General features: G+C 34.9%; 47 protein-coding genes (2 of these 47 running past the window's edge). 6 read left to right on the forward strand and 41 right to left on the reverse strand.

From position 1 onward, the window contains the following. The 14 genes from tsaB to cyoE all read right to left on the reverse strand — a co-directional run. Nucleotides 1-553: the 5' portion of a tRNA (adenosine(37)-N6)-threonylcarbamoyltransferase complex dimerization subunit type 1 TsaB gene (gene tsaB / locus ACQ654_RS10645; protein ID WP_430410311.1), read on the reverse strand. It extends 131 nt beyond the left edge of the window; the window shows 553 of its 684 coding nt (coding positions 1-553); it begins with the start codon at nucleotides 551-553; its stop codon lies off the left edge, out of view. A gap of 152 nt (nucleotides 554-705) precedes the next feature. Beyond that, nucleotides 706-2,034, reverse strand: a complete 1,329-nt coding sequence (locus tag ACQ654_RS10650) for a TolC family protein (RefSeq protein WP_430410312.1) — start codon at nucleotides 2,032-2,034, stop codon at nucleotides 706-708. A 29-nt stretch (nucleotides 2,035-2,063) separates the two neighbouring features. Then, nucleotides 2,064-3,215, reverse strand: coding sequence for an efflux RND transporter periplasmic adaptor subunit (locus ACQ654_RS10655; protein WP_430410313.1), 1,152 nt, complete (start codon nucleotides 3,213-3,215; stop codon nucleotides 2,064-2,066). A 45-nt stretch (nucleotides 3,216-3,260) separates the two neighbouring features. Further along, nucleotides 3,261-4,523 carry an ABC transporter permease gene (locus ACQ654_RS10660; protein ID WP_430410314.1) on the reverse strand — a complete coding sequence of 421 codons (1,263 nt, stop codon included), beginning with the start codon at nucleotides 4,521-4,523 and terminating at the stop codon, nucleotides 3,261-3,263. A gap of 24 nt (nucleotides 4,524-4,547) precedes the next feature. After that, nucleotides 4,548-5,777 carry an ABC transporter permease gene (locus ACQ654_RS10665; protein ID WP_430410315.1) on the reverse strand — a complete coding sequence of 410 codons (1,230 nt, stop codon included), beginning with the start codon at nucleotides 5,775-5,777 and terminating at the stop codon, nucleotides 4,548-4,550. Next, nucleotides 5,770-6,471 (reverse strand): ABC transporter ATP-binding protein, encoded by a 702-nt coding sequence (locus ACQ654_RS10670; RefSeq protein WP_430410316.1) that lies wholly within the window; start codon nucleotides 6,469-6,471, stop codon nucleotides 5,770-5,772. The genes ACQ654_RS10665 and ACQ654_RS10670 overlap by 8 nt, the downstream gene beginning before the upstream one ends. 116 nt (nucleotides 6,472-6,587) lie before the next feature. Next, complete coding sequence (locus ACQ654_RS10675; RefSeq protein WP_430410317.1) at nucleotides 6,588-6,827, reverse strand: hypothetical protein; 240 nt, start codon at nucleotides 6,825-6,827, stop codon at nucleotides 6,588-6,590. Beyond that, a complete protein-coding gene (locus tag ACQ654_RS10680) occupies nucleotides 6,820-7,350 on the reverse strand; it encodes a DUF420 domain-containing protein (RefSeq protein ID WP_430410318.1) in 531 nt (176 codons plus the stop codon). The genes ACQ654_RS10675 and ACQ654_RS10680 overlap by 8 nt, the downstream gene beginning before the upstream one ends. A 15-nt stretch (nucleotides 7,351-7,365) precedes the next feature. Then, nucleotides 7,366-8,067, reverse strand: coding sequence for an SCO family protein (locus tag ACQ654_RS10685; RefSeq protein WP_430410319.1), 702 nt, complete (start codon nucleotides 8,065-8,067; stop codon nucleotides 7,366-7,368). Between the two features lies 1 nt (nucleotide 8,068). Continuing rightward, nucleotides 8,069-8,779 (reverse strand): hypothetical protein, encoded by a 711-nt coding sequence (locus ACQ654_RS10690; protein WP_430410320.1) that lies wholly within the window; start codon nucleotides 8,777-8,779, stop codon nucleotides 8,069-8,071. A gap of 257 nt (nucleotides 8,780-9,036) precedes the next feature. Further along, nucleotides 9,037-9,426 carry a cytochrome C oxidase subunit IV family protein gene (locus tag ACQ654_RS10695; protein WP_430410321.1) on the reverse strand — a complete coding sequence of 130 codons (390 nt, stop codon included), beginning with the start codon at nucleotides 9,424-9,426 and terminating at the stop codon, nucleotides 9,037-9,039. Between the two features lie 30 nt (nucleotides 9,427-9,456). After that, nucleotides 9,457-10,542 (reverse strand): cytochrome c oxidase subunit 3, encoded by a 1,086-nt coding sequence (locus ACQ654_RS10700; protein WP_430410322.1) that lies wholly within the window; start codon nucleotides 10,540-10,542, stop codon nucleotides 9,457-9,459. 46 nt (nucleotides 10,543-10,588) lie between these two features. After that, nucleotides 10,589-11,170, reverse strand: a complete 582-nt coding sequence (locus ACQ654_RS10705; RefSeq protein ID WP_430410323.1) for a cytochrome c oxidase subunit 3 — start codon at nucleotides 11,168-11,170, stop codon at nucleotides 10,589-10,591. Nucleotides 11,171-11,176: 6 nt separating this feature from the next. Continuing rightward, nucleotides 11,177-12,085 carry a heme o synthase gene (gene cyoE / locus ACQ654_RS10710; protein WP_430413022.1) on the reverse strand — a complete coding sequence of 303 codons (909 nt, stop codon included), beginning with the start codon at nucleotides 12,083-12,085 and terminating at the stop codon, nucleotides 11,177-11,179. Between the two features lie 158 nt (nucleotides 12,086-12,243). Here cyoE and ACQ654_RS10715 point away from each other — a divergent pair, with 158 nt between their 5' ends. Then, on the forward strand, nucleotides 12,244-13,146 hold the full coding sequence (locus tag ACQ654_RS10715) for an MBL fold metallo-hydrolase (protein ID WP_430410324.1): 903 nt from the start codon (nucleotides 12,244-12,246) through the stop codon (nucleotides 13,144-13,146). Nucleotides 13,147-13,437: 291 nt separating this feature from the next. Here ACQ654_RS10715 and ACQ654_RS10720 read toward each other — a convergent pair whose 3' ends face one another. The 11 genes from ACQ654_RS10720 to ruvB form a co-directional block, all read right to left on the reverse strand. Beyond that, nucleotides 13,438-15,549 (reverse strand): gliding motility protein RemB, encoded by a 2,112-nt coding sequence (locus ACQ654_RS10720; RefSeq protein WP_430410325.1) that lies wholly within the window; start codon nucleotides 15,547-15,549, stop codon nucleotides 13,438-13,440. Nucleotides 15,550-15,958: 409 nt separating this feature from the next. Next, nucleotides 15,959-16,762, reverse strand: a complete 804-nt coding sequence (locus tag ACQ654_RS10725) for an energy transducer TonB (RefSeq protein ID WP_430410326.1) — start codon at nucleotides 16,760-16,762, stop codon at nucleotides 15,959-15,961. Between the two features lie 107 nt (nucleotides 16,763-16,869). Beyond that, a complete protein-coding gene (locus tag ACQ654_RS10730) occupies nucleotides 16,870-17,586 on the reverse strand; it encodes an energy transducer TonB (protein WP_430410327.1) in 717 nt (238 codons plus the stop codon). Between the two features lie 55 nt (nucleotides 17,587-17,641). Next, complete coding sequence (locus ACQ654_RS10735) at nucleotides 17,642-18,034, reverse strand: VanZ family protein (protein WP_430410328.1); 393 nt, start codon at nucleotides 18,032-18,034, stop codon at nucleotides 17,642-17,644. Continuing rightward, nucleotides 18,027-18,407, reverse strand: coding sequence for a glycine cleavage system protein GcvH (gene gcvH / locus ACQ654_RS10740; protein ID WP_430410329.1), 381 nt, complete (start codon nucleotides 18,405-18,407; stop codon nucleotides 18,027-18,029). Before gcvH ends, ACQ654_RS10735 begins: the two co-directional genes overlap by 8 nt. Before the next feature lie 74 nt (nucleotides 18,408-18,481). Continuing rightward, nucleotides 18,482-25,738: a cell surface protein SprA gene (gene sprA, locus ACQ654_RS10745; RefSeq protein WP_430410330.1), complete on the reverse strand. Its 7,257-nt coding sequence runs from the start codon at nucleotides 25,736-25,738 to the stop codon at nucleotides 18,482-18,484. A 5-nt stretch (nucleotides 25,739-25,743) separates the two neighbouring features. Continuing rightward, on the reverse strand, nucleotides 25,744-26,325 hold the full coding sequence (ruvA, locus tag ACQ654_RS10750) for a Holliday junction branch migration protein RuvA (protein WP_430410331.1): 582 nt from the start codon (nucleotides 26,323-26,325) through the stop codon (nucleotides 25,744-25,746). A gap of 98 nt (nucleotides 26,326-26,423) precedes the next feature. Continuing rightward, nucleotides 26,424-28,721, reverse strand: a complete 2,298-nt coding sequence (locus ACQ654_RS10755; RefSeq protein WP_430410332.1) for an NADP-dependent malic enzyme — start codon at nucleotides 28,719-28,721, stop codon at nucleotides 26,424-26,426. A gap of 140 nt (nucleotides 28,722-28,861) precedes the next feature. Then, entirely contained in the window at nucleotides 28,862-29,791 is a 930-nt protein-coding gene (queG, locus tag ACQ654_RS10760; protein ID WP_430410333.1) for a tRNA epoxyqueuosine(34) reductase QueG, read from the reverse strand. After that, a complete protein-coding gene (locus tag ACQ654_RS10765) occupies nucleotides 29,788-31,122 on the reverse strand; it encodes a cytochrome P450 (RefSeq protein ID WP_430410334.1) in 1,335 nt (444 codons plus the stop codon). The genes queG and ACQ654_RS10765 overlap by 4 nt, the downstream gene beginning before the upstream one ends. 196 nt (nucleotides 31,123-31,318) lie before the next feature. Beyond that, nucleotides 31,319-32,341, reverse strand: coding sequence for a Holliday junction branch migration DNA helicase RuvB (gene ruvB / locus ACQ654_RS10770; protein WP_430410335.1), 1,023 nt, complete (start codon nucleotides 32,339-32,341; stop codon nucleotides 31,319-31,321). A gap of 227 nt (nucleotides 32,342-32,568) precedes the next feature. Between ruvB and ACQ654_RS10775 the strand changes: the two genes are divergently transcribed. Next, a complete protein-coding gene (locus ACQ654_RS10775; protein ID WP_430410336.1) occupies nucleotides 32,569-32,772 on the forward strand; it encodes a hypothetical protein in 204 nt (67 codons plus the stop codon). A gap of 117 nt (nucleotides 32,773-32,889) precedes the next feature. On the opposite strand, the gene ACQ654_RS10780 is transcribed toward ACQ654_RS10775, so the two are convergent. From ACQ654_RS10780 to ACQ654_RS10815, 8 genes are read right to left on the reverse strand one after another with little or no spacing between them, the layout of a single operon-like run. Then, a complete protein-coding gene (locus tag ACQ654_RS10780; protein WP_430410337.1) occupies nucleotides 32,890-34,689 on the reverse strand; it encodes a cytochrome c oxidase subunit I in 1,800 nt (599 codons plus the stop codon). A gap of 40 nt (nucleotides 34,690-34,729) precedes the next feature. Then, the gene (locus tag ACQ654_RS10785; protein WP_430410338.1) at nucleotides 34,730-35,791 is read right to left on the reverse strand and encodes a cytochrome c oxidase subunit II; all 1,062 of its coding nucleotides are present in this window, start codon (nucleotides 35,789-35,791) and stop codon (nucleotides 34,730-34,732) included. A 26-nt stretch (nucleotides 35,792-35,817) separates the two neighbouring features. Beyond that, nucleotides 35,818-37,242: a quinol:cytochrome C oxidoreductase gene (locus tag ACQ654_RS10790; RefSeq protein ID WP_430410339.1), complete on the reverse strand. Its 1,425-nt coding sequence runs from the start codon at nucleotides 37,240-37,242 to the stop codon at nucleotides 35,818-35,820. Nucleotides 37,243-37,270: 28 nt separating this feature from the next. Continuing rightward, nucleotides 37,271-37,843 (reverse strand): c-type cytochrome, encoded by a 573-nt coding sequence (locus ACQ654_RS10795; protein WP_430410340.1) that lies wholly within the window; start codon nucleotides 37,841-37,843, stop codon nucleotides 37,271-37,273. A gap of 4 nt (nucleotides 37,844-37,847) precedes the next feature. Further along, nucleotides 37,848-38,378 (reverse strand): DUF3341 domain-containing protein, encoded by a 531-nt coding sequence (locus ACQ654_RS10800; RefSeq protein ID WP_430410341.1) that lies wholly within the window; start codon nucleotides 38,376-38,378, stop codon nucleotides 37,848-37,850. Next, nucleotides 38,371-39,762, reverse strand: a complete 1,392-nt coding sequence (gene nrfD, locus ACQ654_RS10805; RefSeq protein WP_430410342.1) for an NrfD/PsrC family molybdoenzyme membrane anchor subunit — start codon at nucleotides 39,760-39,762, stop codon at nucleotides 38,371-38,373. The genes ACQ654_RS10800 and nrfD overlap by 8 nt, the downstream gene beginning before the upstream one ends. A gap of 35 nt (nucleotides 39,763-39,797) precedes the next feature. Then, nucleotides 39,798-42,986 carry a TAT-variant-translocated molybdopterin oxidoreductase gene (locus tag ACQ654_RS10810; RefSeq protein WP_430410343.1) on the reverse strand — a complete coding sequence of 1,063 codons (3,189 nt, stop codon included), beginning with the start codon at nucleotides 42,984-42,986 and terminating at the stop codon, nucleotides 39,798-39,800. Between the two features lie 33 nt (nucleotides 42,987-43,019). Continuing rightward, nucleotides 43,020-44,306, reverse strand: coding sequence for a cytochrome c3 family protein (locus ACQ654_RS10815; RefSeq protein WP_430410344.1), 1,287 nt, complete (start codon nucleotides 44,304-44,306; stop codon nucleotides 43,020-43,022). A 213-nt stretch (nucleotides 44,307-44,519) separates the two neighbouring features. Between ACQ654_RS10815 and ACQ654_RS10820 the strand changes: the two genes are divergently transcribed. Then, on the forward strand, nucleotides 44,520-44,918 hold the full coding sequence (locus ACQ654_RS10820; protein ID WP_430410345.1) for an SPOR domain-containing protein: 399 nt from the start codon (nucleotides 44,520-44,522) through the stop codon (nucleotides 44,916-44,918). A gap of 73 nt (nucleotides 44,919-44,991) precedes the next feature. Here ACQ654_RS10820 and infB read toward each other — a convergent pair whose 3' ends face one another. The 3 genes from infB to rimP are packed head-to-tail and all read right to left on the reverse strand — an operon-like array spanning nucleotide 44,992 to nucleotide 49,603. Then, nucleotides 44,992-47,835, reverse strand: a complete 2,844-nt coding sequence (infB, locus tag ACQ654_RS10825; protein WP_430410346.1) for a translation initiation factor IF-2 — start codon at nucleotides 47,833-47,835, stop codon at nucleotides 44,992-44,994. A 57-nt stretch (nucleotides 47,836-47,892) separates the two neighbouring features. Next, nucleotides 47,893-49,125 carry a transcription termination factor NusA gene (nusA, locus tag ACQ654_RS10830; protein WP_298419051.1) on the reverse strand — a complete coding sequence of 411 codons (1,233 nt, stop codon included), beginning with the start codon at nucleotides 49,123-49,125 and terminating at the stop codon, nucleotides 47,893-47,895. Between the two features lie 13 nt (nucleotides 49,126-49,138). Continuing rightward, entirely contained in the window at nucleotides 49,139-49,603 is a 465-nt protein-coding gene (gene rimP / locus ACQ654_RS10835) for a ribosome assembly cofactor RimP (RefSeq protein WP_430410347.1), read from the reverse strand. Nucleotides 49,604-49,760: 157 nt separating this feature from the next. Here rimP and ACQ654_RS10840 point away from each other — a divergent pair, with 157 nt between their 5' ends. After that, nucleotides 49,761-50,582, forward strand: a complete 822-nt coding sequence (locus ACQ654_RS10840) for a universal stress protein (protein ID WP_430410348.1) — start codon at nucleotides 49,761-49,763, stop codon at nucleotides 50,580-50,582. A 72-nt stretch (nucleotides 50,583-50,654) separates the two neighbouring features. Here ACQ654_RS10840 and ACQ654_RS10845 read toward each other — a convergent pair whose 3' ends face one another. Continuing rightward, nucleotides 50,655-51,968 (reverse strand): hypothetical protein, encoded by a 1,314-nt coding sequence (locus ACQ654_RS10845; protein ID WP_430410349.1) that lies wholly within the window; start codon nucleotides 51,966-51,968, stop codon nucleotides 50,655-50,657. A gap of 79 nt (nucleotides 51,969-52,047) precedes the next feature. Then, nucleotides 52,048-52,257 carry a hypothetical protein gene (locus tag ACQ654_RS10850; RefSeq protein ID WP_430410350.1) on the reverse strand — a complete coding sequence of 70 codons (210 nt, stop codon included), beginning with the start codon at nucleotides 52,255-52,257 and terminating at the stop codon, nucleotides 52,048-52,050. Between the two features lie 307 nt (nucleotides 52,258-52,564). Here ACQ654_RS10850 and ACQ654_RS10855 point away from each other — a divergent pair, with 307 nt between their 5' ends. Further along, complete coding sequence (locus ACQ654_RS10855; protein WP_430410351.1) at nucleotides 52,565-54,247, forward strand: helix-turn-helix domain-containing protein; 1,683 nt, start codon at nucleotides 52,565-52,567, stop codon at nucleotides 54,245-54,247. Nucleotides 54,248-54,372: 125 nt separating this feature from the next. Continuing rightward, nucleotides 54,373-54,555, forward strand: a complete 183-nt coding sequence (locus ACQ654_RS10860; protein WP_430410352.1) for a hypothetical protein — start codon at nucleotides 54,373-54,375, stop codon at nucleotides 54,553-54,555. 83 nt (nucleotides 54,556-54,638) lie between these two features. Here ACQ654_RS10860 and ACQ654_RS10865 read toward each other — a convergent pair whose 3' ends face one another. The 3 genes in view from ACQ654_RS10865 to ACQ654_RS10875 are tightly spaced (at most 6 nt apart) and all read right to left on the reverse strand, a layout consistent with a single transcriptional unit that may run on beyond the window. Beyond that, entirely contained in the window at nucleotides 54,639-56,033 is a 1,395-nt protein-coding gene (locus ACQ654_RS10865) for a TolC family protein (protein ID WP_430410353.1), read from the reverse strand. 6 nt (nucleotides 56,034-56,039) lie between these two features. Beyond that, nucleotides 56,040-57,389 carry an HlyD family secretion protein gene (locus ACQ654_RS10870; RefSeq protein ID WP_430410354.1) on the reverse strand — a complete coding sequence of 450 codons (1,350 nt, stop codon included), beginning with the start codon at nucleotides 57,387-57,389 and terminating at the stop codon, nucleotides 56,040-56,042. Then, a protein-coding gene (locus ACQ654_RS10875) for a peptidase domain-containing ABC transporter (protein ID WP_430410355.1) crosses the window boundary here: on the reverse strand, nucleotides 57,383-57,671 show its end. 1,382 nt of this gene lie beyond the right edge of the window; only the last 289 of its 1,671 coding nucleotides appear in the window; its start codon lies beyond the right edge, outside the window; it ends in the stop codon at nucleotides 57,383-57,385. Before ACQ654_RS10875 ends, ACQ654_RS10870 begins: the two co-directional genes overlap by 7 nt.

Below are 57,671 nucleotides of genomic sequence, written 5' to 3' on the forward strand. Positions count from 1 at the left end.
GAAAGTAAACTTCATCATAAAAAACTGCATTTTCATGTATAATAATATCTTTACATTTTTCTGCTCCATTACCAATAAAGTGTACTTTTCCTTTCGCTAAATAGTCAGCAAATGCATCTTCCGTAATGATTGTTGCTTTCGTTGCTCTAATTTGTTTGTATGTTGTATCAAATACCGAAGCATAGACTTCCATACGACGCGCATCAAGTAATGAGACAATTACACCATCCGTAATTTTTATTGATTGCGCTAAAATTTCAAGCGTTTCAATGGCAATTAATGATATGTCAGAAGCAAAGCACAATCCTTTTGCTGTAGAAACACCAATACGCAATCCTGTATATGATCCTGGACCTTTTCCAACTACTATAGCCGCTAAATCGTTTGGCGTTATTTTAGCTGTTTGGCAAGCTTCTTTGATAAATACATGAAGTTTTTCCGAATGCGAATAGTTTTTATCATTTTCTTCCTTGAAATATAAAATTTCATCATCATCTGCAATGCAAACTGAACAGTTTGTAGTTGCCGTTTCTATATACAATCGTAATGCCATATGATTTTAACTATTTTGTGCAAAAGTAAAGTGTATTGTATCGTATAACAAACTAAGGACTTAAAAAATCATACTATTGAGTTTCATTAAAATAAAAAAGCATCAACCTTTTTGAAAAGATTGATGCTTTTTTGTGTAATTTATTCTATCGTTTAGATTTTCGTTAATGGAAGTCCAAAATAGAATTCTAGTATTTTTAATCTGAAAATATAGTCAAATTTTGTTCTGACAACATCAGATTCAGCAGCTTCCAAACGTTGTTGTGATTGACTAAAGTCGAACGAATTCATCATTCCTTCACTAAAGCGTTCTGTTGAGTTTCTGTGTGCTTCTCTACGCGACGTTAGTGTTTTTTCAGAAGCTTCATAAGCTTTTAAAGCACCTTTTGCATCATTGTATGCTTGGTTTACCGTTGTTTCTAAATTGATTTTCGTCTGCTCTAAATTAAATTTAGCTCTTTCAATACCAACTTGATTTCGTCGCACATTGTTTCGTGCTCTAAATCCGTTCAAAATTGGAATATTTAAACTTAACCCAAATGAGTGACCTTTGTTATCCGATAACTGATCAAAAAATGGTGGTGGATTAAATAATTCTGAGTTAAAGTATCTGGTATTAAATCCGTAAAATCCTGAGAGACTTGGGTATCTTGCTCCTTTGGCAATTTTTAAGTCGTATTCAGCCAATTCAATACTTGATTCTGCAATTTTTACATCATTACGCACTTCCAATGATCTTTCAAAAATTTGTCTTGGTGTGTTATTCATGATGGTTGTTGTCGGAATCATGTAATCTCCATCAGCAATATCAAAATTTTCATAATCTGTAATTAATAATAATTGCGCCAACGATATTCTAGAGATACGCAATGCATTTTCAGCATTTATAATTTGCTGTTCTTGCGTTGCTGAAGTTGCTTCTATTTCAAATAAATCACCTTTGGCAACAACTCCTTCTTTCACTAATTCTTGTGTGCGACTTAGTTGTTCTTGCGTTACAGCATATTGTGCTTTGTTTACTTTTAAAGATTCTTTATTGAATAATATTTGTAAAAATGCTTGTACAACTTGCAACGAAGTATTGTCTTTAATATCATCAATTTGATATTGATTTGCCAATAAAGCCAAATTTGCTCTGTGCAAACGGTTGATGTTTTGCAATCCATTATAAATAGTAATGTTTGCATTTAATGATCCACTGGAACTCTGAGTTGTTGCTGTAACGTTTTGTCCAGTAACTGGGTTTGGGTTCAAACCAATGTTCCAAGAGTGCGAAATTGACGAATTAATGGTAGGTAAAAATGCGCCTTTTGCATCACTTTTATCAATTTCCGTATTTTGTCTATCTAGCTGTACTAGCTTTATTGAGATATTATTTTCTAATGCGTAATCTACACATTCTTTTAAGGTCCATTTTTTTTGCGCATTTACCGCAGTAATAGATCCTGTGATTAGTAATATATATATTAAAACTCTTTTCATGTTGTTCTCGTTAATGTATTTTTTTTGTGTTAATCGTTAGTTTCATCGTCTTCGCTTTCGTCATTTTCTTTCTCCTCATCTTCTTTTTTGATCGCTTTTACGTTCCAAACTTTTATTTCATCACCTTCCTCTATTCCTGAAAGAATTTCGATGTTTTTTCCATCAGAGATTCCAAGTTCTATGTATTTTTTCTCAAATGTCTGATCACCAGTTTTGATTTCTACATAGGGTTTGTCATCGTTTCTAGAATCAAAACGTAATAACGCTTCGTCTATTACTAAAACATCTTCTTTTTTCTCCAACTCAATAGAAGCATTTGCACTGTATCCTGCTCTGATAAAAAATTCATCATCAAGTGAAACATCTGCTTTTATTTTGAATTGAACTGCGCCACTTTCTTCTACACCTTTTGGTGCTACAAATGTAAGTTTTGCATTGAATTCTTTGTTTTCAATAGCTCCTAAACTCACTTTTAATTCAGAGTTAGGTTTTAGTTTTCCAACTTCGGCTTCATCAACTTTTCCTTCAAAGATCATTTTTCCAAGATCGGCAATTGTAGCAATACTTGTTCCTGCGTTGAACGTGTTACTTTCAATTACTTGATCTCCTTCTTTTACAGGAATTACCAATATTGTACCAGATACAGTAGCTCTAATGTTTGTATTGGCTGATGATCCTCCAACCGAACCTTTTTTGATAATTTGCAAATCACTTTGCGCATTTCTTAAGTTCTGTTTTGCTTGGTTGTATGATAGCTGTGCATTTTCAAATTCTTGTGAAGATATAATTCCTTTATCAAATAGTGTTTTGTTTCTGTCAAAAAGAATTTTTGAATTATCAAGTACAATTCGCAAATTCTTGATTCCATTTTTTGCACTGTTTAATGATTGCTCATTTGGCACTACTTTGATTCTTGCAATTAAATCTCCTGTTTTGATTTTGTCACCTTCTTCAACAAATATTTTTTCAATGATTCCAGAAATCTGAGGTTTAATTTCTACTTCGTCTTCTGGAATTACTGTTCCAGCGGCTACCGTTTTTCTAACGACTGAAGATCTAAACGGTTTTTCTGTTTCAAATACTTCAACATTTGTTTTGTTTGATGAAATAAAGTAACCTGCAGCGGCAACTATTGCTACAACAAATAGGAATAGGAATAGTATTAATAAAAATTTTTTCATTTTTTTGGTTCTTAAATTATAATTTGATATTGATTGATGTTATGGTTATTCTTCTCGTAATGCTTCAATGGGTCTTACACTAACTGCTCTTTGTGCGGGTATGAGCCCAATGAGCGATCCGAGTGTAATCATGATTAGTAATGCCATTCCTATGTATTCCAAACTTACTGTAGGATTGAGGAATGGGAAATCTTCTATATTCTTTGCGAGCGCATTAATTCCTCTTAAAGAAACACCTCCTGCAGTGATTCCTAATGTTCCTGCCAATAAAGTTAGAAACACAGATTCTAATATAATTTGCCCACGAATTTCTCCAGGTGTTGCACCCAAAGCTCTTCGAATTCCGATTTCTTTGGTTCGTTCTTTTACTGTAATTAGTAGGATGTTTCCAATAGCAATAACTCCTGCTAGTATGGTTGCAATTCCTACAATGAGTGCTGTAAATTTTAATCCTTTTACAAACCCTGTGATTTTACCAAACATTTCTCCAAAGTTGGCAGAACCAAAAGCTCTTTCATCATCAGGATGTACTGTATATCTTCGTTTTAGTAATGCCTTTACATTTGCTTCAACTTTTACAATGTCTTCATCTGGATATCCAGCAATAACCATCCAACTGATACGATCTCCTGAGTTGTATACTTTTTTGAATGTTGTAAATGGAATAAAAATTGAATCATCTCCTTCAAAGAAGTCGGTTGTATTTTCTTTGTACACTCCAACTACTTGAAAGTACACATTACTAATTTTTATGTATTGTCCTATCGGATCTTCGTTTTTATCAAATAACTCCGTTAAGATACGTTCACCTATGACACATATTTTTCGATTGTCATCAATATCTTTTTGATTTAGGAAACGTCCTTTTCTTATTTTTTTTCTGGCTATTTTATCTATAATTGGATAATCTCCAAAAACTTTATAACTGCCTGATTTTGTATTATTAACAACTAATGGTGCTGCTGCTCCAAAAACTCCTCTTGCATTACGTGGTGCAACAAAATCAACACCTTCTATTTGATTTGCAATTCTGTAGGTATCGCTTAATTCTAATCGTATACCTCTATTTCTATTGAATCCTCCATAGGGCATTCCTGTTTGTTGTCCCCAAAGAAATATACTATTGGTTGCCATGCCTTTGAAAGCATCATCAAAACCATTTTCCATTCCTTTTGCGGCTCCTTGTAATACGATGAAGAGAAAAATTCCCCATAATACACCGATTATCGTAATAGCCGTTCGTAATTTGTTTTTGCGAATAGCTCCGAATATTTCTTGCCAAGTATCTCGTGTGAATATAAATTTCATCTGTGTTGTCTTTTCATTTTCGTGTTATTCGTCTCTTAACGCTACAATTGGTTTTACTTTTGCAGCTCTCCTCGCTGGAATGTATCCTGCTATTAACCCTGAAATGATTAAGATAACTGTTGCCCAAATAATGGTTCCTTGACTTACGTTTGGATTGGTTATAAACCAATCTTCCAGTTCGGTTCCCATGGAATTTAAAATATAGTTTCCTAGTAAAATTCCTAAGTAACCAAATAGCATTGTTATGATTAATGTTTCTTGTAATATCATTCCAATTACGGAAGCTGGTGTAGCGCCTAACGCTTTCCGAATTCCGAGTTCTTTGGTCCTTTCTTTTACAATGTACACCATAATGTTACTGATTCCGATAACTCCCGCAAGAAGCGTTCCTATTCCGATAACCGTTACTATAATTTGTAATACATTGGCAATTGCTAAGTTTTGTTCTAAGTCTTCAATTACACTACCAATATAAATTCCGTTTTGATCACTCGGTGCTATATTGTGTTTGTTTTTTAGGAATTTTTCAATATCTTTTGAAAGTCTTCTAGCTCCAGAAGCACCTAATTCCATGTTATACGACAAGTTGATTTGATCAATTACTTCTGTATTTTTATAAATCAGTTGTATAGTACTTACTGGCATGTAAATATTTCGTTCTTCTCTATCGCCTCCAGCATCACTAAAGACTCCGACAACACGGTAAATGATTTTGTTTAGGGAGATAAATTTCCCGACTGCATTTTCTTTTCCAAATAAATCTTTTTCTACCAAGCGACCAATAACAGCTATACGTGCATCATTTTTAATGTCGTATTCATTGATGTATCGTCCTTTGTCTATGATTGTTTTTTCTAGGTATTTGTGATCTGGATGTACTGCTCTTACATTGTACGAACCGTATTCACTTTTATATTTTGCTGTAACGCCTTTGTAAACACGCGCTGTTGTGTATTCAATACGATCACCAAATTTTTCTTTGATAAGTGCTAAGTCTTCATTTTCAAACTCAATTCTTCGGTTTTCTTTGAAACCTTTGAATGGTTTTGTGGCAACTCCTGGGTATATGAATAGTGTATTTTGCGCATCATCCTGAAAGAATTTGTAGAATGTATTTTTGAGTCCATTCCCCATTCCGAATAATACTGTAAATATCAAAATTCCAAGCGTAACTGTAAAACCTGCCAAGAGCGTTCTTAGCTTGTTTTTGTTGATGGTTTGGAATATTTCTCGCCAACGATCTAAATCAAACATATTGTGAAGCTCTTACTTGTTCTACCTTTTTATCTTCTAAGATTTTACCATCTTTCAGCATCACAATTCTTTTTGTCATATCTGCAATATCTGGTTCGTGCGTTACCACCAAAATCGTTTTTCCTTCATCGTTGATACTTTGAAGAAAGTCCATTACTTCGTATGATGTTGTTGTGTCTAAAGCTCCTGTTGGCTCATCAGCTAGTAATACTTTTGGCTCTGAAGCAAGTGCGCGCGCAATTGCGACACGTTGCTTTTGACCTCCGGAAAGCTCACTTGGTAAGTGATGTGCCCAATCGGCTAGTCCTACTTTTTCAAGATAGTATAGTGATTTTTCTTTTCTAATTTTTCTGGGAATTCCTTGGTAGTATAATGGTAATGCAACGTTTTCAGCGGCATTTTTATAATTGATTAAGTTGAATGATTGAAATATAAATCCTAAGAATTTGTTACGGTATACAGCCGCCTTTTTTTCACTTAAATTTTTGATCGGAACATTATCTAATTTATATGAACCTTTATCCAGTAAATCGAGCATTCCGATAATGTTTAGCAATGTAGATTTTCCAGATCCGGAAGAACCCATTATTGAAACAAATTCTCCTTCTTTTATATCAAGATTGATTCCTTTGAGTACGTGAAGTTCATTGCTTCCCATACGATAGGATTTGTGTAATTCATCAATTTGAATCATGATTGGGTGGTTTAGTTTTTCACAATATTACATATTTGTCATTATAACTGTTATTAATATTGTGTTAATCTTATTTTGTTATAAGACTACTCAAAAATGATTTCGTTACAAAAAAATTAGTTTTTTTTTGCGCCTGCTTTTTTATTGTATGTTTTGTAGATGTAAATTCCGAGTATTGCAACTAGTATATACGGAATCGCCATAAGATATACGATTCCATTATTGACTCCTTTTGCTTGTGATTGGTCTGACCCAGATTCTAAGACAGCTCTACACATGGCACATTGTGCTTCAAGCGGAATAACACTTAGCAGAAATAGTGTAAGTATGAGATATATTAGTTTCGTATTACGCATAGTATGGAGAAATCATTACATATACCACTACACCTGTAATTGCTACATATAGCCAAATTGGAAACGTAATTTTTGCAATTTTTTTATGCTTGTCAAAACGCTTTGCCAATGCTTTTACATAGGTAATTAAGACCAACGGAATGATAGCAATACTTAATACAATGTGTGTTATTAGAATAAATAAATAAATACTTTTAATGATTCCTTCACCACCAAAACTAGTAGATTCTGAAGTCATGTGATATGCTACATACATTCCTAAGAATGCAACAGAAAGTCCAATACAGGTTTTCATTAAGTTTTCGTGCAACTTAACTTTTTTGTTTTTGATTGCAATTACAGCGGCTATTAATAAAACTGCTGTAATTCCGTTGATTGTTGCATAAATTGGTGGTAAAAACATTAATGGCGTTGCGCCTTCAATTTTTACACGAAATAGAATAGCCACTACCAATGGAATTGCAATGGATAATAGTATTATCCATAGTTTGTATTTCTTTTCTACATCATTCGTTGTTTCCATACAATTTTATTCTTTTTATTCTTCGTCTAATAAATTTTGAATGTCTTGCTGCAGCATTTTTATTTCTGCTTCGTCCGTTCCTTGGTAATATACTTTCGGATTTCCATGATTATCTTGTCGTGAACGAATGAAGCCGTTTTTGTCAATTAAAGCAAAGAAGCCTTGATGCTCAAATCCGCCAGCAACTTCTGGATTGATTCCTGTAAAGATATTGAATCCTGTGTTTGATAGCTGATGAATGTCTTCCATATCGCCTGTTAGAAAATGCCAATTGAGTGATTGTACACCATACCGTTCTGCATATTCTTTTAATACTTTTGGCGTATCAGTTTCAGGATCTATCGTAAATGAAGCAATGGCAAAGTCGTCTCTTTTGTGAAATTCTTCATCCAATACGCGCATGTTGCTGTTCATTACAGGACAAATGGTAGGACAGGTTGTAAAGAAAAATTCCATTACGGTAACTTTTCCTTTAAAATCTTCATTTGAAATTTCTAAGTTATCTTGATTCGTGAATAGAAAATCTGGAACACTACGTGCTTTTCCATCAATTTTTAGATAGCTTAATTTTGTATTTCGCTCTGTTCCTTCAATATTCATTCTATCTTTTTCAACAATGCTTTCACTTTGCACTCTATCTACAATTTTTGGGATAAATATGATTCCAAAAACTAAGATTATAGCCGCAATTCCTATGTATGAATAATTTTTTTTCATCTTATTCTTTTTTGTCTGACTTTATAACTTCTTCTCTTCTATTTTGCGATTGTTCTTTTTTAGATTTCCCTCGATATTCTTCAAATAGAATTCGGATATCATCAGTCATTTTTCCTGAAAGTTCAGAAATCATAATCGTATTGTACCCATAAAGCATGTACGGATCTTTTTCTTCTTTAATTTCAGCAGTAGACCTATCATCAAAACGCCCGCGCATGTTACGATCTTTGTCTATGATGTATACGTAATCAGAACTATTGTATCCATCCAAGACTAACGGAGATTCCAATTCGTCAAATATTCGCCTGAGTTCTTTTTCATCTACTTCAACAAAGTTCCAAGATTTTAGTTCATCTGCAAAACGACTCATTTCATACTTTAAACCCTTTATTTCTTCTTCTTGCCCTGGCAATACTAACATTACCAATTGAAAATGTTTGAATCCACTAAATCGCTTGTATATTTTTTGATTTAAGTTTAAGACATTTATCTTTCTATCTTTTACATTAGAACCAAGAAATCCAAGGATTGTGATTTTTCCATCAAATTGAATAGCATTATTTTTTTCGATAGATTTATAATTGACTAATTCTGCTACTTCATGTTTACCTATTACAGGTAGCGGATCGTAATTATGTGTAGTAAAAAGAAGAAGGAGTACAATAGCTACTGGCAATAGAAATAAAATGGCTAATATGATCTTCTTTTTCATCTTCTTGAATGTTATAAATAGTTTGAAATACAACAGTTCCTTATTGAATTTACACACTATTTTTTTGATACTGCAAAAATAAAAATCGGTTTGCGATTATGCGCTATATTTTCTCGTTTTTTTTACTTTTTGATAGCTTTCGCAAAAGAATTAACAACTTAACTTTACGTCTTCAATAAAAGAACTGAATTCGTAGGTATTGGGTATAAAAAAAGACGGTGTAAAACCGTCTTTTTTTATGATATATTTTTCTGTCTTTAGAAATTCCACTTTATGAAACCGTTTGTTTTAACGCCTTCAATATAGGAGCCTTCTTGTAATAAGATGAATATTAAATAGGCAACTAAGAATATTCCTGTCCAAACAATAGCTCTTCTAAATGAACTTTTTTCATCACGCAAGTGCATAAAGTCCCAAGCAATGTAATATGCTTTTACTAAGGTAAGAATGATGAATATCCAGTTTAATGTTTTCATTCCAAGAATATAGCTCTCCGTTAAAGCTGCTGGCTTCCATATACCTAATACTACTTCTATTATTGTAATGATAGATAAGAAGATAAGTACACCCCAAATTTTCTGGATGTTTGACTTGAACTTTAGCGTTCCTCTGAATATTGCTAATTTATGTGTGTTATCGTGTCCCATGATATAGTATGATGCTCTTACTTTTAAAAATTAAACTAGGTAGAAGAATGTAAATACAAATACCCAAACTAAATCTACAAAGTGCCAGTAAAGTCCAACTTTTTCTACCATTTCGTAGTTATTTTTTCTTCTGTCGTATGTTCCTAAGATTACGTTGAAGAAAATAATAATATTGATTAATACTCCTGAGAATACGTGAAATCCGTGAAATCCTGTAATAAAGAAGAAGAAATCTCCAAAGAGTCTGTTTCCGTATTCGTTATGAATAAGGTTTGCACCTTTTACATATACAACTGCATTTTTCAATGCTTTTTCAGATTCAGCTCTTGTCAATACTCCTTTTTGTCCTGTTTTGTCTGCATTTACATATAAAGATTCAAAACGAGCGGCTTTTGCCACATCAGCTGGGTTTTCAGAAGCTTTTAATTTCGCAATGTTTGGCATTAACTCCTGCGTTCTAACTGCTAAATGTTTTTCATGATTAAATCCAGTGATTACATCTTGTACAGAGTATTCTGGTAATGTAGCCTCAGATGTAAACCATAATCCTGATTTACTTTCGTGCTGCACTCTTTCTTTATGAGAAGCTGTTACAAAATCATCTACAGAAACTCGATGCATTTTTTCATCGCCTTCTTCTAAATGTGTATCTACAAATTGAAGAATTTGACCACCTTTAGTTTCTAAAGCTCCATAAGAACCTTGAATAAAGTTTGTCCATTCCCAAGCTTGTGAACCTAAGAATATTCCTCCTCCAATGATTGTTAAGAACATATAAAAAGTTACTTTCTTCTTGTTCATGTGGTGACCAGCATCTACGGCTAATACCATTGTTACAGAAGAAGCAATTAATATAAATGTCATTAAGGCTACGAAGTACATCGGGTTGTCTCCATGTGAACCTGGAAAGTGATTGTAAACTTCATCCGCAATTGGCCAAGAATCAATGAATTTGAATCTTGAGAATCCGTATGCAGCTAAAAATCCTGAGAATGTTAGGGCATCTGATAACAGAAAGAACCACATCATCATTTTTCCATAGCTGGCGTTGAGCGGTTTGTTTCCGCCTCCCCAGACTTTACCTTCTGTACCTGTATTTGAAACAGTAGCTTCCATAAAAAGTATGCATTTTTAAAAAATTGTTCAAATTTACGTTTTTTTCTTATCTAAAGAAATATAAAAATAAAAACAAGTAGACCCACAGAAAATCTAGGAAATGCCAAAACATTGCACCTAGTTCTAAACCAAGTGTTTGCCCTTGTTTATACTTTTGTTTAAAATGATTATAAATTACAACCAATAGTACTAAAATCCCAGCTAGTACGTGTGCTAGGTGTGTAACTGTTACAATGTAAAGGAAAGATGTTGTTACCGTACTCCCTTTTCCTGTAAAATGATATCCACTTTCAATAATTTGTGCGAATCCTGCAAATTGCGAAATTACAAACACAATTCCGAGCGCTAATGTTACTAAAAGATATATACTTGTTGTTTGATGTAATCCTTTTTGAATTGCCCTTTTTGCCAAATGAAATGTAACACTACTTATTAAAATAGCAATGGTACTAATGTAAAATGCATTTGGAATTGAAAAGTCATTTAACCAATCTGGACGTTCTTTACTTACAATATAAGCACTTGTCAGACCTCCAAACATCATAAACATACTTACCATAGCAAACCACAACATCATTTTTTTTGATCGTGCTTGCTTTTCTTGAAATGTTCCTTGCGTTAAATCCATTTGTTATTATATAAATTTATCTACTACAAATACTATCTGTATTAATGTAATGTATGCAACACTTGCTAACATTAATGCTTTTGCCGATTTATCATCCATATTCTGATATAGCTTCACGCCATAATACAATAATCCGATTCCGATACTAAATACAATGATTGCCGCTGGAATTGACAAAGTTAATGCTCCTGTAAGTCCTGTAGCTGGAAATATAGAAACGAGTATCAACCAAATGGTATACATTAGTATTTGTAAAGCTGTTGCTTTGTTTTTCTTTCCGGTTGGCAACATAAAGAAGCCTCCTTTTTTATAATCTTCAAAAAGAAACCATCCAATTGCCCAAAAGTGTGGAAATTGCCAAAAGAACTGAATCATAAATAATGTTCCTGGCTCTATTCCGAAATCATCAGTTGCGGCAACCCATCCTAACATAAATGGTATTGCTCCAGGCAACGCGCCAATAAATACAGCTAATGGTGTTTTTGTTTTTAGTGGCGTATATACACATGTGTATAAAAAAATGGAAATAGCTCCAAACATTGCTGTTTTAGGATTAACAACATATAACGTTGCTATTCCCAATACGGTAAGAATTGCGGCAATGGTAAAAGCAACATTGACAGACATGCGTCCTGAAGGAATAGGCCTGTCTTTGGTACGATCCATTAACGCATCTAAATCACGTTCAATGATTTGATTGAATGCATTGGATGCACCTACCATAAAATAACCTCCAATTGCTAGTAAAGCTAGTACTTTGAAGTCAACACCAGTAGCGCCAACACCAAGCAAATATCCCGCCAAGGAAGAAAAAACAACGCTTATAGCTAGTCCTACTTTTGTAAGCTGTTTAAAATCTTCAAGGATCGAAGTGAATGAGTATGTTTTTTTGATTGTATTCAATGCCGTTTTCATCAACCTTTCTAAATTCCTGCAAAGATAAACTAGAAATCCTTTGTATGCAATGATTTTCAAACAGTTTTACAGCTTTTCTAAATAGATATTGTAATTCTATTTTTATCTTTGGAAAGGATGTCGATTTTTTAACGACTATTGCTTAAAATTTATACGTTATGAAATTTCAAAAAATTACACTTGTTTTTGCCTTTTTATTGTTTTCATTTTCTGGGTTTTCTCAAAAGAAAGAAGTACAGATTAAAGTAACTAAAGTGAGCGATAGTATTTATATGCTTGTTGGACAAGGTGGAAATATTGCTATTTCCGTTGGAGCAGATGGTGTTTTTATGATTGATGATCAGTTTGCGCCCTTAACACCCAAAATTTTAGCCGCTATTAAAAGTGTCACTGACAAACCTGTAAAGTTTTTGATTAATACACATTGGCACGGCGATCATACTGGTGGAAATGAAAATATGCAAAAAGAAGGTGCTGTTATTGTAGCCCATGAAAATGTTAGAAAACGCATGAGTGTTGATCAGTTTAATAAAGAACGAAATAGAACAACTCCTGCTTCACCAAAAGAAGCATTGCCCGTGATTACGTTTTCAAAAGATGTTTCATTTCATTTTAATGATGAAGATATTTTTATTTTTCATGTTCATGAAGCGCATACAGATGGTGACGCTATGGTATATTTTACAAAAAGTAATGTATTGCACATGGGCGACACGTATTTTCAAGGAAAGTATCCTTTTATTGATTTGAATTCTGGCGGAAGCACACAAGGATATATTGCCGCTATTAAAAAAGCATTATTGTTGATAAATGAAGATACGAAGATTATTCCTGGACACAGAAATGTTTCAGACAAAATGGCTTTGCAAACATATGTAGAAATGCTTCAAGAGATTGAAACAAATATTCTTGCAGAAATTAAAGCTGGTAAATCTGAAGAAGACGTCACTAAAAACACTTCACTCACAAAAAAGTACGATGATTTAAAGTACGGTGATTGGTTTATTACTGGAGAAGTTTTAAGAAAAACTTTCTATCGTAGTTTACAAAAGAGCAAGTAAATTTTTAAAGTTTACCATAATTAGCCCAGCTATTCCAAAAAACATACAACTAAGTAGAAATACTGGATATTCTTTTACAATGTAACTTGAACTTCTTTGTTTTTTATATACTGAGACATCTAGTGACTTGTACCCGAGATAAATAAATGGTACAACCATCACAAAAATAACAATAAATTTGATCATTTTTTAAAATAGGTTTGGCAGGCACACAAGAATGTATCTTGTGAATTTTAGTATTTCATCGAGGCTATCTTCACAAATCTAAGAAAAATTTTGAAAACTTCCATATTAAAAATCTAAATACCAATTAAAAATATCAGTTCGGATTCCTAAGGAAAGCCATGTTGTATTTTCTTTGAAATCTACAAGCGTATTTGCTTCCGGATTAAAGCTTCTGTAGGTGAGATTTGCAAAGATTTTCAGGTTTGTTTTTGGGTTGATAATATAACCCGCATGTAAGTCTGCCAAAAATACATTGGTTTTATTTCCTTGTAGCAATTCAATTCCTGTATCGCCCACTCTTTCATCATTATCAATAAATATATTCCCTCCATAACTTGCCGCATCTGTTGCAGGGTCGAAGTCTAATCCACGTTGTCCGTAAATCATTTTAGCACTTCCGTACCAACGATTGTAGTTGTAACGTGCAATTCCGATAACTTCTCTAAAGTTTGCGCCCCATAAATGCGCTAGAGATTGATTGTTATGACCATAATTTGTAGCTACTTCATTATGCGAATACGTATACGGACGCACTTGATTGTATTCAAATTGTAAGAGTAAATTGTCTACTTTAAATGCGTTGTAATATTTCGCGCCAAGCTGAAAACCGTATTTATTTTTCCAACTTTGATTTCCTGATTTGATATCATTTAATGAAAACTCATCCAAAATAAATTGCCCATAGAAATTTACATTGTCATTCCATTTGTATTTTGAGCTCAATCCTACGATTGCATTTCCAGCTCTGGAACCTGTAGAAAATTCTATAGCTCTGTAAAATATGACTGGATTTATGTAGTTAAAGTCAAATCCGCGATTGTTGTCATTTTTCCAAATTACAGATTCAAATAAACCTATGTTTAATTTTTTGGAAACATTCCAACTTAGGTAATGATTTGCAATGTATTTGGTTAAGAATGCACCATCTTCCGTAACTTCTGGGCGCACATCACGCAACCACATCCAAGTGTTTGTGTATTTTATTTTCCAGAAAGATGTATTTAGCTTGAAAAACGGATACGGACTTGTGGCATCACTTACAAATAAGGAGCGATATCCGTCACCAATAAAGTTTTTTCCATGTCCTAATTGAACATTAAACATTTTGCTTGGTGCATACGATATATATCCTTCTGCAACTGGATAGTCATACGAATCTGTTTTAAATTCTTTTGCGATACCACGCCCTGGAATGATTGCAGGGTTTCCTCCAGCAGGCTTTATACTTTCTGCATATCTGTTAAAGTAATCAGCAAATCGTCCTTGACTTTCAAATACAGTAGCTGAAAAGTTTAAGTTTTTCCCTAAACCACCTTGCACTTGAACTCCTCTCGTGTTGTTGTATGTATAATCTACTTCACCATCTGTGTTTTTACCAAGTTGTAAATCTAAAATAGGATCGATTACAAACCAGTAGTCTTTTCCCTTGACAGTAACCATATGTTCATTCCAAAGTTTTCGACCAACCCAAGTAGATTTATTTTTTTTTAGTTTGGATTGTTGTGCATTGAAATCGTAATACGAAGCGACCGTATTATATAAGTATGGTTTTGAAGCCGTATGACTGTTTGTGCCAACCATGTTAATTTCTTGATCAAAATACGCATACATGTCATGAGAAAAAGGAATGTTTAAGTTGCTATTGTATAATTCGTCTTTGTATGTTTCTAAGGAATCATTTACATTCTCAAATTCTTTTTTGGCGGCAACCAAGAGTTCATTTTCTTTTTCTTCTTGTGTTTTAACGACTTCAATTGCATCTTTACTTTCCATCGGAATGTTTAGTTGCATTGTAAATTGCATGTATGTTTCTCTACCACTATAGGTTGCAGGTTTCACTTTTGGTAGCATGTCAAAAACGCGCTTTATTTCTTCTTTGAGTTCGTTGTAAGTAGCTTCAACATATAGAACTTTAAATTTTCCTTTTTGTGTAACTTCAAACAGAAACACCATTTCTCCCGTATAATTATCTTTCGTTATAATTTCTGGAAGTTTGAAATTTTTATCGATGTATGATTGCAACGTTGTATTGAAACAATTTGCTAAGTTTTCAATGTCTTCATTTTCACATGCTGGAAATACAGGATATTTTTCATAATCACTAGTAGATGTTTGTCCGAAAGCAATTTGAATTCCAAAAAAAACAAGTAGAGAGAGAGCCGTTTTAAGTCGGTACATATTTGAGGTTTTATGAGTCCGAAAGATAGTATATTTTGGTAAAAACTAATCTATTGATTTTATTTATGATGTAGTAAAGATGGAAAAGAAATGATTTTTAGAGATAATGAGAGCTTAAAAAACAGTAAAATCCACAGAATCAGGCAGAAAAAAGCAACCATATAACGATAATATGCAGAAATTAGCTGTTTAAAAAGCTGTGTACGTTAGTTTTTTGTACTTTTGTAATATACTTTTTGATTAAATGACCTTTGTAAGTCTTGGTAACATTTACAAAAGGCTTTAAGTTGACATTTTTCATAATAATCGGTTTTAATGTTAATGTAATGATATGTCACAGAGAGTATACCTAAAAAACCGAGTTAATAACTCGGTTTTCCTTTTTTTAGTATACTATGTAATGTTGTGATTAATTCACAATGAAGTTAATAGGTAGTGTATATTTCACTTTTACATTTTGTTTTCTTTGTTTGCCAGGCTCCATTTTAGGAAGCAACTTTACTACTCGTTCTGCTTCTTTTTCAAGTTTTGGATGTGGTCCACGAGATTTAATTTCAGATACAACTCCATTTTCGTCAATTGTAAATAATACCGTGATTCTTTTTCTACCTTCTCCAAGATCTAACTCGTCAACTAAATTTGTATTAAATTTTCTGTTGACATGTTTCTGAATTTTTTCAGACATACATTTTTTAAGTTTTGCCTTTGAAGATTTATACTTTTCACACCCTGGAAATACAGGTGCATCTTCAATCATTACAAAAGGAACAACTGGGGTTTCCTCTGGTCCTTCATCCACAATTACAGAGTTTGGATCGAACGGCTCCGTTACTTCAATAGGATCTTCTTTTGTATTGATTACCACATCTTTCAGCTTCGTATCATCATCTACAGACTCAACTTTATCATAGATAATTTTAGATTCCACTTTTGGTTCTGGTTCTTTGATTTCCTTAACAACTTTTTGTTCCACTCTAAAATCTTCCATCACATACGTGTCTGGATCTTGAATTGGAGTTGCGTCGGCAACTTCTTCTTGTGCAACAGCTGTTTGGACTTGAAATACTGTGTAGACTAAAAATAAACTCAGCATGAGGCTGATAGAGAATCTTAAAAAAGGATTTTTTTGAATGCGGAGATCGTCCTTTTTTGCTAGGTGACTTTCGCGTACACCTTTTCCGCTCACATCTTTGTTGTGATTAACTTTGTTCATAATACATCGGTTTTAATGTTAATGTTGTGTTAATCACAAGAAGCATACCAAAACAAAAAAAGTCCGAGCAAATGCTCAGACTTTTTATGTTTTGTGTGTGTATGTTGTTACTGTACTTTGAAAACTATTGGTAAGTTGTATGTTACTTTTACAGTTTTACCTCGTTGTTTTCCTGGCTTCATTCTAGGTAAACTCTTTACTACCTTTTCAGCTTCTTTAGCTAATCTTGGGTGTGGAGCTCTTGAACGTACACCTGTAATATTTCCTTGTTTGTCAATTGTAAATACTACATATATTTTCTGTATACCTTCTAAATCTAAGTCAGAAGCAAGTTCTGTATTAAATTTTCTGTTTACGTGTTTTTGCACTTTTTCAGACATACATTTTTTTCTTTCTGCCTTACTTGAATATTTCTCACATCCTGGAAATATTGGTGCATCTTCAATAATTGAGAATGGTACGTCTTCAATTACTTCTTCTTCTTCTTCAATTTCTACCGTTTCTACTTCTTGAATTACTTCTTCTTGCGTAGTTTCTGTAGATTCAATTACAGTTTCTTCCACTTCTTCCTCATCTTCCACAACTTCAATAATTTCTGGAGCTGGTGGCGGCGGTGGCGGTGGCGGTTGTTGTAACTGTTGTGTCATGATCATTTCTTCCTCATCGTCTTCAAGCATTTGCGCAGCTTCTTGTTCTGCTACCTTGTCATATGCGGTCCATTCTATACCTTGCCATATTAGAAACGTCACTAACGCGAGTCCTAAAGCAAGGTAAAAAAAGCTACTATTTCTTAAATCAACATCTGGATTCTTCTTTGCTTCCATAATAATATTAGTTTTAATGTTTGCTAATTTAATTATTTATTAGCAAAAAAAACAATTAATTTTTCGTTTTTAACTTTATAATGCTTATTGAGTAATACTTTATCAAAATTCCTGCCACAATTGCTCCTATAGTATTTGCAAGTGCATCTTGCCAATCTCCTTGCCTATTTTCTACGAGTGTTTCTTGCATGATTTCTATAAGAACACCATAAAACACTGCAAATAATACACTTAGTAGCAATGCATTTTTTGACAAAAAAGAAGTTGTTTTTCCTTTTGTAAATGCTACAAACCAACTTATTGCGAATGTGAAATAGATGACTCCATGTATTATTTTATCCGCAAAAGAGAATGGTAATTTTGGCCCATCTTCAAGAGACACTAAACTTAAAAATGTAATTAATAGCGTCCAAACGATTGCCAGAGTTGATACTAGGTACTTACGCACCTACAACTTCTTTATAGCCTTCAGCATCAAGCAAATCGTCTATTTGTGACGTGTCACTGATTTTGATTTTTATCATCCAACCTTTTCCATAAGGATCTGTATTGACTAATTCTGGATCTTCTTCAAGTTCTTCATTAAATTCAGCAACTTCACCAGATAATGGCATGTATAAGTCAGAAACAGTTTTTACTGCTTCAACAGTTCCAAAAACATCATCTTTGGCAACTTCTTCATCTAATGTATCAATATCAACATATACAATATCTCCCAATTCACCTTGTGCAAAGTCAGTAATTCCAACGGTAGCTGTATCACCTTCAATTTTCACCCATTCGTGGTCTTTTGTATATTTTAAATCTGCTGGTATGTTCATTTTTACTATGTATATTTTGTTATCGTATAAGCAAATGTAATTCTTTCTCTTTAAGTTATCAACTCCAATTATTGTTAATTTCCAAAATTGTAACGAAGTGTAAAACCTGATCGTATTGTTGTTTGTGGAAACGCAGTAGATACTGCAAATTTAGAGAATGTATGATCGTAATAGAATAATGCTGTTAGGTTTTTACTAAGTGCATAATCTGCTGTAAATTTTAGTGACCATAGTGTTTGTCCCGCGGTAACTTGATTACTGAACAAATCTAAACTTCTGATAATTGTAATGTTATCACGCAATGATAAATCTGCTTTTAAGTTTAAATCTCCTTTTAAAGTTGTTTTCTTTCCTGCAATTCGGGTATCTATTCGAACATCTTTGAAACGATATCCTAATCCCATAATGTATTCGTTTCCGGCAACTTCTGTGAGCAAGTTGTTGTCAAAACTTAATGATAATGCTCTGTCTCGTTTTACTTCTGCTAAGATTTTGACAGAGTTTTTCATTTCAAAATCAATTCTAATTAATGGATTAAATTGCTCCACTAAGTTGATATTAGAGAATATGTTTTGATTGTGAAAATTCCCTCCTTGATCTACATTTGAAGCTGCAAACGGATTGGCCGCATCATAATCTAAGTTATTTCTAAATGAATTGATTGTATAGCTTGAACGATATCCGTGTGATAATGAGAAACGCTTGAAACGTTTTTTAAACCATTTTAATCGCATTAAACCTGTATACTTTATGGTCCAGTTTGGAATTGGCACATCTCTAAATGCTTTTAATTTTACATCATTTGCATCTTTTCCTGTATACGCCGCTAAGAAAGCTGGTAATAATACTGCTTGATTTGTTTTTCCATATCCATCAGGAAAACCATCACCATCTGTATCTGTTAGCGGTTGCCCGTTGGCAATTGCCAAACGTCTTGCAATAATTTCCCTATTGTCTTCAAATTGAGAGAATGTTTCTGAGTTGTCTGCATCACTTTGTTGAAACGCCGTTTTTATTAATAAGGTTGAAATTCCAAAGTTTCCAAATGTGTTTCCTGCACCATTTGGCGATAATGAAATGTATTCACCATTTTGCACATTGAACTGTTCAGAGAAGTTTTCAGAGAAGTTACGATTTGCAACTACGTCAATTTTAAGATCTCTTAAAGGTTCAACAGTTGCAGTAATGTCTAAATTTTTATTGTGAACTTGTGTAAATTGCTGGTTAAATTCTGTAAATTCTGTTAGATAACCTCTACGAGCTGCCTCATATCGAACATCAGCCTGACTACCAAACACGAATCCGACAGAAGGTTTTAAAGTACCAATGAACCCGATAGATGGTGTATATCCTGGTAAAACTTTACCATTATTTTCAGAGTAACTTATATTTATTCTTTTTACACTTCCTAAGATGTCAACAGCCGTATTGAATATTTTTGCTCCTACACTACTTTTAGAACTGTTATTCTTTTGATCAGCGGTGGCATTTGCTGGAGATCCAGGTTGCGATCTGTTTCCGCCTCTTAAGTTTGTTTTACGGTTTCCTTTGCGTTTTCTTTCCAATCCTATGTACTTATAGAATTTGGTCATATCAAGTGACGCATTTATGTTGTGTGTGTTTGCGTTTTGAATTGTATTTAAACGTTCTCCCGAAACTTCTTGTAATACATCCGAACCACGTTGCCAGTTAAAGTCACCTGTATATGTATAAGTAGCATTTATGAAACTGAATGTTGGAATTTTGTTTAGCGGCAATTCATATGTTAATTGCAATGATTGCGTATGTGTATTTGGATCACCAACATCCCAAAATCCGTCCCAAATTCCGTAATCTACATCAATATCACCATTTTCATCAAAATAGTTGTTCACGATGTTGTTATTTGCGGCTGTAAAATTGAAACGTAATGAGTTGGTTAGGTTATAGTTGATTGCATATGACCAATCGAATAGAAAATTACGTTGTTGTAATCGTGGTAAGTTTTCCAATTCAGCATCTGGCAATAAAGGATCTCTATATACTTGATCATTGAAACTTCTTGTAATATTTGAGTTTAATGAAATACTTGTTGGTAATGGATTGAAATTTAAGTCTTTTAACCATTTCCAGTATCTTCCTGTGAATAGAGAATCTGATTTTTTGAATGGTTCAATAGATGTTGGTTGAAAGTTGTAGTTGTAATCAAAACCAGCACGCACATTTTGGTCGCGTAATGATTTTATTTCATAATCATGATGTTCAATTTCGTTGTATGAGTATGATAATGTAAAGTTTTCAACATCGTAGAAACGTGGTTTTTGCTCCGCACCTCTTTCTTTTCGAACCCCAATAAAGTTGATACTTTTTCGTTTTGTGTAGCTTATTGCTTCTTCTGTGATTCTGTCTTTCTCCTCCTGAGTTTCCGCTAAGTCTAATCGATCTTCTAAGCGAATATCTTGATAGAATGGATCAAATTCTGGCGTTATTATTTCTTCTCCAATACTGTAATTGAATGGAATTTTTACGCCCCATTTTTTCGGCAATAATTGTCCAACATTTACATTGGTTACAATATCGTATTGTTTTACATCTTCTCTACTACGCTCATTTGGGGTTTGTTCTAATGTTCCGAAACCAACGGTACTTATTCTACCTGTTGCAGATACACTTGCAAAGTCAGCAATGTTTGCATCTAAAGAACCAACAGCTGCCCAACCACCTTCATTTTCTAATTCTGCTAAACGTAATTCGTTAAACCAAAATTCTCCACAAATTGGAAATCCACCAACAGGTGTATCCGTTGCATCTAAACTTTGTGCCGTTGCATTTTTTACACCAACCATCATAGAACGTACACGGCCAATTGTCGGATTACCAATAATGGCAATTCTCATACGCTCATCTGGTGAATAGTCTGCAAATTGATTGGTAATTGGTTCGGCATTTTCATTGTAGTATGCCGCTTGCGTAGCACCTAATGCATTGTTAAAGTTTGCCGCTTTTATTCGCGTAAGCAATGCCAATGGAATGTCAAATTCATTTTTCCACACATCTTCAGGTGAAGATTCATTGTCTAATGTAACATTTAGTGGAATTTCTATTTGATAATAGTTTTGTGTAAAATCGTTACCAATTCTTAGAAAAGCAACTGCTTGTTGATCTCCCAATTGGTTTGATTGCCCAACCAAAGATTCTGCATGGACAAACATTTTTAATTTTTTATACTGTCGTAAATCAATATCAATGTTTTTGAATACACCACGGGAATCTCCTGATTCCAAGTCGCATATTGACATTGCTAACGATTGTTCATTTTGACGTAATACCGTATTGTTGTTGTTTAATTGCTCACGAACAACTCCTGGAGGCGTTACATACCCAATTGGATCCTTGTTCGAGTTTTCTTCAATGTTTACAGTATTTACATCAAACTGCGTTAATTCGTCTCCACCAGTTTGTGGATCGTCACCATTTTCTTGTAACGTTAAGTTGTAACGTCTCCAATCTCCACGAATTAAGTCTAATGTTGCAAAACGTAATACTACAGGATCATCAAACCCAGTCATATACATACGAATGAAACGAATAGAACGTAAATCGTTTAATGGAATTTTTTCATCTGGCGTAACTGTTGCATCCGCAGATCTGTTAAAGTCTGCAATTGGAATTTTCACTTGTAACCAACGCGATTGTACAACGCCTTGATCTGGCGTTTCTGTACTCGTTACAAGTTCATTAATTACATAAGGTACGGATGTGTTGACAGTAGAATTGATTGGAATTCTGAATTGATAATAGTTATCAATTGTATTCATTGTTTGATCTCGGTTGATGTCTTCCACATCTGGAACCGTTGTTGATCCTCTATTGGTGTCAGATACTGCAATTGGCGAGTTTCCTTGAGTACCATTGAAGTTTTTATAACGTTCTAATACATTTCCGCTCGCATTTAAAAAGTATTGATAGTTATCTGCCGCCGGATCCGCTTCTCCTGCGTAGTTATCATATTTTGTTGCTTCTCCTGTATCATCCAATCCATCTAAACCAACATCTTGTACTTGTCTGTTTCCATCATCAGCATCAAACGCATAAACTAACGATTGTGTTTGTGGCACTACTCCCCAAGAAGTTTCTGTTACTAGTGGATTTAAGGCACCAGCTTCTGGCAATCCATTTTCATATTGTTTGCGACCATCTTTTAAAACATCTTCAGATATATTACCAATATTAAATACTAATTCTCCACTGATATTGTTAATTGAACCATCTTCATTGTATGTTGGATCCATCACCCAAAATTGTATGAATTCTACATTTGCTTGTTCAAAGTTTGTCGTAGTTACTGGTCGCATAATTCCCCCAAAGTTATCTTCTGGCAGTTGCGTGTCGAAGTTCGGATTGTTATTATATGGCCCTCTTTCTTCTGGATAGAATGCTAAGTCTAACGTGGTTTGTAACGTGGTTTGCCCGATAGCAATATCCGTTTGCGGGAATATTTCGTCTACAAATACTCTACGTGTTTCATTTGATGATAAATCACTATCATTTATTTCTCCTGGTGCTTGATTTCCGTAAAACACAGGATCAATAGTATACCACGCCATTTTTGCACGTTGATAACCAACTTGTATTTGATCGTTGGCAAATTGTCCTCCTAAGTTATCACCTAAGGTATTCCCAGGAGTTCCTGGCGCACTTGCTAAGAACCAACCTAACGGAGATTTGATATCAATGGTAGATTGTGCTCCTTCAAAATCATCAACATATGCAGTTGATTCTCCTGCGAAGTCAGCATTTTTTGGACTTCCAGGTGACAGGTATGCAAATTCTCCACGAACAGATACATTTGAAACAACATCAGTATCAATGTTTGGCAATTTATTTACCAATCGTGTTAAGAATGGTACTTCTGTTGAGTAGTTTGCGTTAAATCCAAAAATGGAATTGTTTACAGGTTCTGCTCCGTAATTAGCTTTTTGTGTTATTGGTCGCTCATTTAAGTTTAAGAATGTTGCGCCAACTAAGAAATTTTTATTGAATTGATGTTCAACATTTATTCCTGTAAATCGTTTTGTTTGTTGTCCGAATAAAGAGTTGTTTTCTACCGAAACATCAATTGGCGTGTTTGAGGCTTTTAGTGCTTCATCTAATATTTGAACTCTTCCTAATTGATAGTTTACAGTATAGTCAATTCCTTCTTGTAATACTCTTCCACCTGCTGTTACCACAACCGAACCTCTTGGTACATTGAATGCTCCTAATGGGATTCCGTCTCCACCTTCAGATTTGTATCTACCTTTTAACTGGAATTTGTTGAGTTCAGCATCGTCTAACGCTCCCGCTTTTGTTTCTGCATACATTGATCGGTATACATATTTCGTTTGGTTTGCGTTGTAATCATTAGGATCGTCATAATCTTCCGCAACTGCATTACGTAATTTTTCGAATAGGTATTCTCCAAACGGCTCTACTTTCGTAAAGATGATTCGTCCAAACTCTTGATCAACCGTAATTCCTGGATAGTAATCAAAGAAACCATCTCCACCAGCTTGTGGGTTTTGATAGATATCTAATCGATCTAAATTGAATACTTTTAATAATATTTCATCCTGAACATCTGCAGGAAGTGCTGGTCCACCTTCTACTGCTGTAATGTAGTTTACTGGTGATGGATCTGTATATAGGATGTTTAATCTGAAATCATCTGGACTTAGTTGATATGCATTGGTTGCGTAGATATTTTTCATCATTAAGTCCCAAATAGGATCATCTACTTCCGTAACACTACTTTTTAATAGTTTTACAACTAAGTTTTGATTTTCTATTTGTGTTGGATTTCCGTTTACGTCTGTATTTGTTACCTGTGTAGCATCTATTCCTCCATTGGCAAATTCACCTACTTGATATACTTGCCCATTAGCAGTATATTGGAAGGCAACGGCTAATACTTCATCATTACTTAAACGTTGATTTAAAGAAATATAACCAAGTTTTGTACTGATTTGGTATTCGTTTTCGTTAAGTTTTCGAGCATTTTCAAGATATACATAGTCAAATCCTTCTTGCACATTGTTTGATAAAATTCCAAATCCTTGCTGAATGGTTGCAATGTCTCTTATCTGATCTGTTAAAACAGAACCTGTACCTATTGCTTCTGGGTTGTAATCATTGTTTTCATTATCGGGAAATGCGTCAGGGTTTGCTGAGTTAAAAAATACGCCTTGCCCTGGAAATGGTGCCGATTGGATTATTTTTGTTTTATCAGGATTGGCTTCTCCTAAATCTTGTAAACCAACAATATTTCTAACATTTTCAGTTCGTGCAGACCTGTTTGTTACCCAAACTTCAACTCTTGTAATTTCTACAGGAGTGTTTTCAAATGGATAGTTTTCTAAAGCTACATCGTATCGATCTCTAAAGTATTGTGCTAGGAAAAAGTGACGATCTTCATCATAGTCTAATGCAAAAAGTTCAAATTCTTCAATGGTTCCTCCACCTTGGGCTGTAATTGTTCTGGTTTGCGAACGCTGCTCAGAGAAAACTCCTGTAACACGTGTATTTCCAAATTTTAATTCTGTTTTTACACCAAATAAACTTTGCGCTCCCGTAATTAAGGAACTGTTTAATGGCATACTCACGTTACCAACTTCAATTTTTTGAAGAATATCATCTTCCGTTGGTGAGTATTCTAATTTGATTTGATTTTGGAAGTCAAACGTAGATTCTGTATCGTAGTTAGCGGTTACTTTTAATCGTTCCCCAACTTTACCCAATAAACTTAAACTGATGCGTTGATCGAAGTCGAAACTTAAATTGCTTCGGTTTCTTGGTGATAATGCTGGATTGTCATTTTTTTGGAAACGAACTCCCAAATCCATTGCTACCGAACCTTGTGGAATTACTTCTATGGTATTTCCTCCAAATATACTTTCGAAGAATTTGGAGTTGATTGGAAATATAGGTAATAAGTTTTTTTGTGCATCTTCAGAACCGTCTTTTTTACCTGAAATTGCATCTAGTTTTTCTTTGAAGTACCCTTTCATACTTTCCTTTAACAACAAATCACGATATTGTTTTGGTGTTAAGATTAAAGGATATCTGATATCAAAATTTGCAACAGATTCAGTGTAGATGTATCTGTCAATTTTAGGATCGTACGTGTATTTTAATACAATACTGGACGGATCTTTGAGTTTTATTTTACCCAAAGCATATCCTGTTTGCGTAGCTGTTGAATCTGGTGGCGTCGTTGTCGGTTCTTGCGCCACAAGTATCGTTGTAAATAACAAAGTAAACACGACAAGCGTGCTTTTTGCGGTTTTTGTTATTAGGTTGGTAATATTTTTCAAGGTACTTATAAGTTTTTTAATGCCAATTTGATCAATTCTTCTACACTTCCATTTGGCATTTCTTTAATTATTTTATCGAGGATTCTTTCAGATTGTTTTCGAGCAAAACCTAATACTTCCAAAGCAGATAACGTTTCTTCTTTGTTTGTATTGCTTTGAGACATTGAAACTTCTTCAAGATCGTATAATTTTAAGACTTTATCTTTTAATTCTATGATGACACGCTGTGCTGTTTTGGCTCCAATTCCTTTTACACTTTGAATGGTTGCCACATCAGCCGCACCAATAGCTTCACATATTTTTTCGGAAGTTAACGAAGACAACATTGTACGTGCTGTATTTGTCCCAATTCCTGAAACAGAGATTAATAAACGGAAAACAGCGCGTTCACTCTTTTGAAAAAATCCATAGAGTGCTTGTACATCTTCACGTACATAATGATGTGTAAATAGTTTTATATTTTCTTGATTCGGGATTTGAGAGTACGTCGTCAGAGAGATATTGATGAAATATCCTACTCCATTACATTCTATCACGACATCCGTTGGATTTTTCTCTACGAGCTTCCCTTGTATGTGAGTAATCATTTATCTGCAACTAGTTAAAGTTCCAAATGTAATAAATTTATTCACATTTACTTAACGATTTTTGGCTTTAATATATGATTTTGGTATACTAATCGTTTTTAAGATTCTTCTTTTCGTAATTGCCATTTTTCTTTTTCCTGTGCATCTACTACTACAACAGCCGCCATATTGATGATTTCATCTACACTTGCGCCCAATTGCAATATATGAACAGGCTTGCTCATTCCTAACATTATAGGACCAATAGAATCGGCTTTGTTTAGCTCTTTCATGAGTTTGTAGGTAATGTTTGCCGCATCTAAGTTTGGAAATACAAGCGTATTGACTTCTTTTCCTGCTAATTTTGAAAATGGAAATTTCTCGGCTAACATTTCTTTGTTTAATGCAAAATCTGATTGTACTGCGCCATCTACATTGATATCAGGATAATATCTGTGCAAATAATCAACGGCTTCGCCTACTTTTTTCGCTTTTTCATGATCTGATGAGCCAAAGTTTGAATACGATAACATGGCAATATTAGGTTCGAGTCCGAACATTTTTACCGTTAACGCTGTCATTTGAGCAATTTTTGCCAATTCGCGCGCAGACGGATCAATATTAATAGATGTATCTGACAAGAATATAGGGCCACGTTCCGTGATCATTAAGTTTGTGGTAGCTACTTTTTTAACACCTTTTGCTGTTCCTATAAGTTCTAGCATTGGTTTTACAACTGTTGGATAACTTCTAGAATACCCTGAAATTAATCCATCAGCATCTCCTTCATTCACCATCATTGCAGCAAAATAGTTACGCTCGCGCATTTTACTTTTCGCGTCAAGCATAGAAACTCCTTTTCGCTTTCTCGATTTCCAATAGATTTCAGCGTAGTGTTTTCTTTTTTCTCTTTGCTCGTTTTTTTTAGGATCGATGATTTGTACTTTCCCATCAAATTCTAGTTCTTCACAAAGTTCACGGATAATTTTTTCGTTTCCAAGAAGAATCGGAATCGCTATTCCTTCATCATATACATATTGCGCGGCTTTTAACACATCTAAATGATCTGCTTCTGCAAATACAATTCGTTTCGGATTTGTACGTGCTCTTTTGTGTAATAAGCGAATGATTTTATTGTCGGCTCCTAAACGCTGTAAGAGTTCTTCTTCGTACTTTACCCAATCTTCAATTGGTTCTGTAGCTACACCAGAATCCATTGCCGCTTTTGCAACAGCTGGTGGAATTTTAGCAATAAGTCGTGGATCAAATGGTTTTGGAATGATGTATTCTGTTCCAAAGTTGAGATTTGTTTCTCCGTAAGCAATGTTTACTTGTTCTGGCACTGGTTCTTTTGCTAGTTCAGCTAACGCTTTTACAGCCGCCATTTTCATTGCTTCGTTAATTTTGGTTGCTCTCACATCTAAAGCACCACGAAATATGAATGGAAAACCAAGTACATTGTTTACCTGATTTGGATGATCGGAGCGTCCTGTAGCCATGATGATATCTTCACGCGAAGCGATCGCTGCTGCATATGAAATTTCGGGTGTCGGATTTGCCATTGCAAATACAATTGGATTTGCCGCCATTGCCCGTAACATGTCTTGTGAAACGATGTCTCCAACAGAAAGTCCTAAGAAAACATCGGCTCCTTTCATTGCATCTGCTAAAGAATCAAAGTGTTTGTCTGTTCTGAAACGCGCTTGCATTGGCGACAAGTCGGTTCTGCCCTTGTGTAATAAACCATCCGCATCAAACATGGCAATGTTTTCCAGTTTCGCGCCAAGCGCCACATATAAATTCATACATGAAACTGCCGCCGATCCTGCTCCAGAAACTGCAAAACGTACATTTTCAATTTTTTTATCTGCCAATTCTAAGGCATTGATTAATGCCGCAGAAGATATGATGGCCGTTCCATGTTGATCGTCATGCATTACGGGAATATCTAATTCTTCTATGAGTCTGCGTTCTATTTCAAATGCTTCTGGAGCTGCAATATCTTCTAAATTGATTCCTCCAAACGTTGGTGCTATATTTTTTACTGTTTCTATGAATTTGTCAACATCTTTCGTATCTACTTCAATATCGAATACATCAATATCCGCAAATATTTTGAAGAGTAATCCTTTACCTTCCATTACAGGTTTTGAGGCTTCTGGGCCAATATCGCCCAAACCTAATACAGCCGTTCCGTTAGATATTACAGCTACTAAGTTTCCTTTTGTGGTGTATTTGTAAACGTTTGCTTTGTCTTTTGCTATTTCTAAACAAGGTTCTGCAACACCTGGTGAATACGCTAATGATAAATCGCGTTGGGTAGAATATCTTTTGGTAGGAACCACTTTGATTTTTCCTGGCTGTGGTTTCGCATGATATATAAGTGCTTCTCTCCTTTTACGTTCTGTATTACTCATATGAATGGGTTTCATCGCCTTTGGCTAGTTTGTCAATTGCTGGCAATATGAATTTGCAAATTTAAATGTCTGAGTTTAAAGGAAAAAATTTAATATGATTTCTTTGGTATTATTTAACGGAAAGTCTGTATATGAACTTATTATTTTGTTTTCAAAAAATTGATATTTCGTACCAAACCCGTATATTTTGTTCGCTTTACAGCAGATTTTTTAAAGATTTCACTGAATACTTCTTGCGTGATTTCTTCCCACTCTTTTTTTGTCATAGACAATAATTCTGGATGCGGATTAAATAATGGTTCATTGTGTGGTTTTGAGAACCGATTCCACGGGCAAACATCTTGGCAGATATCGCAACCAAACATCCAATTGTCAAATTGTCCTTGTACATGCGTTGGAATTTCATTTTTTAGTTCGATGGTAAAATACGAGATACATTTGCTTCCATCAACCACATACGGATCTACAATGGCTTGCGTAGGACATGCGTCAATACAGGCAGTACAGCTTCCACAATGATCTGTAATTGGAGAATCGTAATCTAATTCTAAATCAATGATTAATTCTGCAATAAAATAGAACGAACCTACTTTTTGCGTGAGTAAGTTGCTATGTTTCCCTATCCAACCCAAACCACTTTTTGCTGCCCAAGCTTTGTCTAATACAGGTGCAGAGTCAACAAATGCACGTCCTGAAACTTCGCCAATTTCTTCTTGAATAAAGTTGAGTAAGTGCTTTAGCTTGTCTTTGATGACGAAATGATAATCCGTTCCGTATGCGTATTTTGAGAGTTTTGGCGCTTCAGAATCTTTTTGTGTTTCTGACGGATGGTAATTTAGCAATAATGAAACTACCGATTTGGAATCGTCAACCAATTTTGTTGGATCTAATCGCTTGTCAAAGTGATTTTCCATGTATTGCATTTCGCCATGCATGTTTTTATTGAGCCAAGCTTCTAATCGTGGTGCTTCTTCTTCCAAAAATGCTGCTTTTGAGATTCCACAGGATAGAAACCCAAGTCGTTTTGCAGCTTCTTTAATCTGTTTTGTATGTCTTTCTTTTACATTCAAGAAGTACGTTTTATAAATTTTAGTTGTAAATCAATTGGTTTTAGTGTGATTAATGGCGCAATTTCTATTGGCTTTTGATCTGTTTCGATATGATATTTTTTTAATACTGAATTTACCGATAACATCATTTCATAGAGTGCAAAACCATTTCCGATACACATTCGCGGACCTGCGCCAAATGGAAAGTAATGTCCGGCTGTTTTTTTACGATTTTCATCTGAGAAACGTTCTGGAATAAAATCATCTGGATTGTCCCAATATTTTTTGTTTCGGTGCAATTCGTAAAATGAAATACCTATCATTGTTCCTTTTTCAATGTTAAATGTTGCAAAAGAATCATCTTCAATCGCAACTCTATCTGTAATCCACGCTGGCGGATATAATCGCATGGATTCTTCTATACAATTTTTGACATAGTTTAGTTTGCTCAACTTTTCCATATGCGGTAAAGCGTCGTCAACCGTATCCACTTCAGCAACTGCTTTTTTTAGTATTTGTGGATTTTTTGCGAGTAAGTGAAATGTAAATGTTAGTGCATTTGCAGTTGTTTCGTGTCCTGCCACAAAGAAAATTAAGATTTCGTCTATTAATTGTTCGTTGGTCATGGACGTTCCATCATCTTCATATTTTGCTTCTAATAGCATATCTAACAAATCGTCATGTGCTCTGTCTGACAAACGACGTTCATCAATAACTTTGTTAATGATATCGCGACTTTCTTGAACTAAAACCATATGTTTTTTGACCAAACCACTTGCTTTGTACCACCATTTTTTGTGTGGTTGACGAATTTCGCGAATGATAAAGTCTTGTAGTTTTTCAATGATTTCTTGTAAACGATACATCGTATGATCGTCTGAAGAATAGTTGAATAATGATTTTGCTACCACATGAAACGCCAATTGATTCATGATTGGATATAGCGCCACTTTTTCACCTTCTTGAATCGTTTGCAGTTGTTTTTCAATTTCGCCTTCCATGATAGAAACTAGCTTTTGTAGTTTTTCTTTGTGAAATGCAGGTTGAATGAGTCTACGTTGTTTTAACCAATAATCGCCACTAGCCGTCAACAATCCTTTTCCAACGTATTTGGATAGGAATTTCGTTTGAATTTTCGATTTGTTATAGTTTCGATGATTTTTTCGCAGAATGTGTTTTGTAATTTCTGCATCACGCGTCAACATTACCGTTTTAGCAAATGGTGCTTTTATTGCAAACGAATCACCATGTTTGTCAAAACCTTCTTTGTGAAACGGAATCGGGTTTCGTGTTATGGAGGATGATCTCAACAACAGATTTAAGAAAGGAATTTTATTTGGGTATTTGTACATTTTCGAGTGTTTGGTGTTGGTTCGCTTGGATTTTGGTTTTGGGTTTTGTTATGAAAACTATGAAACGTTTTTGCGAAATTTTGAAAAAAATTGAAGCAATCTGTTTGGTTTAAAATTTTAAAATAAGATTACTTCGTCGTTAACTCCTTGTAATGGCGAAATTAACACACAATTACAGATTTAGCATTTATCATTCCTAAAACAATCCGCCTTGCGTTGCACCTTTTATTCTTCCTAAGTGTTTGTATGCTAATTCGGTTACTTCTCTTCCTCTTGGTGTTCGGATGATGAATCCTTGCTGTATGAGAAATGGTTCGTATACTTCTTCAATGGTTTCACCACTTTCAGAAACTGCCGTTGCCAGCGTTGTGATTCCGACTGGACCACCTTTGAACTTGTCGATGATAGTTGATAGAATTCGATTGTCCATTTCATCCAAACCATAGGTATCTACATTGAGTGCTTTTAGACTGTAACGAGCAATTTCTATATCAATACTACCATTTCCTTTTATTTGAGCAAAATCGCGAACTCTACGTAATAATGCATTTGCGATACGCGGTGTTCCACGACTTCTTCCTGCTATTTCTATAGCCGCTTCCATTGTGATAGGAACATTGAGTATTTGCGCGCTTCTTTGCACTATAGTTGATAATAGTTCGGTAGAATAGTATTGCAGTCTGCTTGCAATTCCGAAACGCGCACGCATTGGCGCTGTTAACAATCCGGAACGCGTGGTTGCGCCTACTAGTGTAAATGGATTTAGATTGATTTGAACCGTTCGGGCATTTGGACCAGATTCAATCATGATATCGATTTTGTAGTCTTCCATTGCAGAATAAAGATATTCTTCTACAATTGGACTTAATCGATGAATTTCATCTATAAATAGTACATCACGTTCATCTAAATTAGTAAGTAGTCCTGCTAAATCACCTGGCTTATCTAATACTGGACCAGAAGTAACTTTTATGCTTACTTCGAGTTCGTTTGCTAGGATGTGTGCTAGTGTCGTTTTCCCTAATCCTGGAGGACCATGAAATAAAGTATGATCTAATGCTTCTTCTCTTAAGTTTGCAGCTTGCACAAAGACTTTTAGGTTTTCTAGTACTTGATCTTGCCCTGTAAAGTCTTCAAAGGATAATGGTCTTAATGCTTTTTCAACGTCTAATTCTTCTGGCGAGTAGTTGTCGCTATTGGGATTTAAGTTTTCGTTCATAAAGATTTGAATTCAGATGTAAGCCACTACTTTTCTTCTTCAACATGCAACAGCTTCATAACAAAGATAAGAGAAAAACGCCATAGCGTCATGATTTGAGCAACGTTGTTTTTGTTATTTCAGCATCAAGTTATATCACAATATTTACAAATACATTGATGTAAGTTTTTTATTTCAACCAAAAAAGTAATAATATTACAGCACGTATAACCAAAAATTATTTAATTATGTTAAAAAACATTTTACAGTTAGAAGGCGCAACGTCTTTACCGAAGAAAGTACAAGCAGAAATTAGCGGTGGAGGTATTAATCCTCGAAACCTTTGCCAAGTTTTTTGCCCGAATGGTTGCCATTGCGCAAGTCCTCCTTTTAATGATTATTGTTTATTTAGTAGTGATCCAAAGCAAGGGCAATTTTGTCATGCGCTGTAACTTATTTTAAAACAAAAAAAAGAGTCACTTTAACAGTTAAAGCGACTCTTTTTGTATAGTATTTTTTCGTCTTTACGGGATTTTCTTTTTCATGAGATCTCCATTTTCACGGAGATGTTAGTGATGTAACTCTTCTTCACCATCTTTCATTGGTGTATTCTGAGGAACGAAGTCATCATCATGTCCTGGCTTACTGTAATCATATGCCCAACGGTGTACATGAGGAATTTCTCCTGGCCAGTTTCCGTGCATATGCTCTACTGGTGCTGTCCATTCTAATGTGTTTGATCTCCATGGGTTTTGCGGTGCTTTCTTTCCAAAGAACATACTTCCGAAGAAGTTGTATAGGAATACTAATTGGAATGCTCCACCAATGATAGCAAATAATGTAATTACTACATTTACGTTTGCTAAATCATCAAATAATGGGAATTCAGAGTTTGTGTAGTAACGTCTTGGTAAACCAGCCATTCCTATAAAGTGCATTGGGAAGAATACTCCGTACGCACAGATAGCTGTTACCCAGAAGTGAACATACCCTAAGTTTTTGTTCATCATTCTACCAAACATTCTTGGGAACCAGTGATATACTCCCGCAAACATTCCGTATAGTGCAGATATTCCCATTACTAAGTGAAAGTGTGCTACAACAAAGTATGTATCGTGAACGTTGATATCTAATGTACTGTCTCCTAAAATAATTCCTGTTAATCCTCCGGTGATGAATGTTGATACTAATCCGATAGAGAATAGCATTGCTGGATTCATCTGCAAATTCCCTTTCCAGAGTGTTGTGATATAGTTAAATGCTTTTACCGCTGATGGTATTGCAATTAATAATGTTGTGAATGTAAATACAGATCCTAGGAACGGATTCATTCCTGAGATAAACATGTGATGTCCCCAAACAATTGTTGATAAGAATGCAATTGCTAAGATGGATGCTACCATGGCTCGATATCCAAAAATCGGTTTTCGAGAGTTGGTGGCAATAACTTCTGAGGTGATACCTAATGCAGGAAGTAATACAATGTATACTTCTGGATGTCCTAAGAACCAGAATAAGTGTTCGAACAGTACTGGCGAACCTCCTTGATAGTGCAATACTTCTCCTTGTATGAATATATCGGATAGATAGAACGATGTTCCGAAACTTCTATCAAATATTAATAATAATGCCGCTGATAATAATACTGGGAACGAAACCACACCAATGATAGCCGTTACAAAGAACGCCCAAATTGTTAGTGGTAATCTTGTCATAGACATTCCTTTTGTACGAAGGTTGATTACCGTTACGATATAGTTTAATGAACCTAGCAATGAAGATGCAATGAATATTGCCATTGATACTAGCCATAACGTCATTCCTAATCCTGATCCTGGAATTGCTTCTGGTAAGGCACTTAATGGTGGATAGATTGTCCAACCTGCTGATGCCGCTCCACCTTCAACAAATAAAGATAATACCATGATTACACTTGAAATGAAGAATAACCAGTACGATACCATGTTTAAGAATCCTGAAGCCATATCTCGTGCTCCAATTTGCAATGGAATTAGTAAGTTACTGAATGTACCACTTAACCCAGCCGTTAATACAAAGAATACCATGATAGTACCGTGAATAGTAACTAAGGCTAAGTATTTGTCTGCACTTAATACACCGCCTGGTGCCCAATTCCCTAAAAATACTTCAAAGATTGTAAATGATTCCTTTGGCCATGCAATTTGCATACGGAAAAATATAGACATCATGATACCAATAACTCCCATGATTGTACCTGTAATTAGATACTGCTTGGCAATCATTTTATGATCTTGACTAAATATATATTTAGTGATGAATGTCTCTTTATGATGATGTCCGTGATCGTCGTGTCCGTGATCTTCTGCGTGTACTGCTGTTGCTGACATATCTATATATTATATCTTTTAATGATTCTTTTAATTATTTCTATTTTCCGAAAGTTTCTTGTGTTGCGATCCACTTATCGTAATCTTCTTGACTTTCTACGATTACTTTCATTTGCATGTTGTAGTGCGATTCACCACAAATTTTATTACATAATAAAAGGAAATCGAATTCGTATGCTTCTAATGCATCTTCACCTTCTGCTAATAGTTTTTCACTTTTAGCCGCTCTGATGTCATTTATACGTCTTACTTTGTTTGTAATTTTTGCTGTTTCGCGCATTTCCTCAGTCGTCATTGATGGCGTCATAGCAAATTCTGTAGTTTGCCCCGGAACACAGTTCATTTGCATTCTAAAGTGTGGCATATACGCTGAGTGAAGTACATCTTGCGAACGCATTTTGAAAACTACTTTTCTATTGACAGGCAAGTGTAGTTCTTGAACAACGATATCATCTTGTGCATACGGATCTTCCGTATCTAAACCTAAGATGTTTGCCGCAGGACCTAAATCGATTAAGCGAACATTAGCTTTTCCTAATACATTGTCTTCACCTGCGTATCGTGCTTTCCAGTTGAACTGTTGTGCATATAGCTCCACTACAATTGGATCATCTTCCATGTTTACATCCATGATTTCATTCCACGTAAATAATCCGTAAAGAATTAAACCTGCTAATGTTATTACTGGAATGATTGTCCAAATAAATTCTAGTTTATCATTATCAGCATAGTACAATGCTTTTCTACCTTCTTTTCCTCTGTATTTGAATGCGAAGTAGTGTAATAATGCTTGTGTAAGTGTTTGCACAAAAAAGATCAATACCATCGATATGATCATTAATGTATCAACAGTTGCTCCGTGTTCAGATGCGGCATTTCCAATTAATGGTAAATCACCCCATTTTACGAAACATATTATGGTGATAATGTATATGAACATCAAGAATCCCATCATAAGGTATCCATTGATATTGTTATCCTTGTCGTTCGCTACCTGAGAATTATCTGCTTTTGCTTGAGATAAATCGAAAATCTTCGTCAGCTGCCAAATTGCGATTGCAATGAGGATAATTACTATAAACGTTAGTAAACCAGTAGTCATCTTATTTTATACTGTTTTGAGATTAATTAATAATGAAATTGTTTACTTTCTTCAATAAACGGATTTCGTTTTGCCAATAATGGTGCTTTTGTCAATGTAGTAAATACTACAAGTATGAATAATCCTAAGAAGAACAATATTCCTCCTATTTCTGGTATTCCTAATGACCAATTTGGACCAACTGTAGCTGGCATTACCATATTGAATACATCTATGTAGTGACCAAATAAGATTACAATACCTGCAATTACTATAATCCAATTAAGTCTCTTAAAGTCACTATTCATTAAGATTAATAATGGGAATATTAAGTTCAGTGCAATCATTCCAAAGAATGGCAAGTTATAGTCTTCAATACGTGTGATGAAGTATGTTACTTCTTCTGGAATGTTTGAATACCAGATTAACATGAATTGAGAGAACCATAAGTATGTCCAGAAAATACTAATTCCAAACATAAATTTTGCTAAATCGTGTAAGTGACTATCATTTACATATGGCAATAGTCCTTTTGATTTAAGATATATTGTGATTAGTGCAATTACTGTAATTCCTGACACAAACATACTTGCGAATACATACCATCCAAATAGTGTACTAAACCAGTGGTGATCGAAAGACATAATCCAATCCCAAGACATCATTGATTCTGAGATTAGGAATGATACTAAGAATACAGCCGCTAATCGAAAGTTTTTCTTGAAGTTACTGTTATCGTTCGATTCATCTTGACGTAAAGAAAAGCGTCTAGAAATTTGACGATATGCTATCCAAATACTACTGTAAATTATAGCTCTGATGATGAACCAAGGTCCATTTAACCATCCTTGTTTACCAGCAGTTAACTTATCAAAATGTGGGCTATCTGGATTTACTAATTCTGGATCCATCCAATGGAATAAGTGATTCCAATGCATTACAGAACAAGCAATTAATATAATCATTACAATTGTTCCAGGAATAATGTATGCTGTGATTCCTTCCATTACTCTAAATAGTACTGGCGACCATCCTGCTTGTGCGGCACGTTGTATTGCATAAAAAGCCAATACTCCTAATGATATCATCATAAAGAAGAATGCCGCAATATATATGGCAGCCCAAGGCTTGTTTTGTAATTGTGTTAGTTTGTGCTCATCGTGCTTTGCTGAATCATGGTGACCAGCTTCTGCTCCATGATGTTCTTCCGAAGCATGCGCATCGTCTTGAGACGCTTCTCCATGATGATCATTTGTTGCATGAGCATCCGTTTTGTGATCGTCATGATGTGCTGTTTTTCCATCGTCATGACTTGCTTCTTCTCCATGTCCACCATGACCATGTGAAGCTTCATGAGCTTTCATTTCTTCTACAGAACCTGGTGTAGTAGCAAAACTAATTCCTACCAAGACAAGTCCAAGTAACATGGAAATTATTGCGAAAAGTCTTAATCTATTTGAAAACGTATACATTGTATATAATTCTATGTCTTTATTGATCTTATTTTAAATCTGCCTTCAACTTTAATACATGTTGAACAACTTGCCAACGCTCTTGCGTGTCTAATTGACTAGCATGTGATCCCATGTTGTTTTTACCATACATAATTACGTGGTAAATACTTCCTTCTGTAATGGCTCTTGCAGGATCATTGTATTTTGGAATTCCTAAGAATTTTTCACGTTGTGCTAAAATTCCGTTTCCGTCTCCTTTGTTTCCATGACACACAGCACAGTAAATACCGTAAAGTTCTTTACCTGTTGCCATATTTTCTTCAGTGGTTAGTAATGGAGATCTCAATTCTGCTTTTGCCGCGTCGTATCCTTCGTTGGTATTTTCATACTCATAAGGCATCCAACCTCTTTTTACACTTCCTTCTGCTGGAAGTTGTGCTTCCATTTTTCCTTCAAATCCTCCAAAAGGAACACCATCAACTTCTTGATAAGCTTCGTATCCTACAGGCGCATACATATTTGGAAAATACTGGTAGTTTGGCTGTGATTTATTAAAGCATGAAGTCATCAGCAATGCTGCTCCAAAAACGACTCCTATTTTTATAAGGTTCTTTATCATCTTATTAATGCTTTTTTTCAGTGACTTTAATTTCTGTAGCACCTGTTGCTTCCAACAATGCTGTTAACTTATCTTCATTTCCTCCATGAACAGCTACTTCCATTAAGAAATGATCATCTGTTGTTCGTGGATCAGGATTTTCAGCTTGTTTAAATGGCCATAATTTACTTCTCATGTAAAATGTGATTACCATTAAATGTGCCGCAAAAAATACTGTCATTTCAAACATAATTGGCACGAATGCTGGCATGTTTTCTAAGAAACTAAAACTTGGTTTTCCACCAATGTTTTGTGGCCAATCAACAATCATGATATAATACATCATTGTTGATGCAACCGCTAATCCAACACATCCATACATGAATGCTGTGATTGCAAGTCGCGTAGGCTCAAGTCCCATAGCTTTGTCTAGTCCATGTACAGGAAATGGCGTATACACTTCTTCGATATGATGATTTTCTTGACGTACTTTTTTCACTGCTGACATTAGCACATCGTCATCGGTATACATTGCTTGTATTACTTTACTACTCATGGTTACCGTCTCTTAGTTTTTTATATTTTTCTCCTGATGATTTTAAGATTGATTTTACTTCCGCCTGAGCAATTACAGGGAATGTTCTTGAATATAGTAAGAACAATACAAAGAAGAATCCAATCGTACCTATAAATATTCCTATATCTACAAACGTTGGTGAAAACATTGTCCATGATGATGGAAGGTAATCTCTGTGTAATGATGTTACGATAATTACGAAACGCTCAAACCACATTCCAATGTTTACGACAATAGAAATTATAAAAGAGAATACAATACTTGTTCTCAGTTTTTTAGACCACATAAATTGTGGAGAAAATACATTACATGTCATCATTGCCCAATATGCCCACCAGTAAGGACCAGTTGCTCTGTTTAAGAATGCATATTGTTCGTATTCAACTCCTGAATACCATGCGATGAATAATTCTGTGATGTATGCACAACCAACTATAGAACCCGTAATCATAATTACAATGTTCATTAATTCGATGTGTTGTACTGTAATATAGTCTTCCATATTACATACTTTTCTCATAATAATCAATAGCGTATTTACCATTGCAAATCCTGAGAAAATCGCTCCTGCCACAAAGTATGGAGGAAAGATTGTTGTATGCCATCCTGGTATTACAGACGTTGCGAAGTCAAACGATACAATGGTATGTACAGAAAGTACTAATGGTGTTGCCAATCCAGCTAATACCAATGACACTTCTTCAAAACGTTGCCAATCTTTAGCACGTCCACTCCATCCAAAACTTACTAAACTGTATATTTTCTTTTGGAAAGGCTTTACAGCTCTATCTCTAATCATTGCAAAATCTGGCAATAAACCTGTCCACCAGAATACTAATGATACAGATAAATATGTAGAGATTGCAAATACATCCCAAAGTAATGGTGAGTTAAAGTTTACCCATAGTGATCCAAATTGATTTGGAATTGGTAATACCCAATATGCCAACCAAGGACGTCCCATGTGAATAATTGGGAATAATCCTGCTTGTACTACTGAGAAAATGGTCATTGCTTCCGCAGAACGGTTAATTGCCATTCTCCATTTTTGACGGAAAAGTAACAGTACGGCAGAAATCAGTGTTCCTGCGTGACCAATACCAACCCACCAAACGAAGTTTGTGATATCCCAAGCCCAACCGACAGTTTTGTTAAGACCCCAAACTCCAATACCAGTAGATATTGTGTAAATAATACATCCAATTCCCCAAAGGAATGCTACTAATGCAATAGAGAATACTATCCACCATTGCTTGTTGGCTTTTCCTTCTACAGGAGCAACAATATCAAGAGTTACATCGTGATATGATTTGTCCCCAGTTACTAAGGGTTTTCTTATAGGTGCTTCGTAATGCGACGCCATAATCCGTTTATAATTGTTTCTTATTAATTCTTTTTTTATGCTTCTTTTGTATTCCTAACCTTCACGTGATATTGTACGTTTGGCTTCGTTCCTACGTGCTCTAGTAAATGATACATACGATCGTCTTCTAGTAATTCAGCTACTTTGCTTTCTTTGTCGTTGATATCTCCAAATACCATTGCACCAGAACTACATGCTGCTGAACAAGCCGTTTGGAATTCTCCATCTTTAATTTCACGTCCATCACGTTTTGCATCAAGAATTGTTTTTTGTGTCATTTGAATACACATAGAACATTTTTCCATAACTCCACGAGAACGTACTACTACATCTGGATTTAATACCATACGACCTAAATCGTCATTCATATGATAATCAAATTCGTCATTCTTATTGTATAAGAACCAGTTGAATCGACGCACTTTATAAGGACAGTTGTTTGCACAGTAACGTGTTCCCACACAGCGGTTGTATGCCATATGGTTTTGACCTTGACGACCGTGCGATGTTGCCGCAACAGGACAAACCGTCTCACATGGAGCATGGTTACAGTGCTGACACATTACTGGTTGGAAAGCTACTTGTGGGTTTTCTGCTGGATCTTCTAATCCTAAGAAGCCATCTAATGAACCATTTTCTCCAAATAATCCACTAAAGTTTTCTTTCCTGTCATCATCTCCTTCAAATGTTTCTTCAGAAGAATAGTATCTATCAATACGCAACCAATGCATATCTCTACTTCTTCTTACTTCCGTTTTACCAACAACTGGCACGTTGTTTTCTGCGTGACATGCAATTACACATGCTCCACATCCTGTACAAGCGTTTAAGTCAATTGACAAGTTGAAGTGATGTCCGACAGAACGATCAAATTCATCCCATAAATCAGCCTCTGGTGAAGTTGCAGCGATCATTTCATGATCTTTAGACACGTGTGGCATTACATTCCACCCATGTTTTTTATCTTCTTTATCGTACGTATTGAAAATTTCTAACGTTGTTTCCTTTACGATATCACCTCTACCCATTAAGGTATTATGCAGCTGCACACAAGCAAATTTGTGCTCGCCAGCAACAGGATCAATTGATACTGCCTGAACTGTATTGAAATTATTGTAAACTCTATAAGCGTTTACACCTGTTTGCATGTCTTCTTTGATTCCAGCTTCTTTACCATATCCTACTGCCAAACCAACAGTTCCTGGCGCTTGTCCTGGCTGAATAATTACAGGTACATTTTCAATAACCTCATTATTCACAGTAATATTTACATAATGACCATTTAATCCGCCATTAGCAACATTCCAGTTTTCTAACTCTTTTGCTTTTGCATCTGCCTGAGATATTGTCAAGTAGTTGTCCCAAGAAGCTCTTGTAATTGGATCAGGAAATTCTTGCAACCAAGGATTGTTTGCTTGCTGTCCGTCTCCCATTCCTGTTTTAGCATATAATACTAACTCCATTCCGGTAGCGGCTTTTGTTCCAGCTAATTTTCTAGCCTGTGCAGAAGCGTCTGTACTTTGAGTAGCAACTTCTTCAGTTTCTCCTTCTCCTTCTCCTTGTCCAGCGTCAGCTTCTTCAATTGCATCTGTAGCTTCATCAGCTAAACCGATAGTCATACTAGTTTTGTAAACACCATCATGTACTGCTTTGTTCCAAGAAGTACCAAGACTTAGTATACCTGTAGACCACGTATCCTTGATGTACTCATAGTATGTTTTTTCATTTCCAGTCCATTTTAATAAAGCATCTTGAAATTGTCTTGTATCAAATAATGGACGAATTGTAGGTTGCATTAGACTGTAATGACCTTTTTTCATTTCTACGTCTCCCCAAGATTCTAAGTAATGTGGAGCCGGAGCAATGTATTTTGTATTTAGAGCTGTTTCGTCTTCTTTTAGTGTAAACGTTACCGCTAATTCTAGTTTTTGCAAACTTTCAGCAAACTCGTCTCCGTTGGCTAATGTGTATACTGGATTTACACCAGCCATGATGATTCCGCCAATAGTTCCGTTTTTAGCATCTGAAACTACTCTCTCGACAGCGCTATCTTTACCTTGTCTTATTTTGCGAGGTGCATCTGTATCAATTACTTCACTATTGATATACTCATTAATTGCTAACACTAAGCTTTGCGCATCTACATCATTGATTCCAGATACGACAACCGCTTTTGTTTTTGCTTGTTTGATTTGACCAACTGCTTTTGCAATCGCATCTTCAGCTTTGTCAGAGAGTTTTCTTCCAGAAACACTATTCCCTGTAATTCCTGCATAAATTTTAGCTAGAGCTACTTTTTGATCAGCTGGTGATAATGGCACACGCTTGTCGGCATTTGCACCAGACAATGTCATGTTTGATTCAAATTGAATGTGTCTTGACATTTTTGCATTACCATTTTTCCCAGTAGGAATTCTTCCTTTGGCATACCCATCATCATACCCACCACCTTGCCAATCTCCTAAGATATCAGCTCCGACAGATACAATTAGTGTTGCTTTAGAAAAATCGTAATCAGCTAAACCTCTTTCTCCGTATTTTGCTTCGTAAGCATCTAACGCAGTAGATTCAGATATTGCATCATATATTACATGACGAACATTTGGATATTTAGCTTTGAATTCTCCAACCAATTTAGCCGTTGAAGGACTTGCAAAAGTTTGTGTTAGCAATACAACTGGTTTTCCAGCGGCATTTAACTGAGTTAACTTTTGTCCTATTTCCGTGTCTAATTGTTCCCAAGAAGCATCTTCGCCAGCAATTTTTGGTTGCTTTACTCTCATGCTATCATACAAGGATAACACAGATGCTTGAATTCTAGCATTTGCGCTTCCTTTTACAGCTGCTTCTTTATTGTTTTCAACTTTGATTGGACGACCTTCTCTTGTTTTAATTAAGATACTTGCAAAATCGTATCCATCTGCAATTGTTGTTGCATAGTAGTCAGCAACACCAGGAATAATTGTTTCTGGTTGCACTACATAAGGAATAGATTTAATTACGGGGCCTTCACACGCTGCCAATGTAGCGGCGGCTGTGCTAAAACCAACATATTTAAGAAAGTCTCTACGAGAAGTTGAAGAAGACTCTAACGTCTCTTTATCCCCTAAGAATTCATCTACAGGAACTTCTTCTACAAACTCATTCTGTCTAAGCGTCTCAACAATGGAGCTATTCTCATTTAACTCCTCAACACTTTTCCAGTATTTCTTGTTTGATGCCATATTATATATATAAAATTAGCTTCTTAATTAATATTAATAGTGACATTTTCCACATTCTAACGCTCCCATTTGAGACGCTTTGAATGATTCAACACCATATTTCTCTTTTAACTGCTCATGAATTTTTTCGTAATAAGCATTTCCTTTTACATTCACATCTGTATCTCTGTGACAGTTGATACACCATCCCATTGTTAATGGAGCATGTTGCTCTACTATTTCCATTGCTTCAATCTCTCCGTGACATTTTTGACAATCAACTCCTGCTACAGAAACGTGTTGTGAGTGATTAAAATATACGAAATCTGGAAGGTTGTGAATACGAACCCATTTTACTGGTTTCGGCTCATTTACGTATGCTTGTTCTGCTGGATCCCATCCTGTAGCTTCATATATTTTCTGAATTTCTTTATCATAGAAATCTTTTGAATATTTAGCTGAAGTTTCACCGTTGTATTCACCGATATTCATGTGACAGTTCATACAAATGTTTAGTGATGGAATTCCTGAATGTTTACTTACTCTTGCAGAAGAGTGACAGTATTTACATTCTATTTTGTTATCTCCTGCGTGGATTTTGTGCGAGAAGTGAATTGGCTGAATTGGTTGATATCCTTGATCTACTCCAACTTGCATTAAGTATCCGTATGCAAAGTATGCAGATCCTAATAGGAAGAAGATTGTTGTTATAATTACCAAGAACTGGTTTTGCGCAAATGCTTTCCAGATTGGCGTTCCTTTTGTTTCTTCTTCAAGATTTAATGTTCCGTTTGCAACCGCAAATTTACGAAGTGTCTTGTTCACTAAGAATAAACCTAAAGCTAATAAACCGAATAATACGATTAATGCCCAAAGTACCATTTGATTTGAGAAGCCTGACTCAACTACCTGAACAGACTTTTTATCATCGCCTGACTTAACTGGCGGCTCAGCAGCTGTATACGCAAGAATATTGTCAATATCCTCATTTTTCAGTTGTGGAAAAGCAGTCATGGCTTTCTTTCCGTTAGCTTCATATACTTTAACCGCATATGCATCTCCAGACTTAATCATTGCACTACTGTTCTTAATCCAACTGTACAACCATTCTCTGTCTAAACCTTCTTCATCAGCTAAACGTTGCTCAATATTTCTCAACATTGGACCCGTTGAAGCTTTATCTAACTTATGACAAGCAGCACAGTTTGCATTAAATAAACCTTTACCCGCTTTAACTGCAGCCTCATCTTGTGCAAAGAGAGAAGTTGAAAATGCCAGCATTAGCGCTAGCGCGATTCCTAAAATTCTTGAAATTGAATTACGGTGATTCACCTTTTTCATATTTTAAAGTCTTCTTAATTTGGCATGGTTTTTTCAGAGTTTATTATAAACTTAGATGTTCATGCATTTTCCAAATTTGAGCAAAAATACAAATAGCGTTTAATTTGAGAAATGTTAGAGAACTCTTAATTTGTAATTTATAGTAATTCTAAATAAGATTTCTCTACTAAAGTTCGTTAGTATATTTTACATTTGCACTAAATTGTATTCATTATGAGATTTTTAACAATGAAAAAGATAACCATTATTGCATTAAGCGCGTTTTTTTATACAGGAATTACCAGCGCACAGGAAGGACAGATTAACTTGTCTAAAAACCCTAAAATAGATAAATTACTTACATATAAGACAGAAATTAACCAAGAAACGGATAATGACAACCGTTATAAGATTCAAATTTTTAACGGAAATCGCAAGAATGCCGAAAGAGCAAAGTCGAAATTTGAAATAAACCATAGAGACATGCAGGCAAAAATGAAGTTTGAAACTCCAAATTATAAAGTTTGGGTTGGTAATTTTAGAACAAGTTTGGAAGCTGATCGTTATTTGGAAGAAGTGAAGAAAACGTTTCCAAATGCTTTTGCATTTATACCACCAAAGAAGAAAAATTAAATGTTTTTAATATTTTGTATATAAAAAAAGGATCGCAATTGCGATCCTTTTTTTATGCGTTTGAATTGATGATTTATTTCAATTTCTTTTTCACTTCTATTTCTTGGAAACATTCTACAATATCACCTTCCTTGATGTCGTTGTAGTTTTTAACTTGTAATCCACAGTCATATCCTTTACTAACTTCTTTTACGTCGTCTTTGAAACGTTTTAACGAAGCTAATTCACCTGTATAAATTACAACACCATCACGAATTAATCGGATACCAGCGTTTCTATAAATTTTACCATCTGTTACCATACAACCAGCAATTGTTCCGATTTTAGAGATTTTGAATGTTTCTCTAATTTCAGCATTCCCAGTAATTTCCTCTTTCATTTCAGGAGATAATAATCCTTCCATTGCATCTTTTACATCGTTGATAGCATCGTAGATGATTGAGTATGCTCGGATATCAATTTCTTCCTTATCTGCAACCATTCTTGCATTTCCTGCAGGTCGCACATTAAATCCGATAATAATCGCATCAGAAGCACTTGCCAATAACACATCACTCTCTGTGATGGCTCCAACTCCTTTGTGAATGATTTTTACTTCAATTTCTTCCGTAGATAGTTTCTGGAATGAATCGGTTAACGCTTCCACAGAACCATCCACATCACCTTTTAGAATGATATTTAATTCTTGGAAATCTCCAATTTTTATTCTTCGACCTATATCTGTTAATGTTGTTCTTCTTTGCGTTCTTACAGATTGTTCTCTTAGTAATTGCGTACGCTTTGCTGCAATTTGTTTTGCATCTTTTTCGTCCTCAAATACATTGAACTTGTCACCTGCTTGTGGCGCTCCATCTAAACCAAGAATTGAAACTGGTGTTGAAGGATTTGCAGTTTTCACTTTTTTACCACGTTCATCAAACATTGCTTTGATTTTACCACTGTGCTTTCCAGCAAGTAAGTAATCACCAATTTTTAATGTACCGTTTTGGATAAGAATTGTTGATACATATCCACGACCTTTGTCAAGGAATGCTTCTACTACAGTTCCTACTGCGTTTTTATCTGGGTTTGCTTTTAACTCAAGTAATTCTGCTTCAAGCAATACTTTTTCTAGTAATTCATCAACCCCTAATCCAGTTTTTGCAGAGATATCATGCGATTGAATTTTTCCTCCCCAATCTTCTACAAGAAGATTCATGGATGCTAATTTCTCTTTAATTTTTTCTGGATTTGCTGTTGGTCTATCAATTTTGTTTATCGCAAATATGATAGGAACACCTGCCGCTTGTGCGTGACTGATTGCTTCTTTTGTTTGAGGCATTACATCATCATCCGCTGCAATTACAATAATTGCAATATCGGTTACTTGCGCACCACGTGCACGCATTGCTGTAAAGGCTTCGTGACCTGGTGTATCTAAGAATGTTATTCGTTGACCACTTTCAAGTGTTACACCATATGCTCCGATATGTTGTGTTATTCCACCTGATTCACCTGCAATTACATTTTCTTTACGAATATGATCTAATAAGGAAGTTTTACCGTGATCAACATGTCCCATTACTGTTACAATTGGTGCTCTTGGTGATAAATCTTCAGGCGCATCTTCTTCTTCTTGAATTGCTTCTTCAATATCAGCCGCAACGAAGTCTACACTAAATCCGAATTCTTCGGCAACTATTGATAGCGTATCCGCATCAAGACGTTGGTTCATGGTTACCATGATTCCAAGCATCATACATTTAGAAATGATTTCGTTGATTCCAACATCCATCATTGTTGCAAGTTCACCAACAGTTACAAATTCTGTTGCTTTTAATACTTTGCTTTCTGCTTCTTGTTGCTCTAGCGTTTCTTCGTTTTTCTGTCTACGTACATCACGCTTATCTTTACGATATTTTGCTCCTCTGGACTTGTTACTTTTCCCTTGCAGCTTTTCAAGCGTTTCACGTACTTGTTTTTGTACTTCTTCTTCTGTTGGCTCAACTTTAGCCACAGGAGCTTTACGTACTTGTCCTCCACGACGGTTTCCTCCACGATTACCTCCACGATTTCCACCGCGGTTGTTATTGTTTCCGCCTGAACGGTTATTATTTCCTCCTGGACCTGATTTAGAAATACGCTTACGTTTCTTTCTTTTGTCAGCTTCGGATTCTTTTTTGTTATCGTCTTTTTTCTTTTTGGCCTTGTTAAATTGTGTCAAGTCAATTTTTTGACCTGTCATTTTAGGACCTGAAAGTTTTTGATATTTTGTAGTAATTACTTTCTTTTCTGGCTCGGTTGAAGTTTCCTCAGTTTTAGCAGGTGCTTGGGCAGGCTTTTCCGTTGCTTTTGCTTTTGGCTCAACTTTTTTAGTTTGCTTAACCTCAACCTTTGCAGGTTTTTGAGCTGGCACAACTTTTGGAGCTTTTACTACAGGTGCTTCTTTTTTAGGAGCTTCTTTCTTTTCTACTGCTTTTGGTTGTTCTTGTTGCTTTGGCTGTGCTTGAACTTCCTTCGCAGGAGTAGCTTTAGGTGCTTCTTCAGCTTTTTTCTGTACCGGCTTCGATTTTTCTTTTTGAGGGTTTAGATCTATTTTTCCAATCGTTTTTGGTCCAGAAAGATTTGCTTTTGCACGCACCACTTCTTCACGCTGCATTTTTCTACGTTGTGCTTCTTCTTGTTCTTTTACAAGTTGTTCTCTCAACGCTTCTTTCTCCTTCCTTTTCTCTTCTCCTAATTCCTTAGAAGCTACTTTTTTGCTTTTGTCGGTTTGAAAACCATCAAGCAACACGTTGTATACTTCCTGCGATATTTTTGTGGTCGGTCTTTTTTCCACAGAATGTCCATTCTGCGACAAGAAATCCACAGCTCTATCGATTGAAATATTCAATTCGCGTAGTACTTTACTTAGCCTTATTTTGTTCTGTTCAGCCATAAGCTATTTTAAATTTTTACCCTCTTTTAAAATAAAAAAATTGCTTTTTCTATTTCATTAATCTTCGAATTCTTCTTTTAGAATTCTAATTACTTCCCCTACGGTTTCTTCCTCTAAATCAGTTTGCTTTACAAGGAAGTCTAATTCTTGGTCTAGAACACTTTTTGCGGTGTCTAAACCAATTTTCTTAAATTCTTCAATTACCCAAGCTTCAATTTCATCTGAGAATTCAGTTAATTCAACATCTTCTTCAACACCTTCACGATATACATCTATTTCATATCCTGTAAGTTGTCCTGCCAATCTGATGTTAAATCCACCTTTTCCAATTGCTTTTGAAACTTCTTCTGGTTTTAAGAATACTTCAACACGCTTTGTTTCTTCATTAATTTTTAATGAACTCACTCTTGCTGGACTTAAGGCACGTGTTATGTATAGTTGTAAGTTTGTTGTGTAATTGATTACATCTATATTTTCGTTCCCTAACTCTCTCACGATTCCATGGATACGAGAACCTTTCATTCCCACACATGCTCCAACAGGATCGATCCTATCATCATAAGAATCAACGGCTACTTTTGCTTTTTCACCTGGTATTCTTACTACTTTTTTCACTGTTATTAGTCCGTCAAAAACTTCTGGAATTTCTTGTTCAAATAATTTTTCCAAGAATTCTGGTGCTGTTCTCGACATGATAATCATAGGCTTATTTCCTTTTAAGTCTACTCTATCAATAATTCCTCTTACATTTTCTCCTTTACGGAAGAAATCAGATGGAATTTGGTTTTCTTTTGGCAACACAATTTCATTTCCTTCGTCATCTAATAGTATTACAGCTCTGTGCCTGATGTGATGCACTTCTGCTGTGTAAATATCACCTACTAAATCTTTAAATTGCTTATAGATTGTTGTGTTATCGTGTTCGTGTATTTTAGAAATTAAGTTTTGACGTAATGCTAAGATTGCTCTTCTTCCAAGGTCAATTAATTTTACTTCTTCCGACACATCTTCATCTACTTCAAAATCTGGTTCAATTTTTCTTGCCTCTGTAAGTTCAATTTCCTGATTCGGATCTTCTACTTCTCCATCTGCAACAACAATTCTGTTTCTCCAAATTTCTAAATCACCTTTATCAGGGTTTATAATGATATCAAAATTATCATCTGACCCAAATTTCTTTTTTAATGCATTTCTAAAAACATCTTCTAAAATCGCCATTAGCGTTACACGATCTATTAGCTTGTCGTCCTTAAATTCTGAAAACGACTCAATCAATGCTAGATTCTCCATGACATGTCTTTAATTAAAATGTTACCATAACTTTTGCTTTTACTATATCTTTATAAGGTATTTCTTGTTCTTTTTGAACCGTTATTTTACCTTTTCCAATGGGTTTTGGCTCGCGCGCTTTCCATTGCAGTTTAATTTTTTCATCATCAGCTTCTACCAAAGTACCTTCTACCTTTTTGTCGTTAGCCATGACTACTTCCAATTTTCTATTTACATTTTTTTTGTACTGACGGATGTGTGTTAATCCTTCCGAAACACCTGAAGAATATACTTCTAATGAAAAATCTTCTTCTTCTCTATCTAAGTTGTGTTCAATGTGACGACTTACCTTCATGCAGTCACTTAATGTAACTCCATTATCTCCATCTATCACAACAGTGATTTTGTTTCCTGCTTTAATTTCTTTTGAAATCAAGAATAAAGACGGCTCTTCTGAGAGCACCTCTTGCAATAAATTATTAACCTTCTCTTTGAACATTTTTTAGTATGAAAAGAGGGGACTTAAAGTCCCCTCATTTTTATTCTTTTCTTCGTACAACGGTGCAAATATACATATTTTTTCGAATTTTAAAAACTATTCGAACAAAGGATTTTATTTGTAACTTTAGTACATATATTAAAATTTCACCTCAATTATGAAAAAAATCCTTCTTCCCACTGATTTTTCCGAACAAGCTACATATGCTTTAAAAGTTGCCGCTTCTTTGGCTAAGCAAAATAATGCCGAAATTCACTTGATGCATATGCTCGAACTTCCGTCACATTTATTGTCTGGAGACACTAATTTAAATGTCCCTGAACAATTGTTGTTTATGAAGATTGCCAACGAACGCTTTGAGAAAACGATGGAGAAAGCGTATATGAAAGATATTAACGTGCATGTTACGGTAGAATCGCAAAAAGCGTTTGACGGAATCACGGAAGCTATTAATCAATATGATATTGATTTGGTTGTTATGGGTTCTAGTGGCGCTTCAGGATTGAAGGAAATGTTTATCGGTTCTAATACGGAAAAAGTGGTTCGTACTTCGGATGCGCCTGTGTTGGTTATTAAAAATGATATTGAGAATTTTAATGTAGATAGCTTTGTGTTTGCTTCTAATTTTTCAGACGATCAAAAACTCGTGTTTGAACAAGCGTTAGATTTTGCAAACAGCTTTAATGCGAAACTATATTTATTATATGTAAATACTCCAAATCGTTTTGTAAGTACAGCAAAAGCCGAAAAGAAGATGAACGATTTTATTGCTGATTTTGAGATTCCAAATTTTGAAAAGCATATTTATAATGATGATACTATTGAACATGGAATTTTGAATTTTTCAAAGTCTATTGATGCCGATTTGATCGGAATGAGCACACACGGAAGACAAGGTTTGGCACATTTTTTTAACGGAAGTATTAGTGAAGATTTGGTAAATCATGCAATGCGACCTGTGATTACGTTTAAAATTTAATGAAGATTGAACGATTTATATATAAAAAATCCCAATCATAATTGATTGGGATTTTTCATGAATTTACTTTTTTTATCGTTCGTTATGTTGGAAATCTACTTCTCCTGCTGGATGATAGATGAATCCGTTGTAACCAATATCATGACAATATTCCACCAGATATTCTCCAATAAAATCATCTCCATTGTTGATAGTAAAACTTACAGGGAAGTTAAACCCAAATGTTCCTGCACTTTGTGTTTTAAGACTGTATGTAAGTGTAAAAGAAATCGTTTTTGTACTTCCGCCATCAGATTCAAAACATGCTATTTTCATTCTGTTACCATCTCCAACTGGATTTCCTGGTGATGGTTCTCTATTCCAAATGATGGAGCTGAAATTAGGATAATGCCATGAGTTATCGCCACGCACATTATTTATTTGACCCGTACGCAAATAGCTCAATGCCGGACCGGTTACTGTAACTCCACCATTTTGCAATGTGTAGTTAACACCATCTGCCCAAATGATTACAAAAAACCATTCACCTTTCCCTCTAAAAGCTCCATCGTAATCGTTTTCTGTTCTAAAGCGCCATAAATTTTCTGTGCCGTTTTCGCAATCGCGTTCGCAAGGTTCGTTACAACTTGGCGGTGGCGGTGGTGGCGGTGGAAATCCTCCGCCTGGCTCTTCGTCGTCAATTGGCACCAATTCAGCATTTACTGATCCTGTACTTACTTTGATTACTTTTCCGTTTTCATATGAAAATAAAGTAACTACCTCATTACCATTTGCCTTTGCTAATGCTTCTTCATTTTCAGGCACATATACTTCACTGTTTCTTACTATGAACGCTTTAGAAGTTGGCTCTTGACTTAACATTTCTGAGTGTAAAATTCCTTTTTTATAATAGTAAATGATTTCCATCGGATCCATATCATCAAAACCGTTATCTACGTATACACGATTGGAAAAATTTGGTGTTTTTTTATCTCCAATTAACAAGACAGACATTGCAGGGTTTGTTTTTAAAATTTCTTTTATTTTTTTGGTTCCTGCTTTGGTATTAGATTCTTCTAAGATGTTGTTAATGGATTGATTTCCGAATTCCTGCGCAGTTTGCTTTCCTTGCATTCCCGCATAAAATTCTTGTTCATAATATCCTGTTTGTTGTAATTGTAACGCCTTTTCTTGTAACACTTCATTCATTCCTGAGTGCTTATCGATTGCTACTGAGAGTAATCGAGCGTATTCAAATAAGCCCTCATATTCAGGCGCTTGTTTTGCTATTTCTGTCTGGTCTAATGAAATGTTTTGCTCTTCTACAGCAACCTCATCATTAGAACAAGCAGTCATAAACATGAGTGCTATTGCTATAAAAGTTATTTTTATATGTTTTGTTTTCATATTATTTTGGTTTTGGTCTTCCGTACTCTTTTATTTGATTTTAGGATTTTCTGGTTTCTCCTTTTTTAGGCTTAAATGCTTAGTTACCACACGGACCTCTATCGCATTGTGTTGGTCGCCATGAAGTACACCATTTTGATGGCTTACATGCTACTCCTGTTGGCACTGGCTCTGGACATGCTACAAAGAATGAAACTGATGTTTCTAGCATTCCTCCTGTGATACTAAAATTTGAAATACGTGTTTTATTCAACATCATTTTATGGAGTTTGATTTTCTTTTTTTTCATACTGTTTTCTGTTTAGTTAGTATTCCGTGAAGTGTTGCAACAGTTCAAATGTAGCCTAAGATATTTCCTCAAAAAAACAGTTGTTTTTGCTATTTATGAATTGCATCTATCAATTTATAAATTGCAAGATGCTTCCTTTTTACATTTTTTAATTGCACAGACACAACAACCATTTCCCATGAAAAAAGATTATATTTAGAAAACTAAACAGCTTTTCTAACTTTCTATTTTTTTCTTTATGCCTAACTATTGGTTTTTTACAGGAAAATATATTCTCGCTTTTTTACAGACTAAACGATTCTTTTTTTTGTCGTTTAGCCTGCTTATTTCAGGTTTTGTTTCTTCACAAAGTAGTACTGATTTTACGCTTTCTGATTCGCTTCAAGATGCATCATATGAAGTCATTCGTGCCTTACATGATAATTCGTCAAAAGATTCACTAAAACAGTTATCATATGCAACGTATTATCTGGCGAAAGCCAAAAAAGAAAAAGATAAACGCAACATGGCTGTCGGATACGAGTTGTTGGGCAATATTTTTAAAAGCGATCATGAAAAGCGTTTTGCCTTTTATGATAAAGGAATTGCCATTAGTAAAGATTTGAACGACAAGCGTTATCCTGCCATTTTATACACTTATAAAGGCGCGCTTTCTTATTTGAAAGGAAATTACAAAGTAGCGTTGGAAAACCATATGAAAGCATATGATTATGCAGAAAAAAATGACAATCGTGAATTGGTGTATGTGAATACGTATAATGTAGGCGTTTTGAAGAAGCGACTTGAGTTATACGAGGAAGCGTTGACTATTTTTAGAAAGTGTTATCAGTATGAATTGCATGATCCGGAACGTGATCCGGAAGATTTTATGCGTTCGCATTTGGCGTTGGCAGATGTTTTTACAGAGATGAAACAGATTGATTCTGCTACGAAGTATAATAGAGCTGGTATTGCCATTGCCAAACGCTATAAGAATAATGATGTGTATGACTTTTTTGTATTGAATAGCGGCATTAATTTTTTCCATAAGAAAGCCTATCAAACTGCAATTGACACTTTGGAAAAGACCATGAATATTATTGGTGAATATCCTGATAAGTTGCCTGTTATTAATGGTTATTTTCATTTAGGAAAGTCGTATGATTCGATTCAAAATAAGGAAAAAGCAATTTTTTATTATAAGAAAGTTGATTCTATTTTTTCCATGAATCCGAACCATATTTCTAGTGTTGTAATGGAAAATTACGAAGCATTGTATACGTATTACAGAGCACAGAATGATACCTCAAAAGAAGCGTTTTATATTGAGAAAGCGTTGTTTGCCTCAAGTCAGAGTAAAAGTGACTACAGAAGTTTGAGCTCTAAAATAACGAAAAAATTTGATCGGAGAGAGTTGCTTTCAAAGCAACATGAACTGAATGAAGAGTTGAAGAAGAAAGACAAAAAGTATCATACCGTTGTTATTGTTGCCTTGCTGTTGTCTGGAATTTTTATGTTGCTATTGATTGGATTTTATTTTAAACAGAAACGACTTCGTAAACATTTTCAGGAGTTTGTAAAAAATCATGAAAAATCAACAATAAAAACCAAAGTGATTGACTCGGACTTTATAGAAGATATTGGCGTACCAAAAGAGGTAATTGACAGCGTTTTGGATAAGTTGCATACTTTTGAAAATACATTCACTTTTATTGAACCTGATATTTCTTTGACGAATCTTGCGAAACGTTTTCAAACAAATTCTGCCTATTTATCCAAAGTGGTAAACACGTTTAAGAGTAAGAAATTTGCAGAGTACTTGAATGATTTACGAATTGATTACGCCATTGATAAGATACAAAATGACAAACATTTTTCATTGTACACTATTAAAGCTATTGCATTGGAAGTTGGCTTTAATAATTCGCAATCTTTTGCACGCGCTTTTAAGCGAAAAACCAAAATGCAACCTTCTGATTTTATTAAACAGACAAAAAACATAAACAACTAAAATTCAGTATTTTATGTTTTTCAAAATGATTGCAATTTATAAATTGCACTTAGTACTCTGAAAAACAACACATCAGTTTCTAAAACTTGTAGTAGCTTTAGAGTGAACCATAAATTTATTTGACCATGAAATTTAAAAAAACAGTTTTTCGTTTACACGTATTGAAGTCTAAAATTGCCAAAGTATCACATCAAAATCATTTGAAAGGTGGACTTTTACCATCCAGAAATTGTGAAGCTTCATACCCAAAATCATTACCAAATAATAAACACAATCAGTGTCATTCGGCAATACAAACCGTTTGTTAAAATTTGTAGAGACTTAGTATTACAAAAAATCCCAATCGTAATTGATTGGGATTTTTTATGAATTTACTTTTATTGTTTTACGCTTATAAAAGGTTAGCCATTATATTAAATAAGCTGGCTTTTGTTTTGAAGAATTTGTTTTCTAACTCAATTGCTTTTATTGTGTTTTCTATAAGTTTCGCTTCGCGCGAATTGACAAGGAATAACGAACTTTCTCCTAAGAAAAACTTACGTTCTTCCGCTTGTAACATCACTTGATAATCTGCAACCAATTCTTCCGTTAGTTGATTTTGCAATATGTACGATTCTATTTCTTGCGTTACCGCATCTATTTTGTTTTTGAGCGTTACACGTGTTGTTGACATTTCAAATTCTAAATCTTGTAGTTTTAGTTTTGCCAAGCGTAAATCTCCGCGTTCTTTTCGTAAGAATAACGGAAAACTTATGTTTACACCACTTTTATAGTTTGCCGAATTGAACGTTCCTATGTTGTCTGGCGTTTGCGATAGAAAGTTGTATTGCAAATCTATTTGCGGCAATAACATGTTTTGCTTTAAACGCCTGTTGAGCTGTAAACTTTCGTATTTAAAGTCTAACGAACGTAATTTTGGATGCGCATCTACATTAAAATCTTCATTATCAAACCCAGTTACTTGCAACACATCGTCAATACTTGCGACAGTTTCAACATCTGGCAGTATCGTTTCCTTTACTTCTACAGGTGTGTTATCATTCAACCATAAAAAATTTGACAATTCTAAGGTTGATTTCACATATGTAATACGTGCTTTTTCTAACGAAAGTTTTCTTGTGTTTAGCGTCAATCGCGCTTCTAACGTATCAATTGCAGCTCTTTCTCCTTCGCGGTAGCTTCTTTTTATTCCTTCAAAACGTATGCTTGCATTGGACAGAAACGAACTGTATACTTCTTTGTTTCTATAGGCTTTTAACCAATTAAAATACGTCAATGAAGCTTCGTATAGTATTTCGTTCACCAATAATTGTTGATCTGCTTTTGCTTGTTGTGTAAATAGTTTTGCTTGTTTTAGCATTGCCATTCGCTCATTAATCAGAAATCCTCTTGCTAACGAAATTGAAACTCCTGCGCTGTATAAACCGTCAGTTGGCACTGAAAATTCAGGATTTAGAAATTCGCCTGTATTTTCTTCAAAATTGGCTTTGAACTCAACGCCGTACCAAGTTGGAATTTTGAATGTAGCATTTAGCTTGTCGTAATATTCAGTGTTTTTGAATTTTTTACGATCGTAATCTACTTCCAATTTCGGATCAAACGCGCCACGCGCTTTTAATAGTTTTGCTTCACTTTCGTTGATAACTAAGTTGGCTTGTTTTACTATTGGATGGTATGTTTTTACATAACCCAAATATTCGTTCAATGTCATGATTGAATCTATTGAGTTTTGCGAACATAGTGTTCCGCTGAAAAGAAATACAATGAAATAAAAGTAATTTCTCATGGTATATTATTTCTTTTTTGTTTCTTTTTTGTCTGCTGGTTGATAGAAGTTTGGTGGAAAACTGTTTAATTGTCTCCAAAGTTCAAACCAAATTGGCACATCATCAAGCAATGCAATTGTTCTTGCTCCTGAACCAACTCTGATTGCTTTTGGCCATTCGTGATCGCTTTCATCTGGCGCTAACAATATTCTATATTTTCCATTGTCACTGATAAAGTTTTCAATGGCAACTACTTTTGCTCCATACGTTCCGTACGATACATTTGGCCATCCGCTGAATACAATTGCTGGCCAACCATCAAATTGTACACGTACTTTTTCACCAATGTGAAGTAATGGCAAGTCTATTGGACGCACAAAACTTTCTACTGCCAATTCATATTCAGCTGGCATAATTCCGACAAGTTTTTCACCTTCTTTAAATGTTTCTCCAATTCCGCCTTTTATAGCTTTATTAATAAAACCGTCTTGTGGCGCCAAAATGTAAAGCAAACCGTTTCGAACTTTATAATTCGTGTATTGATTCTCCAATTTCGTTACTTGCGCTTCCGTATCATATTGACTGGATTGTGCTGTAAACATATCACTTTGCGCTTTAGATATTTTATCAGCATACGTTGCTTCTGTTCGTGATAATTCTATTTTCGCATTGATTAACTCGTTTTTGTTTGCCAAGTATTTATTCTCTAAAGAAATGAGTTTTGCTTGTGTTTCTTGCAGTTTTAAACGTTTTTCTTCTACATCTTTCACCGCTTTTAAGCCTTCTTTTTGCAACGTTTCAATACGATCATATTGACGTTGTGCAATTTTTTCATTGATGCGTGCCGCTTCTACATCAATACTATCACCTTTTATTTTTAGTTTTGCTTGCAACAGTTTGTTTCCAGCCTGTTTTAACTTTAAGTTTCGCTCATTTTGCAAAGCAGCAACTTGTCTTTCCAACGCGCCTATTTTTCCTTTGTATGCTGTTACCGAAGATGACTTTGCTTTGATTTGATCGCCAGTACGTTCTACCAATTTATCATCAAAGTAATCACTTTTTATTTCTGATATTTTTAAAATTGTATCTCCTTTTCGAACCGAATCGCCTTCACGAACATACCATTTTTCAATACGCCCAGGAATTTGCGATTGAATGGTTTGCGGACGTTGACTAGGCGTTAACGTTGTTACTTGACCTTGTCCAGAAATATTTTGTGTCCACGGCAAGAATAATACAATAAGTCCGATGATTGCAAACGCTAATAAAAACTTATTAAACTGCTTGTAATATTCTTTTGTAAAAATCTTTTTACCAGATCTGAATTTGGTAAGATCGACTTTTTTATTGAGTTGATTATTAGATATGTTTAACATGCTTTTCGACTTTTAATTTCTCCTTTTTCTAGTGTTAATAGTCCGCCGCAACTTGTTTTCCAACGTTCGTTGCTACTAACAACAATTAATGCCCACGGGTTTGATGGATCTGTTAAGAAATCAATGATTTCATTACTTTCATCAACATTAAATTGATCTAATGGATCTTCTAGAACGAGTACTTTTGGCTTTTTAATGATTGCTCTTGCCAGTACTATTTTTTTAGAAATGTTATACGAAATTTGTTTTCCTTCCGGATTTAATACGGTTTTTAATCCTTTA

It is taken from the genome of Kordia sp. (assembly GCF_965283645.1).
In the GTDB taxonomy this organism is placed as follows: Bacteria; Bacteroidota; Bacteroidia; order Flavobacteriales; family Flavobacteriaceae; genus Kordia.

What these genes read in the sequence shown, in the direction of transcription:
- gcvH (WP_430410329.1), bottom strand. Translation starts at nt 18,407, where the DNA reads ATGAACATACCAGCAGATTTAAAATATACAAAAGACCACGAATGGGTG.
- ACQ654_RS10865 (WP_430410353.1), bottom strand. Translation starts at nt 56,033, where the DNA reads ATGAGAAATTACTTTTATTTCATTGTATTTCTTTTCAGCGGAACACTA.
- ACQ654_RS10670 (WP_430410316.1), bottom strand. Translation starts at nt 6,471, where the DNA reads ATGATTCAAATTGATGAATTACACAAATCCTATCGTATGGGAAGCAAT.
- ACQ654_RS10655 (WP_430410313.1), bottom strand. Translation starts at nt 3,215, where the DNA reads ATGAAAAAATTTTTATTAATACTATTCCTATTCCTATTTGTTGTAGCA.
- ACQ654_RS10650 (WP_430410312.1), bottom strand. Translation starts at nt 2,034, where the DNA reads ATGAAAAGAGTTTTAATATATATATTACTAATCACAGGATCTATTACT.
- ACQ654_RS10700 (WP_430410322.1), bottom strand. Translation starts at nt 10,542, where the DNA reads ATGGAAGCTACTGTTTCAAATACAGGTACAGAAGGTAAAGTCTGGGGA.
- ACQ654_RS10665 (WP_430410315.1), bottom strand. Translation starts at nt 5,777, where the DNA reads ATGTTTGATTTAGATCGTTGGCGAGAAATATTCCAAACCATCAACAAA.
- ACQ654_RS10845 (WP_430410349.1), bottom strand. Translation starts at nt 51,968, where the DNA reads ATGAAAACAAAACATATAAAAATAACTTTTATAGCAATAGCACTCATG.
- ACQ654_RS10780 (WP_430410337.1), bottom strand. Translation starts at nt 34,689, where the DNA reads ATGTCAGCAACAGCAGTACACGCAGAAGATCACGGACACGACGATCAC.
- ACQ654_RS10840 (WP_430410348.1), top strand. Translation starts at nt 49,761, where the DNA reads ATGAAAAAAATCCTTCTTCCCACTGATTTTTCCGAACAAGCTACATAT.
- ACQ654_RS10860 (WP_430410352.1), top strand. Translation starts at nt 54,373, where the DNA reads ATGAAATTTAAAAAAACAGTTTTTCGTTTACACGTATTGAAGTCTAAA.
- nusA (WP_298419051.1), bottom strand. Translation starts at nt 49,125, where the DNA reads ATGGAGAATCTAGCATTGATTGAGTCGTTTTCAGAATTTAAGGACGAC.
- ACQ654_RS10705 (WP_430410323.1), bottom strand. Translation starts at nt 11,170, where the DNA reads ATGGATTTAACGCAAGGAACATTTCAAGAAAAGCAAGCACGATCAAAA.
- ACQ654_RS10695 (WP_430410321.1), bottom strand. Translation starts at nt 9,426, where the DNA reads ATGGGACACGATAACACACATAAATTAGCAATATTCAGAGGAACGCTA.
- ACQ654_RS10680 (WP_430410318.1), bottom strand. Translation starts at nt 7,350, where the DNA reads ATGGAAACAACGAATGATGTAGAAAAGAAATACAAACTATGGATAATA.
- ACQ654_RS10685 (WP_430410319.1), bottom strand. Translation starts at nt 8,067, where the DNA reads ATGAAAAAAAATTATTCATACATAGGAATTGCGGCTATAATCTTAGTT.
- ruvB (WP_430410335.1), bottom strand. Translation starts at nt 32,341, where the DNA reads ATGAACGAAAACTTAAATCCCAATAGCGACAACTACTCGCCAGAAGAA.
- ACQ654_RS10715 (WP_430410324.1), top strand. Translation starts at nt 12,244, where the DNA reads ATGAAATTTCAAAAAATTACACTTGTTTTTGCCTTTTTATTGTTTTCA.
- ACQ654_RS10725 (WP_430410326.1), bottom strand. Translation starts at nt 16,762, where the DNA reads ATGAACAAAGTTAATCACAACAAAGATGTGAGCGGAAAAGGTGTACGC.
- ACQ654_RS10755 (WP_430410332.1), bottom strand. Translation starts at nt 28,721, where the DNA reads ATGAGTAATACAGAACGTAAAAGGAGAGAAGCACTTATATATCATGCG.
- nrfD (WP_430410342.1), bottom strand. Translation starts at nt 39,762, where the DNA reads ATGGCGTCGCATTACGAAGCACCTATAAGAAAACCCTTAGTAACTGGG.
- ACQ654_RS10820 (WP_430410345.1), top strand. Translation starts at nt 44,520, where the DNA reads ATGAGATTTTTAACAATGAAAAAGATAACCATTATTGCATTAAGCGCG.
- ACQ654_RS10775 (WP_430410336.1), top strand. Translation starts at nt 32,569, where the DNA reads ATGTTAAAAAACATTTTACAGTTAGAAGGCGCAACGTCTTTACCGAAG.
- ACQ654_RS10675 (WP_430410317.1), bottom strand. Translation starts at nt 6,827, where the DNA reads ATGCGTAATACGAAACTAATATATCTCATACTTACACTATTTCTGCTA.
- ACQ654_RS10870 (WP_430410354.1), bottom strand. Translation starts at nt 57,389, where the DNA reads ATGTTAAACATATCTAATAATCAACTCAATAAAAAAGTCGATCTTACC.
- ACQ654_RS10660 (WP_430410314.1), bottom strand. Translation starts at nt 4,523, where the DNA reads ATGAAATTTATATTCACACGAGATACTTGGCAAGAAATATTCGGAGCT.
- ACQ654_RS10810 (WP_430410343.1), bottom strand. Translation starts at nt 42,986, where the DNA reads ATGGCATCAAACAAGAAATACTGGAAAAGTGTTGAGGAGTTAAATGAG.
- ACQ654_RS10690 (WP_430410320.1), bottom strand. Translation starts at nt 8,779, where the DNA reads ATGAAAAAGAAGATCATATTAGCCATTTTATTTCTATTGCCAGTAGCT.
- infB (WP_430410346.1), bottom strand. Translation starts at nt 47,835, where the DNA reads ATGGCTGAACAGAACAAAATAAGGCTAAGTAAAGTACTACGCGAATTG.
- ACQ654_RS10730 (WP_430410327.1), bottom strand. Translation starts at nt 17,586, where the DNA reads ATGGAAGCAAAGAAGAATCCAGATGTTGATTTAAGAAATAGTAGCTTT.
- ACQ654_RS10785 (WP_430410338.1), bottom strand. Translation starts at nt 35,791, where the DNA reads ATGACTACTGGTTTACTAACGTTTATAGTAATTATCCTCATTGCAATC.
- ACQ654_RS10850 (WP_430410350.1), bottom strand. Translation starts at nt 52,257, where the DNA reads ATGAAAAAAAAGAAAATCAAACTCCATAAAATGATGTTGAATAAAACA.
- ACQ654_RS10815 (WP_430410344.1), bottom strand. Translation starts at nt 44,306, where the DNA reads ATGAAAAAGGTGAATCACCGTAATTCAATTTCAAGAATTTTAGGAATC.
- ACQ654_RS10765 (WP_430410334.1), bottom strand. Translation starts at nt 31,122, where the DNA reads ATGTACAAATACCCAAATAAAATTCCTTTCTTAAATCTGTTGTTGAGA.
- ACQ654_RS10795 (WP_430410340.1), bottom strand. Translation starts at nt 37,843, where the DNA reads ATGATAAAGAACCTTATAAAAATAGGAGTCGTTTTTGGAGCAGCATTG.
- cyoE (WP_430413022.1), bottom strand. Translation starts at nt 12,085, where the DNA reads ATGAAAACGGCATTGAATACAATCAAAAAAACATACTCATTCACTTCG.
- ACQ654_RS10720 (WP_430410325.1), bottom strand. Translation starts at nt 15,549, where the DNA reads ATGTACCGACTTAAAACGGCTCTCTCTCTACTTGTTTTTTTTGGAATT.
- ruvA (WP_430410331.1), bottom strand. Translation starts at nt 26,325, where the DNA reads ATGATTACTCACATACAAGGGAAGCTCGTAGAGAAAAATCCAACGGAT.
- ACQ654_RS10790 (WP_430410339.1), bottom strand. Translation starts at nt 37,242, where the DNA reads ATGTATACGTTTTCAAATAGATTAAGACTTTTCGCAATAATTTCCATG.
- ACQ654_RS10800 (WP_430410341.1), bottom strand. Translation starts at nt 38,378, where the DNA reads ATGAGTAGTAAAGTAATACAAGCAATGTATACCGATGACGATGTGCTA.
- rimP (WP_430410347.1), bottom strand. Translation starts at nt 49,603, where the DNA reads ATGTTCAAAGAGAAGGTTAATAATTTATTGCAAGAGGTGCTCTCAGAA.